Source organism: Nocardia yamanashiensis NBRC 100130 (genome assembly GCF_001613325.1).
Lineage (GTDB): Bacteria > Actinomycetota > Actinomycetes > Mycobacteriales > Mycobacteriaceae > Nocardia > Nocardia yamanashiensis.
In genome coordinates this window covers 1-57,671 of the sequence record NZ_BDCD01000031.1, presented here as the reverse complement: position 1 = coordinate 57,671, position 57,671 = coordinate 1, and the positions used below count along the sequence as shown (strand labels likewise).

General features: G+C 67.7%; 51 protein-coding genes, 1 tRNA gene and 1 pseudogene (1 of these 53 running past the window's edge). 14 read left to right on the top strand and 39 right to left on the bottom strand.

The window, feature by feature from the left end; translation table 11 throughout:
- The 3 genes from purB to NY1_RS32405 all read right to left on the bottom strand — a co-directional run.
- Positions 1-956, bottom strand: partial view of an adenylosuccinate lyase gene (gene purB, locus NY1_RS32415; protein ID WP_067720957.1) — the 5' portion only. It extends 466 nt beyond the left edge of the window; only the first 956 of its 1,422 coding nucleotides appear in the window; it begins with the start codon at positions 954-956; its stop codon lies beyond the left edge, outside the window.
- A gap of 259 nt (positions 957-1,215) precedes the next feature.
- The gene (locus NY1_RS32410) at positions 1,216-1,821 is read right to left on the bottom strand and encodes a TetR/AcrR family transcriptional regulator (RefSeq protein WP_067720956.1); all 606 of its coding nucleotides are present in this window, start codon (positions 1,819-1,821) and stop codon (positions 1,216-1,218) included.
- Positions 1,822-1,983: 162 nt separating this feature from the next.
- Positions 1,984-3,141, bottom strand: a complete 1,158-nt coding sequence (locus tag NY1_RS32405; RefSeq protein WP_067720955.1) for a pyridoxal phosphate-dependent aminotransferase — start codon at positions 3,139-3,141, stop codon at positions 1,984-1,986.
- Between the two features lie 458 nt (positions 3,142-3,599).
- On the opposite strand from NY1_RS32405, the gene NY1_RS32400 reads away from it, so the two are divergent.
- Positions 3,600-4,466 (top strand): M23 family metallopeptidase, encoded by an 867-nt coding sequence (locus NY1_RS32400; protein WP_439956056.1) that lies wholly within the window; start codon positions 3,600-3,602, stop codon positions 4,464-4,466.
- A 103-nt stretch (positions 4,467-4,569) separates the two neighbouring features.
- Here the strand turns inward: NY1_RS32400 and purD are convergent, their stop codons facing one another.
- Complete coding sequence (gene purD / locus NY1_RS32395) at positions 4,570-5,853, bottom strand: phosphoribosylamine--glycine ligase (RefSeq protein ID WP_067720953.1); 1,284 nt, start codon at positions 5,851-5,853, stop codon at positions 4,570-4,572.
- Between the two features lie 71 nt (positions 5,854-5,924).
- Between purD and NY1_RS32390 the strand changes: the two genes are divergently transcribed.
- On the top strand, positions 5,925-6,302 hold the full coding sequence (locus NY1_RS32390; protein WP_067720952.1) for a PH domain-containing protein: 378 nt from the start codon (positions 5,925-5,927) through the stop codon (positions 6,300-6,302).
- Between the two features lie 13 nt (positions 6,303-6,315).
- Positions 6,316-6,741: an HIT family protein gene (locus NY1_RS32385; protein WP_067720951.1), complete on the top strand. Its 426-nt coding sequence runs from the start codon at positions 6,316-6,318 to the stop codon at positions 6,739-6,741.
- Here the strand turns inward: NY1_RS32385 and NY1_RS32380 are convergent.
- From NY1_RS32380 to NY1_RS32360, 5 genes are all read right to left on the bottom strand, one after another.
- Complete coding sequence (locus tag NY1_RS32380; RefSeq protein WP_067721019.1) at positions 6,692-8,134, bottom strand: sensor histidine kinase; 1,443 nt, start codon at positions 8,132-8,134, stop codon at positions 6,692-6,694. The genes NY1_RS32385 and NY1_RS32380 overlap by 50 nt on opposite strands.
- 68 nt (positions 8,135-8,202) lie before the next feature.
- Positions 8,203-8,937 carry a response regulator transcription factor gene (locus NY1_RS32375; RefSeq protein ID WP_067720950.1) on the bottom strand — a complete coding sequence of 245 codons (735 nt, stop codon included), beginning with the start codon at positions 8,935-8,937 and terminating at the stop codon, positions 8,203-8,205.
- Positions 8,938-9,142: 205 nt separating this feature from the next.
- Positions 9,143-9,214: transfer RNA gene (locus NY1_RS32370), tRNA-Thr, on the bottom strand.
- A 161-nt stretch (positions 9,215-9,375) separates the two neighbouring features.
- The gene (locus NY1_RS32365; protein WP_019931522.1) at positions 9,376-9,618 is read right to left on the bottom strand and encodes an MbtH family protein; all 243 of its coding nucleotides are present in this window, start codon (positions 9,616-9,618) and stop codon (positions 9,376-9,378) included.
- Positions 9,619-9,758: 140 nt separating this feature from the next.
- Positions 9,759-10,595 (bottom strand): alpha/beta fold hydrolase, encoded by an 837-nt coding sequence (locus tag NY1_RS32360; RefSeq protein WP_067721018.1) that lies wholly within the window; start codon positions 10,593-10,595, stop codon positions 9,759-9,761.
- A gap of 184 nt (positions 10,596-10,779) precedes the next feature.
- Here NY1_RS32360 and NY1_RS43850 point away from each other — a divergent pair, with 184 nt between their 5' ends.
- A complete protein-coding gene (locus tag NY1_RS43850) occupies positions 10,780-10,950 on the top strand; it encodes a hypothetical protein (RefSeq protein WP_169815427.1) in 171 nt (56 codons plus the stop codon).
- A gap of 3 nt (positions 10,951-10,953) precedes the next feature.
- Positions 10,954-12,435: an alpha,alpha-trehalose-phosphate synthase (UDP-forming) gene (locus tag NY1_RS32355; protein ID WP_067720949.1), complete on the top strand. Its 1,482-nt coding sequence runs from the start codon at positions 10,954-10,956 to the stop codon at positions 12,433-12,435.
- Here the strand turns inward: NY1_RS32355 and NY1_RS32350 are convergent, their stop codons facing one another.
- The 21 genes from NY1_RS32350 to NY1_RS32250 all read right to left on the bottom strand — a co-directional run bounded on the left by NY1_RS32350 (position 12,436) and on the right by NY1_RS32250 (position 38,753).
- Positions 12,436-13,380, bottom strand: coding sequence for an oxidoreductase (locus tag NY1_RS32350; protein ID WP_067721017.1), 945 nt, complete (start codon positions 13,378-13,380; stop codon positions 12,436-12,438).
- Between the two features lie 28 nt (positions 13,381-13,408).
- Complete coding sequence (locus NY1_RS32345; RefSeq protein ID WP_218028492.1) at positions 13,409-13,984, bottom strand: nitroreductase family deazaflavin-dependent oxidoreductase; 576 nt, start codon at positions 13,982-13,984, stop codon at positions 13,409-13,411.
- Positions 13,981-15,234 (bottom strand): oxygenase MpaB family protein, encoded by a 1,254-nt coding sequence (locus NY1_RS32340; RefSeq protein ID WP_084535758.1) that lies wholly within the window; start codon positions 15,232-15,234, stop codon positions 13,981-13,983. Before NY1_RS32340 ends, NY1_RS32345 begins: the two co-directional genes overlap by 4 nt.
- Positions 15,231-15,839, bottom strand: a complete 609-nt coding sequence (locus NY1_RS32335; protein WP_067720948.1) for an ester cyclase — start codon at positions 15,837-15,839, stop codon at positions 15,231-15,233. The genes NY1_RS32340 and NY1_RS32335 overlap by 4 nt, the downstream gene beginning before the upstream one ends.
- Positions 15,840-15,868: 29 nt before the next feature.
- A complete protein-coding gene (locus NY1_RS32330) occupies positions 15,869-17,011 on the bottom strand; it encodes a thiolase family protein (RefSeq protein WP_067720947.1) in 1,143 nt (380 codons plus the stop codon).
- 3 nt (positions 17,012-17,014) lie between these two features.
- Entirely contained in the window at positions 17,015-18,166 is a 1,152-nt protein-coding gene (locus NY1_RS32325) for a 3-ketosteroid-9-alpha-monooxygenase, oxygenase component (protein WP_067720946.1), read from the bottom strand.
- Positions 18,163-24,651, bottom strand: a complete 6,489-nt coding sequence (locus NY1_RS32320; RefSeq protein WP_267888471.1) for a type I polyketide synthase — start codon at positions 24,649-24,651, stop codon at positions 18,163-18,165. The genes NY1_RS32325 and NY1_RS32320 overlap by 4 nt, the downstream gene beginning before the upstream one ends.
- A 186-nt stretch (positions 24,652-24,837) precedes the next feature.
- A complete protein-coding gene (locus tag NY1_RS32315; RefSeq protein ID WP_067720944.1) occupies positions 24,838-25,743 on the bottom strand; it encodes an SDR family NAD(P)-dependent oxidoreductase in 906 nt (301 codons plus the stop codon).
- Positions 25,680-27,002 carry an NAD(P)/FAD-dependent oxidoreductase gene (locus NY1_RS32310; RefSeq protein WP_067720943.1) on the bottom strand — a complete coding sequence of 441 codons (1,323 nt, stop codon included), beginning with the start codon at positions 27,000-27,002 and terminating at the stop codon, positions 25,680-25,682. Before NY1_RS32310 ends, NY1_RS32315 begins: the two co-directional genes overlap by 64 nt.
- 153 nt (positions 27,003-27,155) lie before the next feature.
- Positions 27,156-27,644: an Rv1363c family protein gene (locus NY1_RS32305; RefSeq protein WP_067720942.1), complete on the bottom strand. Its 489-nt coding sequence runs from the start codon at positions 27,642-27,644 to the stop codon at positions 27,156-27,158.
- Positions 27,641-28,483, bottom strand: a complete 843-nt coding sequence (locus tag NY1_RS32300; protein WP_157762596.1) for an Rv1363c family protein — start codon at positions 28,481-28,483, stop codon at positions 27,641-27,643. The genes NY1_RS32305 and NY1_RS32300 overlap by 4 nt, the downstream gene beginning before the upstream one ends.
- Positions 28,480-29,889, bottom strand: a complete 1,410-nt coding sequence (locus NY1_RS32295; protein WP_067720940.1) for an MCE family protein — start codon at positions 29,887-29,889, stop codon at positions 28,480-28,482. Before NY1_RS32295 ends, NY1_RS32300 begins: the two co-directional genes overlap by 4 nt.
- Positions 29,886-31,121, bottom strand: a complete 1,236-nt coding sequence (locus tag NY1_RS32290; RefSeq protein ID WP_067720939.1) for an MCE family protein — start codon at positions 31,119-31,121, stop codon at positions 29,886-29,888. The genes NY1_RS32295 and NY1_RS32290 overlap by 4 nt, the downstream gene beginning before the upstream one ends.
- A complete protein-coding gene (locus NY1_RS32285) occupies positions 31,118-32,350 on the bottom strand; it encodes an MCE family protein (protein WP_067720938.1) in 1,233 nt (410 codons plus the stop codon). Before NY1_RS32285 ends, NY1_RS32290 begins: the two co-directional genes overlap by 4 nt.
- Positions 32,347-33,414, bottom strand: coding sequence for an MCE family protein (locus tag NY1_RS32280; protein WP_067720937.1), 1,068 nt, complete (start codon positions 33,412-33,414; stop codon positions 32,347-32,349). The genes NY1_RS32285 and NY1_RS32280 overlap by 4 nt, the downstream gene beginning before the upstream one ends.
- Complete coding sequence (locus NY1_RS32275; protein ID WP_067720936.1) at positions 33,411-34,442, bottom strand: MCE family protein; 1,032 nt, start codon at positions 34,440-34,442, stop codon at positions 33,411-33,413. The genes NY1_RS32280 and NY1_RS32275 overlap by 4 nt, the downstream gene beginning before the upstream one ends.
- Positions 34,442-35,686, bottom strand: coding sequence for an MCE family protein (locus NY1_RS32270; protein WP_084535754.1), 1,245 nt, complete (start codon positions 35,684-35,686; stop codon positions 34,442-34,444). The genes NY1_RS32275 and NY1_RS32270 overlap by 1 nt, the downstream gene beginning before the upstream one ends.
- Positions 35,687-35,694: 8 nt before the next feature.
- Positions 35,695-36,546 carry an MlaE family ABC transporter permease gene (locus tag NY1_RS32265; RefSeq protein WP_067720935.1) on the bottom strand — a complete coding sequence of 284 codons (852 nt, stop codon included), beginning with the start codon at positions 36,544-36,546 and terminating at the stop codon, positions 35,695-35,697.
- Between the two features lie 4 nt (positions 36,547-36,550).
- Positions 36,551-37,315, bottom strand: coding sequence for an MlaE family ABC transporter permease (locus NY1_RS32260; RefSeq protein ID WP_067720934.1), 765 nt, complete (start codon positions 37,313-37,315; stop codon positions 36,551-36,553).
- A 302-nt stretch (positions 37,316-37,617) separates the two neighbouring features.
- Entirely contained in the window at positions 37,618-38,520 is a 903-nt protein-coding gene (locus tag NY1_RS32255) for a 3-oxoacyl-ACP reductase (RefSeq protein ID WP_067720933.1), read from the bottom strand.
- Between the two features lie 44 nt (positions 38,521-38,564).
- Positions 38,565-38,753 (bottom strand): ferredoxin, encoded by a 189-nt coding sequence (locus NY1_RS32250; RefSeq protein WP_067720932.1) that lies wholly within the window; start codon positions 38,751-38,753, stop codon positions 38,565-38,567.
- A 154-nt stretch (positions 38,754-38,907) separates the two neighbouring features.
- On the opposite strand from NY1_RS32250, the gene NY1_RS32245 reads away from it, so the two are divergent.
- Positions 38,908-40,101 carry an acyl-CoA dehydrogenase family protein gene (locus tag NY1_RS32245; protein ID WP_067720931.1) on the top strand — a complete coding sequence of 398 codons (1,194 nt, stop codon included), beginning with the start codon at positions 38,908-38,910 and terminating at the stop codon, positions 40,099-40,101.
- Positions 40,102-40,121: 20 nt separating this feature from the next.
- On the top strand, positions 40,122-41,243 hold the full coding sequence (locus NY1_RS32240) for an acyl-CoA dehydrogenase family protein (protein ID WP_067720930.1): 1,122 nt from the start codon (positions 40,122-40,124) through the stop codon (positions 41,241-41,243).
- Between the two features lie 65 nt (positions 41,244-41,308).
- Here NY1_RS32240 and NY1_RS32235 read toward each other — a convergent pair whose 3' ends face one another.
- Positions 41,309-42,004, bottom strand: coding sequence for a maleylpyruvate isomerase family mycothiol-dependent enzyme (locus tag NY1_RS32235; RefSeq protein ID WP_067720929.1), 696 nt, complete (start codon positions 42,002-42,004; stop codon positions 41,309-41,311).
- 18 nt (positions 42,005-42,022) lie between these two features.
- Positions 42,023-43,219 carry a glycosyltransferase gene (locus tag NY1_RS32230; RefSeq protein WP_067720928.1) on the bottom strand — a complete coding sequence of 399 codons (1,197 nt, stop codon included), beginning with the start codon at positions 43,217-43,219 and terminating at the stop codon, positions 42,023-42,025.
- Between the two features lie 176 nt (positions 43,220-43,395).
- On the opposite strand from NY1_RS32230, the gene NY1_RS32225 reads away from it, so the two are divergent.
- On the top strand, positions 43,396-43,809 hold the full coding sequence (locus NY1_RS32225; RefSeq protein ID WP_067720927.1) for a VOC family protein: 414 nt from the start codon (positions 43,396-43,398) through the stop codon (positions 43,807-43,809).
- 130 nt (positions 43,810-43,939) lie between these two features.
- Here the strand turns inward: NY1_RS32225 and NY1_RS32220 are convergent, their stop codons facing one another.
- The 3 genes from NY1_RS32220 to NY1_RS32210 form a co-directional block, all read right to left on the bottom strand.
- On the bottom strand, positions 43,940-44,935 hold the full coding sequence (locus NY1_RS32220; protein WP_067721013.1) for a sigma-70 family RNA polymerase sigma factor: 996 nt from the start codon (positions 44,933-44,935) through the stop codon (positions 43,940-43,942).
- A 139-nt stretch (positions 44,936-45,074) separates the two neighbouring features.
- Positions 45,075-46,724 carry an acyl-CoA synthetase gene (locus NY1_RS32215; RefSeq protein ID WP_067720926.1) on the bottom strand — a complete coding sequence of 550 codons (1,650 nt, stop codon included), beginning with the start codon at positions 46,722-46,724 and terminating at the stop codon, positions 45,075-45,077.
- Positions 46,725-46,927: 203 nt separating this feature from the next.
- Complete coding sequence (locus NY1_RS32210; RefSeq protein WP_067720925.1) at positions 46,928-47,965, bottom strand: LLM class F420-dependent oxidoreductase; 1,038 nt, start codon at positions 47,963-47,965, stop codon at positions 46,928-46,930.
- Between the two features lie 169 nt (positions 47,966-48,134).
- Here NY1_RS32210 and NY1_RS32205 point away from each other — a divergent pair, with 169 nt between their 5' ends.
- Genes NY1_RS32205 through NY1_RS32190 form a run of 4 tightly spaced genes read left to right on the top strand, consistent with a single transcriptional unit; the run spans position 48,135 to position 51,732 of the window.
- Positions 48,135-49,055, top strand: a complete 921-nt coding sequence (locus tag NY1_RS32205) for a Zn-ribbon domain-containing OB-fold protein (RefSeq protein WP_174567245.1) — start codon at positions 48,135-48,137, stop codon at positions 49,053-49,055.
- Positions 49,056-49,067: 12 nt separating this feature from the next.
- Positions 49,068-50,162 (top strand): thiolase family protein, encoded by a 1,095-nt coding sequence (locus NY1_RS32200; RefSeq protein ID WP_084535753.1) that lies wholly within the window; start codon positions 49,068-49,070, stop codon positions 50,160-50,162.
- Entirely contained in the window at positions 50,159-51,325 is a 1,167-nt protein-coding gene (locus NY1_RS32195; RefSeq protein WP_067720923.1) for a thiolase family protein, read from the top strand. Before NY1_RS32200 ends, NY1_RS32195 begins: the two co-directional genes overlap by 4 nt.
- Entirely contained in the window at positions 51,322-51,732 is a 411-nt protein-coding gene (locus tag NY1_RS32190) for a nuclear transport factor 2 family protein (protein WP_067720922.1), read from the top strand. Before NY1_RS32195 ends, NY1_RS32190 begins: the two co-directional genes overlap by 4 nt.
- 109 nt (positions 51,733-51,841) lie before the next feature.
- Here the strand turns inward: NY1_RS32190 and NY1_RS32185 are convergent, their stop codons facing one another.
- A complete protein-coding gene (locus tag NY1_RS32185) occupies positions 51,842-53,101 on the bottom strand; it encodes a cytochrome P450 (RefSeq protein WP_439956055.1) in 1,260 nt (419 codons plus the stop codon).
- 147 nt (positions 53,102-53,248) lie between these two features.
- On the opposite strand from NY1_RS32185, the gene NY1_RS32180 reads away from it, so the two are divergent.
- Positions 53,249-54,415 (top strand): steroid 3-ketoacyl-CoA thiolase, encoded by a 1,167-nt coding sequence (locus tag NY1_RS32180; RefSeq protein WP_067720921.1) that lies wholly within the window; start codon positions 53,249-53,251, stop codon positions 54,413-54,415.
- A gap of 359 nt (positions 54,416-54,774) precedes the next feature.
- The gene (locus NY1_RS32175; protein WP_011207048.1) at positions 54,775-55,191 is read left to right on the top strand and encodes a helix-turn-helix domain-containing protein; all 417 of its coding nucleotides are present in this window, start codon (positions 54,775-54,777) and stop codon (positions 55,189-55,191) included.
- 593 nt (positions 55,192-55,784) lie between these two features.
- Here NY1_RS32175 and NY1_RS32170 read toward each other — a convergent pair.
- The 3 genes and pseudogenes from NY1_RS32170 to NY1_RS32160 all read right to left on the bottom strand — a co-directional run.
- Positions 55,785-56,837, bottom strand: a complete 1,053-nt coding sequence (locus NY1_RS32170) for a hypothetical protein (RefSeq protein ID WP_067720920.1) — start codon at positions 56,835-56,837, stop codon at positions 55,785-55,787.
- 73 nt (positions 56,838-56,910) lie between these two features.
- The gene (locus tag NY1_RS32165) at positions 56,911-57,429 is read right to left on the bottom strand and encodes an ImmA/IrrE family metallo-endopeptidase (RefSeq protein WP_067720919.1); all 519 of its coding nucleotides are present in this window, start codon (positions 57,427-57,429) and stop codon (positions 56,911-56,913) included.
- A 10-nt stretch (positions 57,430-57,439) separates the two neighbouring features.
- A pseudogene (locus NY1_RS32160) lies at positions 57,440-57,671 on the bottom strand (cell surface protein); the annotation flags it as partial.

Below are 57,671 nucleotides of genomic sequence, written 5' to 3'. Positions count from 1 at the left end.
TCACCCTCGTTCCACTGCGCGCCCGCCAGTTCGGCCGCCATGGAGGCGTAGCCGCGCAGCACCACCTGCAGGCCGTTGACGCGCTCGCAGGAGCGGGTGTTCATCTTGTGCGGCATGGCCGAGGAGCCGACCTGGCCCGGCTGGAAGCCCTCGGTCACCAGTTCGTGGCCGGCCATCAGGCGAATGGTGTGGGCGAAGGACGACGGCCCGGCGCCGACCTGCACCAGCGCCGACAGCACATCGTGGTCCAGCGACCGCGGGTAGATCTGCCCGACGCTGGTGAACACATTGGCAAAACCCAAGTGCCGCGCCACTTTCTGCTCCAGCTGCGCCAGCTTGGCCGCATCGCCGCCGAGCAGATCCAGCATGTCCTGTGCGGTGCCCATCGGCCCCTTGATCCCGCGCAGCGGATACCGGTCGATCAGCTCCCGCAGCCGGGTGAGCGCGATCAGCAGCTCATCGGCCGCAGAGGCGAACCGCTTGCCGAGCGTGGTGGCCTGGGCCGCGACATTGTGCGAACGCCCCGCCATGACCAGCGTCTGATATTCGGCGGCCCGCTCGGCCAGCCGCGCCGCGATGGCCACACCGTGCTTGTACACGTGCTCCAGCGACAGCCGGATCTGCAGTTGCTCGACATTCTCGGTGAGATCGCGAGAAGTCATGCCCTTGTGCACATGCTCGTGCCCGGCCAGCGCATTGAACTCCTCGATCCGCGCCTTCACGTCATGCCGGGTGACCCGCTCCCGCTCCGCGATCGACTTCAGATCCACCTGATCGATGACCCGCTCGTAATCCTCGACGACCCCCGCCGGCACATCGATCCCGAGCTCGGCCTGCGCCCGCAACACCTCCAGCCACAGCCGCCGCTCGAGCACGATCTTGTTCTCCGGCGACCACAGGTGGACAAGCTCGGGACTGGCATAGCGAGTGGCGAGGACGTTAGGCACAAAGGTCACGTTTCGCCAGTTTACCGGGGTGATGCTGACCGCCCGCAGGCGCGGTTGAACTAGCCCGCGACACACCCGTCGAGCGTTCCAGCGGCGCGCCCATCCTCCCCTCCGGGCTTCAGCGGCGAGCCCCGGCATCATTCCGTGATGGGGTTTCAGGGGCGGACCCCTGATTCACTCCACTCCGGTTGTTTCAGGGGCGATGCCCTGATTCACTTCCCGCCGTCGGGGTTTCAGGGGCTTGCCCCTGAGAGTCACGAGAGTTGTTTCACACCGGGGGCGCGACGATGTCGATGACCTCGAGCAGGGCTCCGCGGGCGACTCGCCTTGGCTGCGGGTCGAATTCGCAGAGGGCGGTCACCACGGCGCCGTCCACCACCGCTACCAGGCGGCGTATCTGCTCGACCCGAACCACCCGATCGGATCGGCGCAGCACATCCGCGAGGAGTTCGTCGAGCTGGGCGCGTAGTCGGAGCTGGACCTCGCGTAGTTCGGGGTGACGCGCCGACGCCACGGACCGTTCGTAGCGGGCGATCAGCTGCCCGCGCACGTCCTCGTCGGCAGAATCCGGACCGACCAGCAGGTCCAGAACCAGGTCGACCGTCGCGTCCGCCCCACGCCGCCGATGCGTCACCTCGCCGACGCGCCGGCGCATGGCATCGAGTTCCGCGTTCCCGGAGAACTCGACCGCCCGCGCGATCAGATCCTCGAGGGATTCGAAGTAGTACGTCGTGGACGCCAGCGGCAGATCCGCCCGCGTCGCCACCGAGCGGTGCCGGACGGCTTCGAAGCCGCCTTCGAGCAACAGCTCGGCGGCCGCTGAAACCAGCGCTTGGCGACGCCGTTCGCCTTTCGGAGTCGTCGCAGTGGTCACCGTGTCATCGTGCCAGTCATCATGGGTTTATCAGTGCCAAATCTGTGCGATCTGTGGTGATTCCACTTCGGATGGGCAAACGGGCGAGCCGTGCGGAAAGCGGTATCACTTTTGTACCCCATCCCGGCTCGCCCGTGGGCGAGTCCGGAAAGTCTTGGCAGATCACGCCATATAGCGTTCCAACCGGTCGAGTGCCTCTTCAATATCGGCGCTCGCGCCGGCGAACGAGAAGCGAACCGTGTGCTGCCCGTTGACCGTATCGAAATCGATGCCCGGGGCGAGCGCGACGCCGGTGCGGTCGAGCACCTCGGTGCACCACGCCATCGAATCGTCGGTCAGGTGCGCGATATCCGCATAGGCGTAGAACGCCCCGTCGGCCGGGGCCAGATCGGTGATGCCCAGCTTCGGCAAGCCGCTCAGCAGCAACTGCCGATTGGCCGCATACCGCCGCACATGACCGTCCAGTTCCTCCTTGGCCTCGGGTCCGAACGCGTGCACCGCCGCAAACTGGGAAATAGCGGGCGGGCACACCGTCATATTCGATGCCAGCCGCTGCAGCGCGGGCCGCAGGTGCTCGGGCACCAGCATCCAGCCCAGCCGCCAGCCGGTCATGGAGAAGTATTTCGACACCGACCCGATAACCACCGAATTTCGTGACGTCTCCCAAGCCGAGGAAGTCGGCTCGGTGTCGTCGTAGACGATCCCGTGGTAGATCTCGTCCGAAATCAGCAGCGTCCCATGGTCATCGCACCACCGCGCCAGCGCCGCCAGCTCGGCCGGCGCGATCATGGTCCCGGTCGGATTGGCCGGGCTCGCCACGATCAGCCCCGCGGGCGGCTCCGGCAGCGCCTCCAGCATGGCCACGGTCGGCTGGAACCGCGTCTCCGGCCCGCAATCCAGCTCCACCACCTCGCACCCCAGCGCGGTTAGCGTATTGCGGTAGGCGGGATACCCGGGCCGCGCCACCACCACGGTGTCCCCGGCGTCGAACGCGGCCAGGAACAGCAGTGTGAACGCGCCGGAGGACCCGGTCGTCACCACCACGTCGTCCGCGCTCGCCCGCACCCCGTAGGTGTCCCGGTGATGCCCGGCGATGGCCTCCCGCAGCTCCAGAATCCCGAATGTCTCGGTGTAGCCGAGCAATTCGCTGTCCATTGCCTGCTTGGTTGCCCGCAATACCGCCCGCGGCGCGGGCGTGGAGGGTTGCCCCGCCGCCAGCACCAGCACATCTCCGTGTGTCCGGGCCCGTTCAGCTGCTGCTTTCCAGACGTCCATCACGTAGAAAGTAGGAATGGCCGACCGCCGAGATTCGATACGCACCCGACAGACGGTAGAGCACCCGCTCCCCCGGCTGTCCGACAATGGTCGCCGGAATGCCTGAGGAGGGGTCTGTGCCGGGGGGACGAATCAGCACCGAGGAGGACTCGGCGGCAACAGCGGCGGCGACGCCGGACACCGACGACGCACCGGAGGACGTGGAGACCGCGCCGCAGGGCACCGACAACGCACCCACGAACGGCCGTGCCGCACCAGCAGCCGAGGCGGTCGATCCGGAGAGCGACGAGGCCGCTTCCGCGCCCGACGAAGCCGGTGCGGAGGACTCCGACGCCGCGGAAAGCCACGCCCGGCTCACCCGGCGGACCGCGACCTACACGCCGGGTGTCCGGTCGCATCTCATGGCACCGGCGGCGACATCTTCCGCGTGGGCGCGCGGGCAATTCGAGCGGGCCTCGGCCGCGTCGGCCAAAGCTGTCGCGGCGGCCCGGGAGCAGGCGCCGATCGCGCGGGACCGGGCGGTCGAGTTGTGGGGACGCCGCCCACGATCCCGGGCCGAGGCGAAGGCGCTGGCCGAGCGGGGACGAGCGGAGTTCGAGCGGCAGGCGCCGATCGCCAAAGCCTGGGCGATCAGGCATCGGGTGCTGCTCGCCGGGATGACAGCGGTCGTCGTCCTCGCGTCGGCGGACAGCACGCTCGGCCTCATCCCCTTGGACGCGGAAGCGACTCCCGGTGTGGCGGTGCGGGTTCCGGTCGCGCACCCGCTACAGGTGAACACCACCCCGGCGACCGCCAAGCGGTACCTGGACGCCATCAACAACGGCGAGAAGCTGCGCGAGGCGGCGGTAGTGGCCGCGGCGGCCCGCCAGACCCTGGAACGCGCCAAGGCCGAAGCCGCGGCGGCCGTCGCGGGTGAGTACCAGCCGTGGATGTCGGCGACCACGCCCTATCCGGACGGCACCTTCCCGCCCGGGTACGCGCCCGGCGGTTTCGCGCTCCCCGCGAAGGGCGCGTTCACCTCCGGATTCGGTTCCCGCTGGGGCACTTTCCATCAGGGCATCGATATCGCGGGCCCGCTCGGCTCGCCCATCTACGCGGTCGCGTCCGGCACCGTCATCGACGCCGGCCCGGCCCAGGGCTTCGGCCTGTGGGTGCGCATCCGCCACGACGACGGCACCATCTCCGTCTACGGGCACATGTACGACTTCTTCGTCTCGGTGGGCGAACGCGTCCCGGCGGGCATGCAGATCGCCCGTATCGGCAATCGCGGCGACTCCACCGGCCCGCACCTGCATTTCGAGATCGTCGTCGGCGGGCAGCACGTGGATCCGGCGGCCTGGCTCGCCCAGCGCGGCCTCAGCCTCACCTGACCGGGGCCTTTGGGGGCAGCCGCGCGCACTCCCGCGCGCACCGAATACAGAACGCCCGCCCGAGCACCTGGCTCGGGCGGGCGTCGCGTTATGTCGTTGTCTCTCAGACCGCCGACGGCACCGTGATTCGGCCCTCGGTGGCCGCCAGCGCGATATCGGTGCGGAAGTGCCCGCCCGGCAGCTTGATCCCCGCGAGCCGCTTGTAGGCATTCGCCCGCGCCTCGTTCAGATCCGCGCCTTGCCCGACGATCGCGAGCACCCGTCCACCGGCCGACACCAGCGCACCGTCCTCGCGCGCGGCCGTCCCGGCGTGCAGCACCTCGGATTCGGTTCCGGTGCCGGAGGATTCGGCCCCCGTGATGACATCGCCGGACCGCGGCCGCGCCGGGTAGTTCTCGGCGGCGAGCACCACGGTGACGGCCGAGCCGTCCTTCCAGCGCGGCGGCTCGACCTGATCGAGGGTGCCGGTGGCAGTGGCGTACAGCAGCTCACCCAGCGGGCTGTCCAGCATGGCCAGCACCGCCTGGGTCTCGGGATCGCCGAAGCGGCAATTGAATTCGACGACCGCGGGCCCGTTCTGCCCGACCGCGAGCCCGGCGTACAGCAGCCCCGAGAACGGCACGCCCTGCCGGACCATTTCGGCCGCAACGGGTTTCACCACATCGTCGACGATGGCGCGCAACGTCTCCTCCGGCAGCCACGGCAGCGGCGTGTACGCGCCCATACCACCGGTGTTCGGCCCGGTGTCCCCGTCGCCCACCCGCTTGTGGTCCTGCGCCGGCAGCAGCGGCACCACGGTCTCGCCGTCGACGAGGCAGAACAGCGACACCTCGGGACCGTCGAGGAAGGACTCCAGCAGCACCGGATGCCCGTTCTCCAGCAGTTCGGCGCCGTGATCACGCGCGACCGACCGGTCGGCCGTCACGACCACGCCCTTGCCCGCGGCCAGCCCGTCGTCCTTGACCACCCAGGTCGGCCCGAAGCGATCCAGCGCCGCGTCGAGTTCGCCCGGATGATCCACGATTTCGCTGTGCGCGGTCTTGACCCCGGCCGCGTTCATGATGTCCTTGGCGAACGCCTTGGACCCTTCGATCCGCGCCGCCGCGGCGGACGGCCCGAAGGCCGGAATCCCGGCGGCCCGCACCGCGTCGGCCACGCCGAGCACCAGCGGCACCTCGGGTCCGATCACCACCAGATCCGCGGCCAGCTCCTGCGCCAGCGCCGTCACCTCGTCACCGGAGGAGGCGTTCACCGGCCGCACCTCGGCGTGCTGGGCGATACCGGCATTGCCGGGGGCGGCGTAGACCGCGGTCACCGCCGGGTCCTTGCGCAGGGCAAGAACGAGGGCATGTTCACGGGCTCCGGAACCGATCACGAGTACGCGCACGGCTGACAGCTTAGAGGGATGATGGACGGTGACCGCCGTCACCCACCATCACCGTGAGGATGTAGCAGAGCATGGGTCTCATCGACGGAATCATGGGCAATGCGGGGCGCATCGATCCCGGCAGCGCCCAAGCCGAATACGGCAAGCTGCTCGGCCAGGGGGAACAGATCTACGCGGCGTACCTACTGGTCCGCGACGCCATCCTCTTCACCAATCGCCGGCTGATCATGGTCGACAAGCAGGGCATGACCGGCCGCAAGGTCAGCTACCACTCCATCCCCTACCGGGCCATCACCCACTTCTCGGTGGAGACCGCCGGCACCTTCGACCTGGACGCCGAACTCTCCATCTGGATCTCCGGCTCCCACGAACCGATCCACAAACGCTTCAACCGGCAGGTCGACATCTACGAAGTGCAGGGCATCCTCTCGCACTTCGTCGCGGTCTGAGTACTGTCCGGATATGGCTTCCGTTTTCTCCGCAATCATCAACGGGCAGCTGCCCGGCCGGTTCGTCTGGGAGGACGACGAATTCGTCGCGTTCCTCACCATCGCCCCGGTGACGCAGGGCCACACGCTGGTGGTGCCGCGCCAGGAGATCGACCAGTGGCAGGACGTGGATCCGGCCGTCTTCGCCCGGATGACCGGCGTCGCGCAGAAGATCGGCCAGGCGGTGCGGGCGGCGTGGGACGCGCCGCGCGCGGGCCTGCTGATCGCCGGTCTGGAGGTGCCGCATCTGCACCTGCACGTCTTCCCGGCCTTCGAGCTCGGCGATTTCGATATCACCGGCGCGGACCCGGAACCGAGCAAGGAGTCCCTCGACGAGGCCCAGGCCAAGATCAAACAGGCGCTGCGCGATCTGGGTTACGGCGGGAACGTTCCGGACTGAGCTCGACCGGCCCGGCCACGTCCCCGCGCGGCAGCCGGACGGTGAAGGTGGTGCCCACCCCGGGCTCGCTGGCCACCGACACCGTCCCGCCGTGCGCGGCCACCAGCGCCTGCACGATGGACAGTCCCAGCCCGGTGCCGCCGCGCTCGCGGCTGCGGGATTTGTCGGTGCGATAGAACCTTTCGAACACCCGCTCGGCCTGCTCCGGCTCCAGGCCGGGCCCGGTATCGGCCACCTGCAACAGCACCTCGTCCGCGGCGGGCCGCAGCCGCACCGTCACCGCGGCTTCGGGCGGGGTGTGCACCAGCGCGTTGTTGAGCAGGTTGGCCAGGATCTGGCGCAGCCGGACCTCGTCGCCGGACAGCTCCAGAGTGCCCGCGCCGGAATCGATTTCGAGCCCGATCGGCCGATGCGTCTCCGGATGCTGGGCCGCCGCCACCGCCCGCGCGCTGTGCACGGCATCGCTGGCCAGCGCCAGCAGATCCACCGGCCGCCGCTCCACCGGCCGCTGTGCGTCCAGCCGGGCCAGCATGAGCAGATCCTCGACCAGCAGGCCCATCCGATGCGATTCGCGTTCGATGCGGTCCATCAGAATCGCCGGATCGGTAATGGCCCCTTGGCGATACAGCTCCGAGAAGCCCTTGATGGTGGTCAGCGGCGTGCGCAGTTCATGGCTGGCGTCGGCGACGAAACGCCGCATCTTGGCCTCGGACCGCCGCGCCGCCTCCTCCGACGCCTCGGTGGCCGCGAACGCCTGCTGGATCTGGGTGAGCATGGTGTTGAGCGATTGCGACAGGTGATCGACCTCGGTGTCGGTGCCGCGCACCGGAACTCGCCGATGCAGATCCCCGCCCGCGATGGCCGCCGCCGTCTCCTCCACCGAGCGCAGCGGCCGCAGACTGCGCCGGATGACCAGCCGCGCCACCACGGCCAGCACCGCCAGCACGATCGCCCCGATCACCACCTGCAGCGCGACCAGCCGATCGAGAATCGAATAGGTCTCGTCCATGCGCAGCGCGATGGTGGTGGTGCCGAATTGATTGCCCACCCGCACGATTCGCCACTGCTCCGCCGCATCGCCCGCCGATCCGACGGTCCGCGGTTTGTGCCCGAGATCGTCGGGCACCGCCGGTTTCAGCTTGGTGGGTGAGAGGTCGAGGGTGACCTGCCCGCTCGAATCCACCACGCGCACATAGAACAGATGCGGCGGCCGCTCCTGTCCCAGCGGCCGGGGCAGCGGTTCGGGCCGGGGCGCACCGGGTTTCGCCCAGCTCTCGACGGCCCCGTAGAGCTGGGCGTCGATCCGGCCGATGAGCACATTGCGCATCAGCGAGGTCACCACCAGCCCGGAGATCAGCATGCCGAGCGCGGTCAGCGACACCAGCGCCACCATGAGCGTGGTGCGCAGCGGCACGGTCGCGAGCCGCTCGGCGACCCGGCGGCGGACGGTGCGGGCGGCGATCACTTGGCGCCCGTGCCGCCGCGCGGTTCCCGCATCACGTAGCCGACCCCGCGCAGGGTGTGGATGAGCCGCTCGGGCCCGGTGTCGACCTTCTTGCGCAGGTACGACACATAGGTCTCGACCACTCCGACCTCACCGCCGAAGTCGTAGCGCCACACGTGATCCAGAATGCGGGGCTTGCTCAGCACCGTGCCCGCATTGACCATGAAATACCGCAGCAGCGTGAATTCGGTGGGCGAGAGCGGCACCGGCTCCCCCGCCTTCCAGACTTCGTGGGTGTCGTCGTCGAGTTCGATATCGGCGAACTTGATCCGCGAGGTCTTCTCCTCCGGCACCGCCCGCCCGGCCCGCCGCAGGATCACCCGCAGCCGCGCCACCACTTCTTCCAGACTGAACGGCTTGGTCACGTAGTCGTCGGCCCCGAGGGTCAGCCCCGTGATCTTGTCCTCGACATCGTCCCGCGCGGTCAGGAACAACACCGGCGCGTCGATCCCGTCGGCCCGCAGCCGCCGCAGCAACCCGAACCCGTCCATCCCCGGCATCATCACGTCCACGATCAGCGCGTCCGGCCGGAACGCCCGCGCCTTGTCCAGCCCCTCGGTCCCGCTCCCCGCCGTCGCGATCTCGAACCCCTGATACCGCAGACTGACCGACAACAACTCCAGAATCATCGGCTCGTCATCGACGACCAGCACCTTCGCCTCGGGTTCACGCTGCACGGGCACACCTGTCATGACAACATCCTCCGGCCGGGCGCGCGGGTTTCCCTGAATGTTCCCTGCGAGTTCCCTGGGAACGATGCACGAGGTGACAACTGATCTCGCGACGGTCGGGGTAACTCGCCGGGAACGCCCAGAACGCGACCACCACCTGGCCGCCGGCCCGGTACGAAACGAAACAGCCTCCCCACGACCGGCAGAAGTCGCGGGGAGGCGGACGAGCCCCCTGTCAGGATTGAACTGACGACCTTCGCTTTACAAGAGCGGTGCTCTACCACTGAGCTAAGGAGGCAAGGTGCGGAGCCATCTTAACCAGGTGGGCCGGCTGCGCGGAAAAGCCGGCGTCCCAGTTGGTCCGAGTACAACCCGAAGACAGATCCTTATGCGGCCGAGTGCTTCTCGGCCGCATCAGGAAAACCGTTCCCGTGCCGTATCGGGGCTAACCGCGGTCGATCAGGACTGAGCCGCCTGACGGGCCGCGTCATCGGCGGCCATGGCATCACGAAGGCTCTTGGGACGCATATCCGTCCAGTTCTTCTCGACGTATTCGACGCAAGCCGCGCGGCTGTCCTCGCCGAACACGACTCGCCACCCGGCCGGGACCTCGGCGAAGGCCGGCCACAGCGAATGCTGCTCCTCGTCGTTGACCAGGACGAAGAACCGGCCGTCTTCGTCGTCGAAAGGATTGGTGCTCATTTCACCTCACTGGATACTGGCGCTGTGTACGGGAACGCTGACGGATCGTAACTCTGCCCGGTTGTGATCACGAGCATCGAACGAACCCCCGACGTTGATTCGACCCTAGCAAGGAGGGTGTTACCGCTGGGCGGTTACCTTCATGCCCCGGCGAAGAATTCCAGCAGGACCTTGTTGACCGCCTCGGGCCGTTCCAGGTACCCGAAATGGCCCGCATCAGGGATTTCCTGGTAGCGAGCGCCCGGAATCACGTCCGCGACCTCGCGGGACAGGTAGGGCGGGATCATCCGGTCGTCGGCGAAGCCCATGGACAGGCACGGCACGCTGATCTGCCGATATGCGGCCAAACGGTCGAAATCGTGGTCCATCCGCCGCTGCGCCCGCACGCCGGGCGAGACCGGGCCGCCGGTGAACTCGAACAGATCCAGCCAGTCCCGGGCGGCATTGGTGTCGGCCAGGGTCGCGGGCGAGAGGTTCATGATGGCGGTGAGCGCCGCGTCGTACTTGGCGGGCAACCGGGTGCCGGCCGCGTCGAGCTCGTGCTCGCCCAGCGACAGCGTCTTCTGGAACTGGTCGAGGCGACCGTGCCCGGCCATGAAAACGGCCTTGCGCACCAGGTCGGGGCGGGCGAGGGCGAGTTCCTGCGCGACCCGCGAGCCCATGGACTGCCCGACCACCAGGGCCGGTCCCTCACCGAGGAATTCGATCAGCGCGGCGGTGTCGCGCACCAGATCGTCGATGGTCATGCCGCTCGCCGCCTCGTAGGACGGCGCGATCCCGCGATTGTCGAAGGTGCACACCCGATATCCGGCGGCGACCAGCGCGGGCACCTGGTGCAGTTCCCACACCCGGCCCGGGCTGCCGGTGCCCATGATCATGACGACCAGCGGACCCCCGCCCTTGACGTCGGTGCCCTTGGCCCGGTCCCCCTTGACCTGGTAGTTCAGTGAGATTCCGTTCACCGTGGCCAACGGCATGGCGTACAACCCCTTCATCGGTTGGTTCGACTTCAGCTTCGTCCACCGTATAGCCATTCGCCTCCGGAACGTTTCGCGGTGCATCACGCTTGGGGCTCGAGCCGCACCGACCGGACAGGGCGGCCATCCCGGACAGATACGATGGACGTCGATCCCGAGGCAATGAACCCGAGAGGACATGAAGATGGCCGCGAAGACCGGCGCGAACGACATCGCGGACGACGATCTGGAACCCCTGGCCGACGAAACCGCTCGTCAAGCCCAGCGGGTAGTGGCGGCTTACGCGACCGACGCCGATGAATGCCGCATGCTGCTGTCCATGCTGGGCATCGGTCCCAACGCGCGAGGCGAATGACCCGTGACCCCGGATAGCTCCGGCTCCGGTTTCGTCGTCGTCGCCAACCGGCTGCCGGTGGACCTGGAACGCCTACCCGACGGTACGACCCGCTGGAAGCGCAGCCCCGGCGGCTTGGTGACCGCCCTGGAGCCGGTGCTGCGCAACAACAAAGGCGCATGGGTCGGCTGGGCGGGTGTCCCCGATGTCGATATCGACCCGATCGTCGAGGACGGCCTGGAGTTGCATCCGGTGCCGTTGTCGGCCGAAGAGGTCGCCGATTACTACGAAGGCTTCTCCAACGCCACCCTGTGGCCGCTCTATCACGACGTGATCGTGCGCCCGGTGTACGACCGCAATTGGTGGCAGGCGTACGTGCAGGTGAACCGCCGTTTCGCCGAGCACACCGCCAAGGTCGCCGCCGAGGGCGCGACCGTGTGGGTGCAGGATTACCAGTTGCAACTGGTGCCGAAGATGCTGCGCATGCTGCGCCCGGATCTGACCATCGGCTTCTTCCTGCACATCCCGTTCCCGCCGGTGGAACTGTTCATGCAGATGCCGTGGCGCACCGAGATCGTCGAGGGCCTGCTGGGCGCCGACCTGATCGGCTTCCATCTGCCCGGCGGCGCGCAGAACTTCCTCTACCTCGCCAGAAGGCTTGCGGGCCAGCCGACTTCGCGCGGCAATGTCGGCGTCCGCTCGAAACTCGGTGTGGTGCAGGTGGGTTTCCGCACCGTCCGCGTCGGCGCCTTCCCCATCTCCATCGCCTCCACCGAACTGGACGAGTATTCGCGCCGCCGCAATGTCCGCGAACGCGCCGCGAAAATCCGTGCGGAACTGGGCAATCCGAAGAACATCCTGCTCGGCGTCGACCGCCTGGACTACACCAAGGGCATCGACATCCGCCTGGCCGCCCTGGAGGAACTGCTCCACGAGGGCCGCGTGGACCCCGAGGAAACCGTCATGGTCCAGCTGGCCACTCCCAGCCGCGAACGCGTCGAGTCCTACAAACAGATGCGCGGCGATATCGAACGCCAGGTCGGCCGCATCAACGGCGAGTTCTCCCGCGTCGGCTACCCCGTGGTCCACTACCTGCACCGCCCCATCCCCCGCGAAGAACTCATCTCCTTCTTCGTGGCCGCCGACGTCATGATCGTCACCCCCCTGCGCGATGGCATGAACCTGGTGGCCAAGGAATACGTAGCCTGCCAAGGCGGCCTCACCGGCGCCCTGGTCCTATCCGAATTCACCGGCGCCGCAGCCGAACTCCGCCAGTCCTACCTCTGCAACCCCCACGACCTCGAAAGCGTCAAGGAAGCCCTCATCGGCGCCCTGGACGACGACAAGGACACCCGCCGCCGCCGCATGCGCTCCATGCGCCGCCAGGTCCTCACCCACGACGTGGACCGCTGGGCCCGAGCCTTCCTCGACGCCCTCGCCCAGGACCGGGTGGCAGGCAGCGCATTGCTCACCGACGACGACGTCGACCCGGGCGTGCGGCGCTGATCAATCCCCCACGGCCACTTCGAAATCGAACCGCACCCCGGTCAGCCGCTCGGACTCCGCCCAGAGCCGAGCGGCGAGCCCGGGATCCCGGGCCGCCACCGGCGGCACCTCGAACACCGGAAAACCCTTGCGCCTGCCCGTAGGACCGACGAACTCACCGCCGCGGACCTTCGGGTCCACCGCCGCGCGCAGCGTCGGCAGCGCGCCCATTTCGGCGCTCTGTTTGAACGGATCGATCACGAACCGCAAGGGCGAGCGCGCCAGCCGCCGGAAAACCGGCCCGAGCCCCTGGTCGAAATCCGACACCGCCACCCCCGGGCGGGCGGCCACGGCGACGAGTGCGGCATCGATCCCATTGAGCCGTCGCTGCAATTCGAGTACGAACAGTGAGTTCGCGAGCTTCGACTGCGCGTAGGCGGTCAGCGCTCGATAGCGACGCCGTTCGTAATGCAGGTCGTTCATATCGAGTTCGGAGTTCCGCCAGCCCGCCGCATTGCTGCTCACCGTGACGATCCGCCCCGCGGGCGCCGCGAGCAGCCGATCCAGCAGCAGCCCGGTGAAGGCGAACGGACCGAGATGGTTGGTGGCGATGGTGTTCTCGAAGCCGTCCTCGGTCCGCCCCGGGCGTGCGTAGGCCGCCCCGGCATTGTTGATCAGCAGATCGATAGCCGCGAACCGTTCCCGCAATTCCGCGGCCGCCGCCCGCACCGATGCCAGCGACGCCAGATCGATCCGCACGCACGATAATTCGGCGTCGGGCGCGCTCACCCGAATCGAATCGGCAACGGCCCGCGCCTTTTCCATATTCCGGCAGGCCAGCACCACCCGGGCGCCGTGTTCGGCGAGCAGCCGGGCGGTGGGTACGCCGATCCCGGCACTGGCTCCGGTCACCACGGCCGTCCGCCCGGCCAAATCCGGCAATTCGGCGGCCGTCCACCGGCTCACACGCTGCCCCATGGCCGCCTCCGCACTGTCAGGTTCTTCGTCGCCTCCACACCTTAGGGCGGGTTTCCCCGGCCGACCATTCGGCGTCGATCGGGGTGAGCTCGAAGACCCGGAGCACTCGGCCGCTGCGCGCGCTGTGCAGTTCGTACGGCGGCCACGCGGCGGTGAGTATCGGCCAGATCCCTTGCCGCTCCGCGCCTTCCAGCAGCCGCGCATGGACGGTATGACGAAGTCCGCGCACGGTCACCACCGCCTCCGGGTTGGCCAGCAGGTTCGCGGTCCACATCGGGTGGGCGGCCCGGCCGCCACCGGATCCGGTCAGGTACAGGCGATCTCGATACCGGACGTAGAGCAGCGGCACCGAACGCGGCCGGCCGCTGCGCCTGCCGGTCACGGTGAGCAGCAGACCGGGAAACAGCGTCATGGTGCTGTAGCGCCCCCGGGTGAGCGCGTACATGCCCCGATCCAGGCGCGGTTGGATGCGCCAGGTCGCCTCGGTGAACCAGCGCTGCCGGGCGATGGCGACGGTGGCCTTGCGGGCCGCGGTGAGCCAGCGCCGGTCGGCCGGATAGAGTTCGGCGGCCGGCGCCGTCTCGCTGCTCAACTTTCCGCGTAAGGGTCGGGGCCGAGCCTCGCGGCGTCGTCGCCGAAGTACTCGCGCAGCACCACCTCGAGCTCACGTTCACCCATCCGGGTCAGTAGCGCGTCACCGCCCGGCACGGCTCGTAATACCGTGAACACCAGTAGATTCCGCGGCGCTCGCACGGCGGGATACCACGGGAACACCATGCGCAGCCGCAGCTCGCGCATACCCGCCGAACCCAGGTAGAAAGCGGCGAGGCTGCGGAAGCGCCGATACTCGTAGGCACGGGCCCGATCGTCGGCGATGTTCAGGTGTTTGCGGGATTCCACCAGGGCATCGGCCAGCAGTACGGAGTTCGCGTCGCCCGCGGGCGTGGCCAGGGTGAGGTGGAACAGCTGTTTTCGCGCCTCCTCTTCGGTCGCGCTCAGCAAGCGCTCGTCGATACCGGTCAACCAGCCGATATAACGCCACAGGTGCATGACCGCGTACCCGTCCGCCGCGTTGATCCGCATGCCGAGCAGTCGCAGGGTGATGAGGAAGGAGGTGCAGAACAGATGGTAGGTCCCGGCCAGATCGGCCTGGTTGATCGGCTTCCCCCAGGCGCGTTCATCCCACTCCTCGCGACTTTCGAAGTGCTGGTTGACCATTGCGTGCATGAGCCGCACGTGCGCGGTCAACTGCCAGCCCTGCCGGGATCGATCCAGCCCGCCCGGCTGGATGCATTCGAACCACCATTTGGCGGTCTCGCCGATCCGCCGCGCGGTGCCGGTGCCGCGCAGGCCGCCGGTGCGCACCAGCAGATCGGTGGTGGCCGAGGCGCGATAGCCACTGAGCAACCCGATGGTGATGACATCGATGCCATTGCGCCCGCATTGCCGGACCACGGTCGCGCCGCGGGCCAGCAGGTCGTCCCGGACCCAGTCCGGACGCTGCTCGAGCCGGGCGAAGTAGCGGCGCAATGCTTCCGGCGCATCCACCGCGCCCCCGTCGGCGAGGGCCTGACGGAACTGCTTCATGCTCACCTGCCGCCCCTTGATGGCGGCGGCCAGTTCCGCGCCCACCGGTTCGGCGGTGGTCAGGCTGTCGCGGATCAGTTCCCAGTCGGCGGGCCCCGGTTCGCACTCGCCGCGAATGAACCGCTTGAGCGGCGCGGCCAGCCGCCGCGACCATTCCGGATCCCGGTAAAACCGGGTCGGGAAGGCGGATTCCGTGTCCCGGAGGGTATCCGGGGTTGATCCGCCGGCCACGGCGAGCTGGTCGGGAGCGCTCATGATTTCCGCCGTCCGCCGGTGAACAGCGGCGTGAGCAAGCGCTGCGCGCGCAGCGCGTACCGCACCTGGCGGCTGTTGGGGTCGGGCATCAAGCCGAGCTGACGTGCCAGGTCCAGCTGATCAGCGACGCTGGTCCAATGGCTCAGCAGCCCCTCGCGATAGGTGTAGAGGTCGATGCCGTGAATCTCGAACCGTCTGCCGTTGGGAGCGAGCGACATTCCGGACCCGGCCCGCAGTTCACCGGTGAACGTGCCGGTCAACCGCCAGGGAACGGCCAGCCCGACGCCGTCGAGCGGTACGTACGGCGTGGACGGGATCGCCATTGCCAAGTCCGGGAAAGCCGTCCACATGCCGGTGAGGAATTCCCGGAAGGCGGCCTTGCCGACGATCTCCTCGCCGAACATGGACGGGTCCACATATACGAAATCGTCTGTCACCAGCGCGAGTACGGCGTCGGCGTCATAGGCGTTCCAGGCCCGCAGCCAGGCTCGTGACCAGTCGCGCAGCATCTCCGCCGCGTCCGCGAGGCGGTCGCTGACCCCGGCGATCAGCGCGGGCACCGCTTCGACCAGTTCGTCATCGGTTCGTTCGGCACTGTGAGTCATATTGTTCTCCAGAGGTTTCCGAGGCGCGCCTAGGCGGCGGGGACTTCGAGGGCCAGTGCGGTGGCCGCGCCGCCCGCGCCGAGAATGACGCCGACGCCGGTGCCGCCGCCGTCCCGCCGCAGGGAGTGCACCAGCGTGACGGCCACGCGCGCACCGGATCCGGCGAACGGATGGCCCAGCGCCAGCCCGCCGCCCAGCACGTTGATCTTGTCGCGGTCGAGGTCGAGTCCGCGTTCGAAGGCGAGCCCGAGCACCGCGAAGGAATCGTGGATCTCGAACCGGGTGACGGCATCGGCTCGCAGGCCCGCCACCTGCATGCTGCGCCGCGCGGCCACGAGCCCGGCACCCATGGCCTCGTTGGGTTCCGCGCCCACGCTGGCCCAGCCGCGGATCACCGCCAGCGGGCGCAGTCCGTACTCCTCGGCGTAGGCCCGCGAGCAGACGGCCAGCGCGGCCGCACCGTCGGTGAGCCCGGTCTGATTGCCGACGGTCACCGTATGCCCCGGCCCCAGTACCGGTTCCAGCTCCGCCAGCGCCGCCGGATCGAGGTCGCGACGCGGCAGTTCGTCCGGGCCGGCGATTACCCGATCGCCCTGCGCGACCGGGGTGTGCTCGACCTCGAACAGCCCATCGTCGATGGCGGCCACCGCCGTACTGTGCGAACGGTAGGCCCAGGCGTCGATCTCGGCGCGGCCGAGACCGAGCCGGCGCGCGGTCATCTCACCGAGATTGAAGGTCAGGTCGGTGGCGGGTTCGCCGCTGGATCCGGGATGGCTGGGCGACCATGTCTTGGGCGCGGTGGCCGGATCGGCGGAGACCGATACCGAGGTGACGCCGCCCGCGATGACACAGTGCTTCATACCGGAGCGGACGGCGGCCACGGCGTGCTGGATGGCGACCATGCCCGACGAGCAGAACGATCCGATGGCGACTCCCGGGGTGTCCACCGGCAGCCCGAGATCGAGCCCGACGTAGCGGGCGATGCACCCGCCGCCCTGGTACACCTCGCCGAGCGCGATCTCGTCGATGGTTTCCGGATGCAGCCCGGGCCGCTGAATCGCGCCGCGGACCACGGCTTTGGCCAGGTCGAACTCGGAGCAGTCGGACAGCGCGCCGGAGAAGGCGCGGGTGAACGGGGTCCGGACGGCGGAGACGATGACGGCTTCGTGCATGGGTCACCTCGTGGCTTCGGTAGTGGCGTAATCGTTTTCGGCTGCGTCGCGCCGGGCGAGGTTGCCGGCGATCTCGCTGTGCCAGCGCGCCGTGGCCCAGTCCATGTCGACCTCGTAGTCGAAGCGCGCGGTCATCTCGGGGGCGATGTCTGCGCTGTCGACGAAGAACTGCTCGTACCAGCGCCGCAACTGGTAAACGGGTCCGTCGTCGGCATTGAGCAGCGGATTGTCGATGCGGGTCTTGTTGCGCCAGATCTCGATGTCCTGCATGAAGCCGCGAGTGGTGGCCTCCTGGAGCCGGGTCGCGATCAGCCGGGTGACGCGATCGTCGAACCCGGGCGGTCGTTGCACCGTTACGCCCCAGCGGAATTGGAAGGAGTTCTCGTCGATCGGATAGTGCAGGAAGACGCCGACGGACTCCAGTTTCAGCCCGCTGTAGTCGTAGTGCTGGAAGTTCACCATGTACCCGGGACCGTGGTAGCGGGCCTCGGAATCGATGGACATGGTGCCCTCGTGCTCGCTGCCGGGCCCGAGGTCGCGGCGGCCGCTCATCCTCAGGTGCTGGGTGGCGCAATGCCCCTCGGTCACCACCCGGAAGTAGTCGGGGACGCTGAAATGCACGTAGAAGAAATGCGCGAAATCGACCAGGTTGTCGATGAATTCACGCGGATGCGAGGCGTCCACCCGGGCCTCGTCCCACACCCAGTCGGTCCAGTCGCCGGTGCCCACCTCCTCGATGACCGGAATATCGAGCTCCGGCGGCGGCGGTGCGCCCTCCGGGTCGTGCCAGATCAGCAGCAGCCCGTTCCGGCAGGCCACCGGGTAGGACCGGGTCCGGGCCAGGGGCGGTACGCGCCGGGCATAAGGGATCGCGGTGCAGACGCCGTCCCCGCCCCATTGCCAGCCGTGGAAGGGGCAGGACACCGCATCGCCCTTGATCTCCCCGCGCGAGAGATCCGCGCCCAGATGGCGGCAATAGCCGTCGAGGACGTGGATCGTGCCCGTGCCGTCGGCGAAGACGACCAGCCGGGTGCCGAAAGCGTCCACCCCGTGCGGTTTTCCGTCCCGGAAGTCCGCCGCGAGCCCGAGACAGTGCCAGCCGCGCGCGTATCTGCGCTGCGGCGCTCCCACATCGATCTGCCGATATTCCGTCATTCCCCGGCCCTCCCCAGTTCGATCTCACGGTCGATCGCCTCGTACAGCTCGTCGTCGGTCAGCGCGGTGAGATCAGCTCCGGCACTGACGGTTTCGACGCCGAACAGCTCGCGCATCAGGTCGCCGAGTTCGGTCCCGAAGCGGCTCCGGCCGTCCTCGGTCAGGCGATCGGACCCGGCGATCTCCTTCATCCGGCTCAGCAGCACCCGCAGTTCGTCGTCCACGGCGTCGCGCAGTTCGCCGGCGAGTTCCTCGACGATGGCGGTGGCCAGCGCACGCGGCGTCGGATTGTCGAAGACCACCGTGGTGGGCAGCCGCAGCCCGGTGAGCGCGTTGATCCGATTGCGCAGTTCGACCGCGGTCAGCGAATCGAATCCGAGCGCCCGGAACGCACTGTCCGGTTCGACGTCGTTGCTCGACTCCAGCCCCAGCGTGGCGGCGATCTCCCGGCGGACGGCGGCCAGGGCCACCTGCGCCCGCTGTTTGGGCGGCGTGCCGGCGAGTTCGATACGGAAGCCGTCATTGCGTTGCGCGGCACGGCCGTTCGAGTCCGCACCGGATGTGGCAATGCCGCCGTCCTGCTTGAACAGGGCGGAGCGCAGCCGGGCGCGGTCGAAACGGCACGCGATCGGCGCCGTGTCGGAACCGCCCATCGCGAGATCGAACAGATGCAATGCCTCCGCCGCCGACATGCCCAGAATCCCGAGGCGTTTCAAGCGCGCGCTCTCGTCGGTGACGACGCCGGCGGTCATGGCGCTCGCCTCGCTCCACAACCCCCACGCGATGGCCGTGGCGGGCAGCCCCCGATCGTGGCGCAGGGCGGCGAGCCCGTCCAGGTAGCCGTTGGCGGCGGCGTAGTTGGCCTGGCCGGCATTGCCCAAAGTGCCTGCCACCGAGGAGAAGAGCACGAAGTAGTCCAGGTCGAGCCGCTCGGTGAGCCGGTGCAGATGCCACGCGCCGACCGCCTTGGGCGCGAGCACCGCGTGCAGGTCCTCGGGGGTGAGCGCGGCGGCGATGCCGTCCCGCAGCACGCCCGCCGCGTGCACCACGCCGGTCAGCGGATGCGCGGCGGGGATCGACGCGAGCAGTCCGGTCAGCGCGGTCTCATCGGCGATATCACACGCGGCGATCCGCACCGAGTCCGCGCCGAGCACGCGCAGCTCGTCCGCGAGTTCCCGTGCGCCGGTGGTGTTCTCGCCATTCCTGGAAACCAGCAGCAGGTGCCGCTCGCCCCGATCGCGGACCAGGTGCCGGGCGGTGTGCGCGCCCGCCATGCCGACGCCGCCGGTGATGAGCACGGTGCCCGCGGCCGGTCCGGCTCCCATGGCGCGGTACGCCCGCGGAATCGTCACCACGTTCTTGCCGACGTGCAGCCCGTCGCCGATTACCTTGAAGGCATCGGGCAGTTCCCGGATATCCCAGGAGCGCACCGGAATCCGCGGCCACTCGCCCGATACGACCAGGTCGACGATATGCCCGAGCCGGTCCCGGATCTGTTGCGGCGTCAGGCCGAAGAGATTGAAGACGTCATAGCGCACCCCGTCGTATTCCCGGGCCACGCTCTCCGGATCACGGATATCGGCGCGGCCGATCTCCACGAAACGTCCGCCCGGGCGCATCAGCCGCAGCGTGGCGTCGACGAGCGGACCGGAGAACGCGTCGATGGCGACGTCGAATCCGTTCCCGCCCAGCAGCTCCCGGAAATGCCGCTCGAAGTCGCCGTCGCGGGAGGAGCAGAGGTGATCGTCCGGAATGCCCAGCGCGGTGAGCACGCCGAACTTCTGCGGGCTGGCGGTGGCGTAGACCTCGGCGCCGAGCAGCCGCGCCAGCCCCACCGCTGCCATGCCGACGCCACTGGCCGCGGAGTGCACCAGCACTTTCTCCCCCGCCCGCAGACCGGCGATGTTCACCACCGCGTGATAGGCCGAGCCGTAGGTGATCGGAATGGACGCCGCGGTCGCGAAGGACCAGTCGCCGGGAATCACGGCGAGCTCACTGCGATGCGCCACCGCCAGATCGGCGAGCGAGTCGGCCACCCGCCCGAAAACCCGGTCTCCGGCCTGGAATTCGGTAACGGCGGCGCCCACGGCGACAACCTCTCCCGCGCATTCGTTGCCGATCTTCCGCCCCGGCCCCTCGTACACGTTCAGTGCGATGAGCACATCGCGGAAGTTCAGCCCGACGGCCCGGACCGCGATGAGCACCTCATCGGGCGCGAGTTCGGTATCGGCTCGCAGCCCCGATTCCTCGATGGCCAGCTTCTCCACCACGCCGTCGCCGCCGGGCGTGATCCGCCAGCCGCCGCTCTCCGGCAGCGCGAGGTGTCCGGGGTGCGCCACGGCGGCCCGTGACAGCCGCCGCAGGTACACCGCGCCCCGTCGGATCGCGGCCTCGTTCAGATCGGTGTGCACGGCCAGGGCCACGGCGCGTTCGAGCGCGCCCAGGTCGTCGACATCGACGATCGTGATGCGGTCCGGGTTCTCGAGCTGGATCGAGCGGACCATGGCCACCAGTGCCGCGGTGTGCGGATGCACCGCGTCGGCGGGTGTGGCGCGAACGGCCGACCGTGTCAGCACCAGGATCCGGCTGTCGGCGGCCGCCTCCGCGGCCAGCCGATCGTTGAGCACGGCCAGCGCCGCGGCGAGGGCCGCGCCATCGGGCGCGAGCCCGGTTCCCGGTTCGAATACGAGCGCCAGTACCCGCGCGGTGCGTACGCCATCCGATACCGGACCGTCGAGCACCACCCCCGGATGGGCATATTCGGCGACGAGATCAATTGCCCCGGAATGATTTTCCGTACGACCGCGCGGTCCGCCGCCGAGTTCGAGAGCATTCGCGCGGCCGCCGAAGAGGGCGACCGTGACCGGCGGTTCCCCGGCCGGGTGACCCGGCGGCTGGGTGAGACGCACCCAGGTCGGCGCGAACAGCGACTCGGCCGGGCGCTCCGCACCATCGAGCGTGGTGGTGAGTTCGCGGACGGTGAGGCTCTCGACGGAGCCGAGATGCAGCCCGTGCCCGTCGCGGACGATTATGCGCGCCTGCTGGTTTCCGGTGAAGGCCACCGATACCCGCATCCGGCCCGATCGCATGCCGCTGAAACGGACGCCCTGCCAGGAGAACGGCAGTACCAGACGGGGCACCTCGCCCTGTCCGGCGGCGAAGCCGTGCAGGCCGGCGTCGAGCAGGGCGGGATGGAAATAGAAGCTCCGGACCGTGTCCTCGATGCCGGGCGGGCATTCGATATCGGCGGCGAAACCGTCCGGCGTGGTCCACAACCGTCGCACGCCCTGGAAGGCCGGTCCGTAGTGGTATCCGAGTTCGGCCAGGTCGGTGTACAACCCGTCGATGTCGACCGGCTCCGCGGTGACGGGCGGCCACGCCGCGTCCGCACCGGCCGCCGCTACCGCGGGCTCCGCGGTGAGGAAGCCGGACGCGTGCTCGATCCAGCGTGCCGGTTCGCCGTCCTCCTCGTCCGCGAACGAGTGCACGACGACCCGCCGCCGCATCCCGTCGAGCGCACCGACCGCGAGTTGCAGTTGCACCTGCCGGTTCTCGGCCAGGAAAAGCGGCGTCACCACGGTCAGTTCGTCGACGGCCGCCAGCCCGAGCTGATCAGCGACGAAGGCCGCGAGTTCCAGGAAAGCGGTGCCGGGGAACAGGATCCGGCCCTGTACCGCATGATCGGCGAGCCAGCTCTGCGTGCGCAGTGACACCGAACCGAAGTAGAGGCACTCGCCGGTGGCCGCCACCCGGGCCCGTCCGGTCAGCACCGGATGTTCCACGTTCTCGATGCCGGGCGTCGCGCCCAGCGCACGCGGCGGGTCCACCCAGAACCGCTTCCGGTCGAACGCATAGGTCGGCAGCACCACCGCGCCCCCGGGCTGCCCGAAGCAAGGCTGCCAGTCGACTTCCACACCCGCGCAGTGCAATTGACCGGCGGAGGTGAGCAGCCGCGTCATCCCGCCGTCGTCACGGCGGAGGGTGCCCACGGTGGTGACCGTCGCCCCCTCGTCCTCTCCGATCGACTCGATCGCGGGCAACAGCACCGGATGCGGACTGACCTCGACGAAGGTGTCGAATCCGGCCGCCATCGCCGCCCGCACCGCCGCGTCGAATTCGACCGGGTGGCGCAGGTTCTCGTACCAGTACGCACCGCTGACCTCGCCGGGCTCGGTGCGGCGGCCGTGCAGGGCGGAGAAGAACCTGAGATCGAATTCGCCGGCCTCGACCTGCCGCAGCTCGTCCAGGTCCGGCCGGATCTGTTCGACCTGCGCCGAATGCGACCCGTAGTCCACGTCGATGACGCGCGCGTCGAAACCATCGGCCTGGCAGCGCGCCACGATTCGTTCCAGCGCCGGCACCGGACCGGATATCACGACCGCCCGCGGGCCGTTGTGCGCCGCGATGGCGACATCATCGCCGTACTCCGCGAGCAGGTTCCGCGCCCGCTCCGCGTCCACCGCCAGCGCGGCCATGGTGCAACTGCCCGACAGCCGGGTCAGCGCCCGGCTGCGCACTGCGACGATGCGGGCCGCCGCCTCCAGGCTCAGTCCGCCGGCCACGCACAACGCCGCGATCTCGCCCTGCGAGTGCCCGATCACCGCGCCCGGTTCCACGCCCAGGGATCGCCACAACGCGGCCAGGGACACCATCACCGAGAACAAGGCCGGTTGCACGACATCCACGCGGTCCAGCCCCGGCGCGCCGTCCACGCCGCGCAGCACCTGCTCCAGGTCCCACTCCACCCAAGGGGCCAGGGCGGCAGCGCATTCGGCGATCCGGGCGGCGAACACCGGTGCGCTGTCCAGGAGTTCGCGGCCCATCTCCCGCCACTGCGAACCCTGGCCGGGGAAGACGAATACGACCTCGCGTTCACCGGCGCGACCGCCGGTCACCGCCGGATGTGGATGCCCGTGTTCGATCGCCTCCAGGCACGCCGCGGCGGTCGCGAGATCGGACGCGACGAAGGCAGCGCGATGGGGAAACGCGGTGCGGGTGGTGACCAGTGAGCGCGCGATGTCGACCGGGCGGGCACCGGGCTGATCGTCGAGGAATTCCCGCAGGCGGCGCGCTTGTCCGGCCAAGGCGGCCGGCGTCTTCGCCGACAACAGCCAGGGCAGCTGCGCCGGGTCGGCCGAGCCGTCCACGGCTGCCGCCACCGGATCCGGTGCGCCTTCGAGCACGACATGCGCGTTCGTCCCGCTGACGCCGAAGGAGGACACGGCGGCCCGCCGCGGCGCACCGGCGGCCGGCCACGCCCGGTTCTCCCGCAGCACCCGGATATTGCCCGCATCCCAATCGATCAGGTCACTGACCGGGTCGGCGTGCAGAGTGCGCGGCAGCAGACCGGATCTCATGGCGTGCACCATCTTGATCACACCCGCCATACCGGCGGCGGCCTGCGAATGGCCGATGTTCGACTTCACCGAGCCGAGCAGCAGCGGATGGTCGGGGGTGTGCGCGGCGCCGTAGGTATTGATCAGCGCCGCCGCCTCGATCGGATCGCCGAGGGGGGTGCCGGTGCCGTGCGCTTCGATGACATCGATATCGGCGGCGGTGAGCTGGGCATCGGCGAGCGCGCTCCGGATCAGCTTCTGCTGCGCCTGCCGGCTCGGCGCAGTCAGCCCGTTCGACGCACCGTCCTGATTGATCGCCGAGCCACGAACGAGGGCCAGCACCGGATGGCCGAGTCGCTGTGCGTCGGACAGCCGTTCGAGCACGAGCACCCCGACGCCCTCGCCCAGGCCCATACCGTCGGCTCCCGCACCGAACGCCTTGCTGCGCCCGTCCGGAGCCAGGCCCTGCATGCGGGAGAACTCCAGAACGAAAGCCGGCGTGGACATCACGGTCGCGCCACCGACCAGGGCCATTGCGGTCTGCCCGGCCCGCAGCGCCTGCACACCCAGGTGCAGTGCCACCAGCGAGGACGAACACGCGGTGTCGAGGGTGACGGCGGGGCCTTCGAGCCCGAGCGTGTACGAGACCCGGCCGGACAGCACGCCGCGCGAGTTGCCCAGCATGACCTGGCCCTCGTATTCGCCCATGCTGCCGCGCGGATCGCGCAGCCGGTCGCCGTACTCGTCGACGATGGCACCCAGGTACACGGCGGTATCGCTGCCGACCAGCGAGACCGGATCGATCGTCGCCGATTCCAGTGCCTCCCAGCTGGTTTCGAGCAGCAGCCGGTGCTGCGGATCGGTGACCCGGGCTTCCCGGGGCGACATACCGAAGAAGGCGGCGTCGAAATCCGCGGCATTGTCGATGAACGAGCCGTGCCGGGCGTAAGTGGTGCCCCGGTGCGCCGGATCGTCGTCGAAAAGCGTGTCGAGATCCCAGCCGCGATCCTCCGGGTAGCGGCCTACCGTCTCTCGCCCGGAAAGCACTGTTTCCCAGAGCTTTCCGGGAGTATCTATGCCACCGGGAAAGCGGCAGGCCATTCCCACTATGGCGACGGGTTCGCTGCGGGCTTCTTCCAGTGCGCTCAAACGCGTTCGGGTGGAGCGCAATTCGCTGGTAACGCGCTCCAGATAGTTACGGAGTTTGGCATCGGCGGACAAGTGGAGTTCCCCCTCCTGATTCAGGGCGCACTCGACCCACCGAGTGACTGTGGTCAGCTCGGACTCGGGGCGAATGTTCGATTTTGTCGGTTTGTCAGTTGTCGATCGGACTGGTCAGTGCAGGCTTCGGTGCTCGTGCAGGAGCTGTTCGGATCGGCGCCAGAGTTCCGCGGCCCGCCGGTCGTCACGGGCCGCGCGGGCCAGCCGGGTTCGTGCCGGAGGGCCGGTCATGCCCAGGAAACCGCCGGGGCCGTAGTAGGAGCCGCTGGTCAGGCCGGCCGCGGTCGCCGCGTACAACGAGGGCCAGGCCCCGCGGTCGGCGTCCTGCCCGACGGCCCGGGTGATCAGTTCCCAGGCAATGTCACCCGAGCGGGTGCCGGTGTGCATACCGGCGGTGGTCCGGCAGATACCCGGATGCACCGCCAGCGCACGCACGCTGGATCCACTGTCCGCCAGCCGATTCCGCAGTTCTCGTACGAACAGCAGATTGGCGAGCTTCGACTGGCAGTACGCGCCGAACGGCGAATACGACCGCCGTTCGAAAGCCGGATCGTCGTAGTCGAGCCGGCCCAGGTGCAGCAGGCCGGTGAATCGATAGGTCATGCTCGACACCACGACCACTCGATCGCGAATCCGCCCGAGCAGCGCGGTGATCAGGGCGAAATGGCCCAGATGGTTGGTGGCGAACTGCAATTCGATGCCGTCTGGGGTCAGGCGTTTGGGAATCGTGGAGACGCCGGCATTGGCGATCACGGTATCCACCGGCTCGCAGTTCGCGGCGAATTCCCAGACCGAACCGAGATCCGACAGATCCAGCCGCCGCAGTTCGGCGCGCGCACCCAGCTCGGCCGCGACCGGCCGCGCCTTCTCGATATCCCGGCAGGCCAGCACGACCCGGGCGCCGCGCGCCGCCAGCACCCGCGCCGTCTCGGTACCGATACCGCTGCCGGCGCCGGTCACGATGAACGAGCGCCCGGATTGGTCGGGGATGTCGTCGATGGTCCATTCGTTGCCTGCCAAGCCGTCTCCTTTGTTCGCACCGCCGCATGCCGCCAACGCCGGATATTCACGGCTAGGACCTTCGCCACGATGCTCGGGGCGAGGAGGGTCAGCGGGGAGCGGTTGCGGGTTCCTACCGCGAAGAATCGTGCGGCGACATCGGCGTCCGCGCACGCGGCGGCATAGTAGGCCGCCAGGATGGGGAAGAATTCACGCCGCCGGCTGAAGTCGACGGCTGCGTGCTGATGCAGTAGCAGCCGGGTCCGGTGCGTGCGTTGATAGCGGCGGGCAGCGCCGTCGATGCCCCTCGGATCCTTGCGCCGCAATGGTTCTCGAACGGCGTCGGCGAGCCATTCGGCGGATTGGAACGCCCAGCCGCAGCCGGTGCCGACCAGCGGGTCGGTGACCATGGCGGCATCGCCGATCAGGGCCACCCCGGGCGCGGTGAGCCGGTCCCGGATGATGCTCGGATAGTCCCGGGTGCCGATCACCGGGCCGATCCGGGTGGCGCCGCGGAAATCCGGTGCGTCCGCGACGCCGTCGAACTTGCGAAGCAGCGCCTCGGCCCGATCGCCGTCGTCGAACTCGGCGAGTCCGTCCTTGTCGAAAAGCCCTCCGACGCCGACGATTCCGTCGTCGTTGAGGGTGACCGACAGGACGTCCGGTTCCAGCAGCCAGGTTCGCAGCTCCCGGCCCGCGGGTATCTCCACACCGGTGTAGTAGGCGTAATAGATGAACCGCCGGTTGGGCAACTCGCGGGCGGTGAGCCCGGCCAGCGCGGCCACCCGCGAATGCCGACCGTCCGCGCCCACCACCAGCCGGGCCGAAATATGCCGTGGGGCACCATTTTCCAACACGGTGACGCCTTCCGCACGGCCGTCGCCATCGAGCTCCAGCGCGACCGCTTTGGCCCCCAGAACGAGATCGACCCCGGACGTGCGCGCCGCGATATCGCGAACGAGCGGGTCCAGGGTCTGTCGTCGAATGTTGTACCCATGTGCGGGTCTGTCGTCCGCACCCGGATCGGTGAGCCAGCCGAATCTGGTCCAGTGATTGTCGATCGCCGGTACCGCGCCCGCGGCGCGCACGGCGTCCTCGATCCCGAGGCGGCGCATGGTGGGTACCGCGCTGGATCGGATCGAATGCGTGCACAGCCGTTTGTATTCGTGCGCGTTTCGATGGGCTTCCAGCAACGCAACCCTGAATCCATTGCGCGCCAAGAGAATTGCCGCACCGCATCCGGCCAATCCAGCCCCGACGATGACGACGTCGTATTCCATGCGAACTCCCTCCCCGAACCTGACTGTAACAGGTTCTTGTTTGGTTGTCCGTCGAATTACGTTGTGCCCCAACCGAAGTCGAGAATGCAATTGCAAAAGAAAACGCGCGCGGTGCCTACCGCGCGCGTTCCCCCGGATTGCCGGTCGATCCGATCAGACCGGGGTGACCGCCTCGGCCAGCCACCGATCGTGATTCTTGGTGAGCTCCACGCGCACGCGGGAGCTGGTGATGGTGCCCTGCGGCTGGGTACCGCTGGTGGTCACCTGGTTCGCGTACACCAGCACGGTCGCCGCGTCCTTGGACGAGCTGATCACGCCGGTGGCCTGCACGGTGGCGCGCACCGTGAGCTGCTTCTCCTTGGCGCCGGGGATCACCGACTTCTCGATCAGCGTGAGGTAGGTGTCGCGGAAGTCGCCGGTCAGATGATCGGCAGCCTTGGGCAGTTCCCGCTCGGCGGTGCCGTAGTCGTAGGAGAACAGTGCCTCGACGGTCTCGCCGGCGGCCGCGACCGCTTCCGAACGGGCCTGTTCCCCTTGCCGATCCGACCAGAACTGCCAGCCGACCAGCGAGGAGATGACCACGGCGGCGGTGAACAGGATCCCGGCGGCGGCGAAGAGCACGGTGCGCTTGTCGAATCTCATGCCACGAACTCCAGTTTCGATGCGGTGACGCTGCCACCGTTGCGGCTGACCGTCACCCGGAAGCGGTAGTCCTTCTGCTGCGGCTTGTCGAGGCCCGCATTGGAGATGGTCTGCTGCGCCAGCACCAGGATGCGCGCCGAATCGGCGTCGTCGCTCTCGATGGCGGCGTCGAGCACCACCCCGGTGGACTGGATCTTGACCTGCTGGAAGACCGCCTTGTACAGATCCTTGTTCTGCGTGTACTCGTCCTTCAGCGAACCGGACGAGACCGCGAGCAGCCGATCGATGTCCTCACCGGCGGTGCCGTCCTTGACCGTAGTCAGGTTGATGACGGCCTGCTTGGCGACCTGGATGTACTCGGTGCGCCGATCGGCGAGGGCGTCGGCCCGGCGCTCGTGATAGAAGTACACGCCGCCGGAGCCGATGAGCACCAGCGTGGACACCAGGGCGACGATCGCCGCCGCCACGCCGAGCTTGTCCAGCGATCCGAACGGATTGCGCGACTTGGCCTTCGGCGTCTCGTCCGCATCCGCACCGGCGGCGGCCGGAACAGCGGTCACGGGCGCGGCGCCGGTCTTGGTCAGCTCGACCACGGAAGTTGTTGCGGCGACCGGGGGTTCGGGCGCCGACGCGATGACCGGCTCCGGTTCGGTCGCGACCGGAGCGGTCTGCTCCGGCGCGTCCGACGGAGCGGCTACCCCAGCGGACTCGGTGCGCTCGACCGTCTCGGAGCCGGTTGCCCGGTCCGCGACGCCGCCGAGCTCGTCCTCCACCGGCGGGCCGACCTCACGGGTGGCGCGCCGCCGAGTACGACTTCCGGCTGCTGGGGTGTTGCTCATCGTAACTGCTCCTCAAGCATTTCCTGCCAACTCGACGGCACTCTACTGGTCCCATCGGGACCGATATCGCCTTGCCGATACGTACGGCCATCGGGTCCGAGGAATGTACCCGTCTTCGGATCCGACTGACCATAGAAGGCTGCCGGTTGGTTGCCAAGCAGATTCTCTTTGGGTTGTCCGTTGTTGTCCACTGCCCGCGGCTGACCGGTGGGCGGGTTGTCGCCCACGGGCTGGTAACCATTGGGGTCGCGGCACAGCTCCGGCGTCGGAGCGCGCTTGCCCGGCACTTCCATACAGGGGGTGTTGCGGATACCGCGTACCGCTTCCTTCGCGTTCTGCGCGACCTTGCAGTACAGGTTGTCCGGGGTGTCGGCCGGGCTGAGATCGGCCGGGGACCGCCGCTGGTCGGCCGGCAGGAAGCCGGTCAAGCAGCCGGGCGGATCGTTGAGGCCGAGCATGAAGTCGACCATCGCGCCGTACTGCACCGGTCCGCGAATGGCGGTGAGCAGGCCCGCGAGCAGCGGCGGGTACACGACCAGCACCTGTTCGATACCGGCGTGATAGGTCACGCCGACCTGTCCGACGCTGACCATATTGGCCAGCAGCAGCGGCATGGTGGGCTTCAGGTCCTGGAAGGTCTGGGTGACCCGCTGGGCCGCGGCGGGCGTGCGCTGCAACAGCTGTCGCAGCGACGGATCGTGCTCGCGCAGCTGATCGGTCAGGGTGGCCAGGTCCCGGGTCCAGCTGCGGACCGACTCATCGGACTGCACCTGGGTGTCGAGCAGCGGGCCGAGCTTGGCCAGCAGGTCCTTGGTCTGTTCGGTGTTCGCCTGCGCCTCCTGCACCAGCAGCGAGGCGGAGTCGATGAAGCGCTGCAGATCCGGTCCGGCGCCGTTGAACGCCGTGAACGCCGCCTCGATGACTTCCTGCAGCTTGGTGTCGGCGACCGTGGACAGCAGCCGGTCGGCCTGATCCAGCATCGCGCCCACGTCCTGCGGCAGCTGGGTGCGCTCGACCGGAATCACCGAACCATCGTGCAGCGTCCCGCCTTTGGCGTCATCGGCCGGAATCAGGTCGACGTACTGTTCACCGACCGCCGAGACGCTCTTGACATAAGCCCGCACATCACTGGGGATCTTGTAGTCGCTGTCGATGGACAGCTTCGCCGCAGCCCCCTGCGGAGTCAGGGTGATATCGGAAACCTTGCCCACATTGGTGCCGCGATAGGACACGTTGGCGGTCTGGTACAGCCCGCCGGTAGCCGCCAATTGGACTGTGACGTCATATCTTCCGATGCCGAACATGGCCGGCACGTGCACGTAGCTACCGGCCATGGCGGTCAGGCCGATGATGGTCAGCACCGAGAAGATGGCCAGCTGCACCTTGACGAATTTGGTGAGCTTCATCGTCCGGCACCCCCTTGCGAATCAGCGGGAACGGTCAGACCCGGAATGGCCGGCAGACCCGGAATGGCGGGCAATCCGGGAATGGTCGGCGACGGGCTGGTCGACTCGGCCTTCGGTTGCAGCGGATCGGTGATCGGATTGCCCTTGCCCACGGCCGTGGGCGGCACCCCGTAGCCGAGGGTGGCCTGGGCGCCGCCGAACGCGCCGCCCAGCGGCGTGCCGGTGAGCCAGTTGGAGTCCAGCCGGGCCCCGGTGAGGTCGACCGTCATCCAGAGGTTCATGTAGTCGCCCAGGATCACCTTGTCGATGTTCCGGATCGGGAACGGGAAGCTGAGCAGCCATTCCAGCGAGGTGGCGAGCTTGTCGCCGGTGGAGGCCAGCGTCTGCAGCGCCGGTTCCAGATTCGCGATGTCGGCCTTCAGGTTGTCGCCGGCCTGATCGATGATCCGCTGCACGATCGTGCTCAGATCACCCAGCGAGGTAAGGGCTTTGGTGATGTCGGCACGCCGGTCGGCGAGCACGGTGAGCGCCGGGTGGATGGTGGTGATGGCGGCGGTGACCTGGTCCTTCTGATTGGACAGGGTCCCGGCCACGCGATCCAGCCCGCCCATGGCGGCGATGATGTCGCCGGTCTGCTGATCCAGCGTGCCGGCCAGCTCGTTCAGCTGCGGCAGCAGATCGCGGATGGCGTCGGTGCGCCCGGTGAAGGCGGCATTGAGTTCCTTGGTGATGGTCTCCACCTGGGACATGCCGCCGCCGTTGAGCACCACCGACAGCGCGGACAGAGTCTGCTCGGTGGTCGGGTAGGCGCCGGCCCGCGCCAGCGGGATCACGTCGCCACCCTTCAGGGTGCCTTCCGCGGGCTTGTCCTTCGGCGCGGCCAGCTCGATGTGATTACTCCCCAGCAAGCTGGTCTGGCCGATCTTCGCCTCCGCGTTGGCGGGCAGTTGCACGCCCTTGTCCAAGCCGACGGTGACCAGCGCGTGCCAGCCTTCGACCCGGATGCCGGTGACGGTGCCGACGGTCACGTCGTTCACCTTGACCGGCGAATTCTGGGTCAGCATGGTGACATTCGGCATCTGGATGTCCACCGACCAGGAGCCGTCGCCGGTGCCGATCTGCCCCGGCACCGGCACCGAGTTCAGTCCGTCCCACTGACAGCCGGCGGTGCCGAGCGCGGCGACCAGTCCGATCGCCATGCCGGTCAAGCGAATCCGTCGCCCGCTCATCATCGTGCTCCTCCCGGCATGACCAGATCGGCGAGAGTCTGCGGCGCCGCGGCGGACGCCTGTCCCGCCAGCTCCGGGGTGCTGTAGGTGAGCTGCCCGGGGAAGGCGTTCTGCTCCGTCGCCGGATTCACCAGCAGCGACGGGTAATTCATCATGAGCGAGTTCAGCACCGGGCCCAGGTATTCCTTGCACAGGTCGGCGGACTTCTGCGAGTCGTCGGCCTCCATGGCCTCGACGGCGCCGCAGAGGAAGGCGACCGGATTGCCGAAGTTCGGCACCGCGAGGGTGCCGGTCAGCGTGCCCTGCGCCGGCTTGTAGAGCTGGTAGAAGTTCACCAGCGCGGTCGGCGCGGAGTGCATGATGCGCTCAAGTTCGGGCTTCTTGTCGGCGAGCGTCTGGGTGACGTCGGCCAGGCGCTGGACGCTCTCGGTGAGGTTGTCACCGCGGCTGTCCAGGAAGCGCTTCACATCGGCGACCGCGGTGTCGAGACTGTCCAGCCCCGTGCCGAGATCGGTGGACACACTTGCCAATACCGACGAGACCGAGGCCAGCCGGCCACCGAACTGCACGATCTGCTCATTGGACTTCGACAGCACGTCGACGAACTGCTGCAGATTGCGAATGGTGCCGAAGAGGTCGTTGCGACCGTCCGACAGCGTCTTCATGGTGTTCGACAGTTCGGTCAGGGTGTCCCGGAACGACTGCGCGTTGCCGTTGCCGAGGTTGGCGGCAGCGGTATCGATGGCCCGCCCGAAGGAGCCCTGCTTGTCCTCGCCGATCGGTCCGAGCGCGGTCGACAGCTTGGTCAGTTCGGCCTTGATGTCGTCCCATTCCACCGGGATCGCGGTGCGCTCCAACGGAATCGAGCCGCCGTCACCCAGCTTGGCGCCGCCGGTGTAGGCGGGTGCGAGCTGGATGAACCGCGCCGACACCAGCGACGGCGAGACGATCACGGCCTTGGCGTCGCTCGGGAGATCGACACCGCGGTCGACGGTGAGCTGCACTTTCACGCCGCCGGCGCCGGGCTCGATCGAGTCGATGGTGCCGACCTTCACGCCCAGCACCCGCACCTCGTCATGGGCGTACAGCCCGTTGGTGGAGGGGAAATAGGCGGTGATGTGCTTCTTGCCGATATCGGTGACCAGCCCGTAGACCAGGTACCCGGCCAGTGCGACCACCACGGCCGCAGCGGCCAGCCGCGTCCAGCGCGGCAGCTTGCGAATCGCGTTCATCGCGGCGGCTCCTTGGGCTGCGCGGGATCGATCGACAGACCCGGCTCGTTGAGGTACTCCTGGAAGGTCTCGGGCAGCCGCTGCGGCCAGACCATCGCGTCGACCAGCACCCGGATCGGGCGGCTCTCGATGTTCGACAGGTACGCCTGGAAGTACGGGCCGCTGCCGACCTGTTCACCGAGCGCGGCCTCGAACGGCCCGAGGTTCTCGAGCGCGGTGCCGATGTTGTCCTTGTTCTTCTGCAACAGCGCCAGCACCGAATTCAGTTTGTCCAGTGTCGGTTTCAGCTGCGCCTCGTTGTCGTTGACGAAGCCGGTGAGCTGCTGGGCCAGACCGTTGATGTACACGATCAGCTGGCTGATCGCGCTGCGGCGGGCATTGAGCTCACCGAGCAGGCTGTTGCCGTCCAGCAGCAGCGAGTTGATCTGGGTGGCCCGGTCGCCGAGCACCTTGGTGACGTTCTGCGCGTGCGACAGCAGCTCGGTGAGCGCCTGATCACGGGTGTTCAGGCTGCGCGAGAGCCGGGACACGCCGTCGAGCGCCGACCGCAGCGGAGCGGGCGTATCGGCGAAGGCCTCGGAGAGGGTGTCCAGGGTCTTGTTCACCTGATCGGTGTCGAGGCCCTTCACCGTGGTCGCCAGATCACCGAGCGCGTCGGTGAGCGAGTACGGAGAAGTGGTGCGGTCCAGCGGAATCGTGTCGTTGCCGTGCAGCGCACCGCCGCCGGTCGGGGTGACCTCGAGCGACTTGCGGCCCATCAGGGTGTTGGTCTTGATGGCCGCGGAGGTCTTGTCGCCCAATGTGATCGACTCGTCGAGGGTGAAGCGAATCTTCACCTTCGCCCCGTCCAGCTTGACCTGCTCGACCCGGCCGGAGCGCACCCCGGCCACCTGCACCGGATCACCCGGCAGCAGGCCGCCGGCATCGGCGAAGTAGGCGCTGTATTCGGCGCCGGACCGCACGAACGGCAGCCGGTCGAACTGCAGGGCCGCCAGCGAGACCGTCATCACCAGCACGATGCCGACGACACCGATATTGATCAGGGGAGAACGCTGTTGGTTCATTTCTTGGCGCACCTTCCCGTGAACTGCCCGCCCGGCAGCTTGACGAGCTGGGTCCCGCCATTGGGTGCATCGATCAGCAGGTTCGTGCCGCACACGTACATGTTCAGGAACGAACCGTAGGAACCGATCCGGATGAGGTTCTTGTAGGCCACCGGCAGCTGATCGAGGATGAACTGCAGATCGTCGGTGCGGTTGTCGAGGTTCTCCGAAAGCTGGCCGACCTGTTCGACGGTCGACTTCAGATCGGGCCGCACTTCCTTCAACAGGGCGGTGAGATCGCCTGTCGCGCCGGCCAATCGCGGCAGCGCCGCACCGATCGGATCCTTGTCCTCGGCCAATCCGCTGACCAGGCGCTGCAATTCGGTGAGCGTGGTCGCGAAGTCCTGGTCACGCTGATCGATGGTGGCCAGCACCGTGTTCAGGTTGGTGATGACGCTGCCGATCAGGGCGTCCCGGTCAGCCAGGGTCTTGGTGAACGAGCCGCCGCTGTTCAGCAGCGAGACCAGCGTGCCGCCCTGCCCCTGGAACACCTGCAGCAACGCCCCGGTCAGGTCGTTGACCTGCTCCGGATTCAGGCCGCGCAGCAGCGGTTTGAACCCGCCCAGCAGCATGTCGAGGTCGAGCGCCGGCTTGGTCTGCTGGGTGCCGATGGTGGCGCCCTTGCTCAGCGCCTGCGCCGTCCCCGGGCCCTCCAGCAGTTCCAGGTAGCGGTCGCCGACGAGGTTCTCGTAGCGGATCGCGGCGGTCGTGCTGGTGTAGATGCGGTACTTGTTGTCGATATCGAAATCGACGTGCGCCAGCTTGTCCTTGCCGACGTACACCCGCCCCACCGAACCGACCGGCACACCGGCGATCCGGACCTTCGCACCGGGCAGCATCCCGGACGAGCTGGTGAACACGGCGTGGTAGCCGGTCGAGAACGAGAAGCGCATCTGGCTGAAGACGATGCCCAGTCCGGCCAGCACCAGCACCATGACCAGGGTGAAGATGCCCAGCTTCACGGTGCTCGCATGCGGTTTGATGCTCATCAGTTGGGCACCCCCGGCAATCCGGCGAACAGCAGTTGGAACACCTTGGGGCCGTTGAGATGCGTGCTCGTCGGCGGGGTCCAGACCTCACCCTGCGAGGTGTCGGTCACCAGGTAGTTGGCATGGCTGCCGGGCACTCGGTCGAGAATCCCCTCGCAGTGCGGGCCGCCGGTCGCGTTCACCTTGGGCAGATCCTTCGAGTAATCGTAGGGAGTGCCGCCGGGCATGAAGTTGGCGTTCAGCGTCACCCATGGCCCGTCGCCACCGAAGATCCGGTTGCCGTCCGGCAGTGCGTTCGCGGCGCCGACGACCAGGCAGTAGATGCCCGAGCGGTATTCGTTGAGCAGTTCGGCGGTGGGTCGCAGCTGATCGAGCGCGGTGATCAGGTTGGCCTCGTTCTCGCCGAGCACGGAGCCGGTGGTGTTCGCCAGCCCGATCACGTTGAGCAGGACGTCGTTGAAGTTGTCCTTCTCGTCCACGATGGTGGCGCTGGTGACGCCCATGTTGTCGGTGGTGCGCAACAGGTTCGGCACCACGTCGGCGTACAGATTGGTCACCGGCACCGAGGTCTGCAGATCGCGGCGCAGGTCGGGCAGGCTGGGATTGATGTCCTTCAGCAACTGATCGCTGTCGACCAGCAACTGTCCCAGCTTGTCACCGCGGCCCTGCAGCGCGCTGCCGAGCGCGGTCAGCGTGGCGTTCAGCTTCTCCGGCTCGACCTTGGCGAGCACATCGTTGAGATGCTGGAAGACGGTGTTGAACTCGACGGTCACCGCGTCGGCGCGCACGGTCGAGCCGGCCCGCAGCGATTCCGTAGACGGATTCTGCGGAGCGATGAAGTTGATGTATTTCGCGCCGAATACGGTGGTGGACTTGATATCCACCATGGCATTGGCCGGCACCATCTTCAATTTGTCCGGATCCAACGCCAATTCGATCCGGGCGCCGTCGGAAGTATTGGTAATCGCGGAAACTCGACCGATTTCGACGCCGCGGATTTTCACCTTGGCTTCCGGATCGAGCACCAGGCCGCTGCGCGGCGCGGCCACCGTCACCTTGACGGTGTTCTCGAAGCCGCCGGCGAACATCACCAGGCAGATCGCCACCACGGCGACGATGCCCAGCACCAGGCCGAGCCCGGCCAGTTTGATCGCCCATCCCTGTTCGAGAGTTCGCTTGGGCCTTGGTTTCTGCGCGAAAGCCGGACCGATCGGGTCCGGGGTCACGCCTGTCTGTGTCGCCATTCGCCGCCCTACCCGGAGAGATGGAAATTGCCGGAGGTGCCGTAAATGGCCAGCGAGATCAGCAGCGTCACCATGACGACCGCGATCAGAGAGGCGCGCACCGCGTTGCCGACCGCCACGCCGACGCCGACGGGACCGCCGGCGGCGTGATAGCCGTAGTAGGTGTGGATCGCCATGACGGCCAGGGCCATGAAAATGGCCTGGGCGAACGACCACAGGATGTCACTGGGGATCAGGAAGGTCTCGAAGTAGTGGTCGTACACACCGCCGGACTGTCCGTAGATCACCACGGTCGCGAAGCGGCTGGCCATGAACGAGGCGATGATCGCGAGCGAGTACAGCGGAATGACGGCGAGCATGCCCGCCAGGATCCGGGTGCCGACGAGGAACGGCAGCGGCCGGATGGCCATGACCTCGAGGGCGTCGATCTCTTCGGAGACCCGCATGGCGCCCAATTGTGCCGTGGTTCCGGCGCCCAGCGTCGCCGCCAGGCCGATACCCGAAATCACCGGCGCCGCAATGCGAACGTTGATGAAGGCGGCGAAGAAGCCGGTGAGCGCCTCGACGCCGATATTGCCGAGCGAGCTGTAGCCCTGCACCGCGATGACACCACCGGCAGCCAGGGTGAGGAAGGCGACGATCACGACGGTGCCGCCGATGACGGCGAGAGCGCCTGTGCCCATGGAGATCTCGGCGATCAACCGGATGGTCTCGGTGCGGTAGTGCACGAGCGCCTTGGGCACCGAGGCGATGGACTGCGCGTAGAAGACCGCGTGTTTGCCGACGGAGTCGATGCTGTCCGACATCCGCCGCACCCGCCGGGACACCCGGGGGAAACGAGATTGGATCACGAAAGCCATGGGATCACCGCGCCGTGAACTTGATGCCAACGGCGGTGACCACCACATTGACGACGAAGAGCGCCATGAAGGCGAAGACGACGGTCTGGTTCACCGCGTCGCCGACGCTCTTGGGACCGCCCTTGACGTTCAGGCCCAGGTAGCAGGCGACGAGTCCGGCCACCAGACCGAACAGCATGGCCTTGACCTCGGAGAGGATGACCTCGGGCAGATGGGTCAGCAGCGTGATGCCGTTGACGAACGCGCCCGGGTTCACATCCTGGAGGAAGACCGAGAACAGGAAGCCGCCCAGAATGCCGATGGTCGACACCAGGCCGTTGAGCAGGAACGCCACGAACATGGAGGCGAGCACCCGCGGCACCACCAGGCGCTGGACCGGGTCGATGCCCAATACCCGCATGGCGTCGATCTCTTCGCGAATGGTGCGCGCGCCGAGATCCGCGCAGATGGCGGTGGCGCCCGCGCCGGCGACGATCAGCACGGTGACCATCGGGCCGATCTGGGTGACGGAACCGAAGGCCGCGCCCGCGCCCGACAGGTCCGCCGCGCCGATCTCGCGGAGCAGGATATTGAGGGTGAAGCTCACCAGCACGGTGAACGGAATCGCGACCATGAGTGTCGGAAACATGGACACTCGCGCGATGAACCAAGCCTGATCGATGAATTCCCGTCGCTGAAACGGGGGCCGTACCGCGGCGCGAGCGACATCGCCGGCGAGTTCGAAGAACCCTCCGACCGCCCGCAGCGGTACGGCAAGGACTTCATTCATTCCCGCTATTCCTCCTGCCCCTGCCTAGCTATAGCACCCGAGATCAGAATGTGATCTCGGTCCCGCCCAGAGATTAGAACACGTTCTCGTGCCGTCTGGGAAGGTTTCAATGGTTTTGAACAGGGAATCTTTCTGAACTCTTGACCAGTTTCCAGAACGTGTTCACTCCAGAAGCTACGTCATGGTAGTGACACCTTTGTGAGCCGCCACACATAGTTGATCCCCATTCCTACCAACGATCGATCGCGTGATCAACCGCAGGGTGGGGGCGGGCCGCCCCCACCAACTGAAGTTAGGACTAACTAACCGAGATCCATCAGCGATGACGCGGAAAACGTGGCGGCCGAAGGGCGTTCGGCGAAATAGCCGCCCAGCGACGCGGCCAGACCCTCGCGGGTCCACTCGCCCTCGGTGTCGAAGCGCTGCTCCACCACCGGGGCGGCCATCAGGGCCACCATCGGACCATAGACGACGAAGAGCTGACCGTTGACCGACTCGGCCGCGGGGGACGCCAAATATCCCACCAGGTGGGCGACGTGGTCGGGCGAGAGCGGATCGATGCCGTCCTCGGGGGCCGCGGAGAAGACCTTCTCGGTCATGGCGGTCCGGGCCCGCGGGCAGATGGCATTGGCGCGCACGCCGAAACGCGACAGCGCACGAGAGGCGGACAGGGTGAGGGCGGTGATGCCCGCCTTGGCCGCGCCGTAGTTGGCCTGACCCTCGGGGCCGAGCAGACCGGCCTCGGAGGAAGTGTTGATGATGCGGCCGTAGACCGGGCCGTCGGCTTCCTTGGACTTGCCGCGCCAGTAGGCGCCCGCATTGCGGGTCAGCAGGAAGTGCCCGCGCAGATGCACGGCGATCACCGCGTCGAAGTCCTCGTCGGACATATTGAACAGCATCTTGTCGCGGGTGATGCCGGCATTGTTGACCACGATGTCCAGGCGGCCGAAAGTGTTCTCGGCGGCGGCGATCAGGGCGTCGGCGGTGGACCGTTCGGCAATGCTGCCGGCCACGAATTCGGCCTTCACGCCCAGCGCGCGAATATCGGCGAGGGTTGCGCTGACCGCTTCGTTTTCGGCAAGGTCGTTGACGATGACCGAGGCGCCGGCCCGGGCCAGTTCGAGGGCTTCGGCCCGGCCCAGCCCGGCGCCCGCGCCGGTGACGATCGCAACCCGGCCGGCAAGACTTGTATCAGAATCGCTCACCGGCCGACTCTAGAACGTGTTACACCCGGCGAGCAAGGCTGACATCAGACGATCTTGAGAGCGGCCTTCGGGCACTGCAGCACGGCATCGCGGACATCGTCCTCGAGTCCGGCCGGAACCTCCTGGCCGATGATGTGCAACTGGTCGTCATCATCGAGTTCGAACACGTCGGGGGCATATCCGACACAGATTCCGTTCGCCTCGCACTGGTCGAGATCGACGGTGACCTTCATAGCTGACTCCTTAACCACAGGTGTTGCCCGAGCCTAACAAGCAGAGGCGGGGCCGGATAGGAAGTCAACCCTCATTTGCTCGCCATACTGGAACATGTTTCACCTGCTGTGTCATGATCGGCCTAACCGAGAAACGAAGGCTTGAGGTACTGCTATGCGGATCGCATACACGCCGCAACAGGAACAGCTGCGTGCTGAGCTGCGTGACTATTTCGCCAAACTGATCACTCCCGAACGGCGGCAGGCGCTTTCGGCCCAGACCGGTGAGTACGGCGAAGGCAATGTCTACCGCGAGGTCGTGGCGGAAATGGGCCGCGACGGCTGGCTCGCGCTCGGCTGGCCCAAGGAGTACGGCGGCCAGGATCGCTCCACCATGGATCAGCTGATCTTCACCGACGAGGCCGCCATCGCGGGCGCCCCGGTGCCGTTCCTGACCATCAACTCGGTGGCGCCGACCATCATGCACTACGGCACCGAGGAGCAGAAGAAGTTCTTCCTGCCCAAGATCGCCGCGGGTGAATTGCATTTCGCCATCGGCTATTCCGAGCCGGGCGCGGGCACCGACCTGGCCTCGCTGCGCACCTCCGCGGTGCGCGACGGCGACGAGTGGGTGATCAACGGGCAGAAGATGTGGACCTCGCTGATCGCCTACGCCGACTACGTGTGGCTGGCGGCGCGCACCGATCCGAATGCCAAGAAGCACAAGGGCATCTCGATGTTCATCCTGCCCACCACCGCCGAGGGCTTCTCCTGGACGCCGGTGCACACCATGGCCGGCCCGGACACCTCCGCCACCTACTACCAGGACGTGCGGGTCAAGCACTCGGACATGGTGGGCCCGGAGAACGGCGGTTGGTCGCTGGTCACCAACCAGCTCAATCACGAACGCGTCGCGCTGACCTCGTCCGCGCCGCTGGCCCTGGCGGTCGCGCAGACCACCGAGTGGGCGCGCAATACCAAGACCGCCGACGGGTCCCGGGTCATCGATCAGGAATGGGTGCAGATCGCGCTCGCCCGCATCCACTCCAAGGTCGAGTACCTCAAGCTGCTGAACTGGGAGGTCGCCTCGCGCGCCGATGCCGGCGGGGATGCCGCGCCGCGCCCGTGGGATGCCTCCACCTGCAAGGTGTTCGGCACCGAACTGGCCACCGAGGCCTACCGCACCCTGATGGAGATCCTCGGCCCGCAGGCCTACCTGCGCCAGGATTCCGCCGGCTCGCAGCTGCGCGGCCGCCTGGAGCGCATGCACCGCGCCTGCCTGATCCTGACCTTCGGCGGCGGCACCAACGAGGTGCAGCGCGACATCATCGCCATGACCGCCCTCAAGCAGCCCGCCGCGGCGCGTTAATCGAAAGCCGGTTATCCATCATGGATTTCACTCTCACCGAAGCTCAGCAGGACCTGGCGCGGCTCACCGCCGAGGTGACCGGCAAGCTCGTCACCGCCGATCGCCTGCGGGAACTGGACAAGAACACCGACGCCGACGGCAATCCCACCGTCCGCTTCGACGCCCCGCTGTGGGCCTCGCTCGCCGAAACCGGCGTGCTGGCCGCCGCGCTCCCGGAAACCGTGGGCGGCAGTGACTTCGGCGCGCTCGAGCAGTCCGCCATCCTGCGCGAACTGGGCAAGTCCGTCGCCGCCGTGCCGTACCTGTGGTCGATCGTGCTGGGCGCCGGCGCGCTGGCGAAATTCGGTTCCGCGGACCAGGTGGCGCTGGCCGCGCAGGCCGCCACCGGCGAGGTGGTGCTGACCGCGGCGCTGGCCGAGGAGCGCAACTGGGATCCCGCCAAGCCGGTCACCACCGCCGCCGACGAGAACGGCTGGCGCGTCACCGGTCTCAAGACCACCGTGCCCTTCGCCCGCCAGGCGGCCCGCGTGCTGGTGCCCGCCACGGTCGACGGCGCGGTCGCGGTCTTCCTGGTCGATCCGGCCGATGCCACCGTGCGCGTCGCGGACCAGATCGTCACCGACCGCTCCCCCGAGGCCGAGCTCGAATTCGCCGGTACCCCGGCCGAATTGGTCGGCACCGTGGAGCAGGGCGCGCAGATCCTGACCTGGCTGCTCGAGCACGCCTGGTTCGGGCTGGCCGCCACCCAGCTCGGCACCATCGAGAAGGGCCTGGAGCTGGTCGCCGACTACGCCCGCGAGCGCGAGCAGTTCAATCGCAAGATCGGCAGCTTCCAGGCCGTGGCGCAGCGCCTGGCCGACGCCTACATCGACGTGCAGGGCGTGCGGCTGGCGGTGCAGCAGGCCGGCTGGCGGCTCGCCGAGGGCCTGCCCGCCGCGAACGAGGTGCACACCGCCAAGTTCTGGGCCGCCGAGGCCGGTCACCGGGTCGCCCACACCGTGGTGCACGTGCACGGCGGCGTCGGCATCGACCGCGATCACATCGTGAACCAGTACTTCACCGCCGCCAAGCACAACGAGTTCGCGCTCGGCGGGGCCACCGAGCACCTGCGCGCGCTGGGCAGCGCCTTCGCCGCGGAGTAGTTCCGGACCCGGCCGCGGCGGTGACACTTCAGGTGTCACCGCCGCTTCGCTTTTCGAGCGGCGCGCTACGGCACCAGCGGCCCGGCCAGCACCCGCTCCCCCGCGGCCCGATCGCCTTCCCAGGACAGCGTCGGATCGGTCGCGGGCTTGCGCGCCCAGAGCGCGAGCAGCAGATCCGACGCGGTCCCGGCGATCTCCGCGACCGGCTCGCCCGGCCCGTAGGTCCAGCCCGGCCCGGTGTCGGTGGCCCGGACCCGCAGCGCCACTTCGGGTTCGGTGGCCAGGCCGCGCTGGATCATGCGCGGCGCGAACAGCTCGAACACCTCGGTGATGCCGTCCGCGGCCAGGTCCACGTCGAACGGGTACGGATAGCCGAGCGCGTTCTGCCCGTCCCACAGATGCATGAGCGTCTCCTGCGCCCGGCGCCGCCGCCAGAACCCGACGGTGCGCGGCAGCTGCCGGGTGAACGTCCAGGCCGGGGTCTCCGGATCCACGGACAGCGCAGTCACGATGGCGTCGGAGGTGGCGTCGAACCAGGCGCGCAGCTCGGCCGGATCCTTGGGCGCGGGCTCGCCCTGATAGTCGCCGCGGCCCTCGGCGACCGCCGTCACCACCCACATATTGCCTTGGCCGACATGGTCGACCAGGTCGTAGAAGGTCCAGTCACCGCAGGAGGTCACCGGCGCGGACAAGGCGACGCCGGGGGTGATGAGTTCGCCGAAAGCGGTCAGCTTGTCGCGGAGTACCGCCAGGAAATCCATGTGGGTCACGGTAACCGCTCAGGAGTCGATCTCGCGTGCGGACAGCGCGCGATCATGGACCGGGTCGGGGTGATCGGGGGCGGGTTCGAGTTCCCGCAGCAGGCGGTCGCCGAGCACGTCGCGGCGAATCTCGTGACCGAGGGCCGCGGCGGCGCGGTAGTGGGTGCGACTGCGCAGCACCCGGCGCACGGCGCGGGCGATGCGTTCCGGGGATGCGGTGCGGGGCAGGGTGATTCCGGCCTTGCGGGCGTGCACCCGGGCGGCATTGTCGGCGTGATCGCGGCCGTGCGGGAGGATGACGACCGGCAGATCGGCGGCGAAGGCCTTCATCAGGGTGCCGTGGCCGCCGTGGGTGACGACCAGGCTGGCGTGGCGCATGATGCGCTGATGGGGAGCGGCCGCGAGGACGGTGACGTTCGGGGCGGCGTGCAGCTCGGCGGGGTCGACGGCGGGGCCGGTGGTCACCACGCCCTGCACGGGTAGCAGGGCGAGCGCGTCGATTATCCGCTGCAGGCAATCGGTTTGCCGCTGGTCGGTGGTGGACAGCGCGACCAGCACGAGCGGTTTGCCGCCGTCCGGCACCGTCCATTCCGTTTCCCGGGTCCAGTGCGGATCGTCGAGCACCGGCCCGGCCCAGCGCACCCCGTCCGGCTGCTCCCCCGGGAAATCGAAGGCGGCGCTGGACAATACGAGCTGCTTGTGCGCGAGTTGCGCCTGATCCTGGTAGTGCGCCAGCCTTTCCAGCCCGAACCCGGCCCGTAGCGCATTGAGCTGGGGTAGCAGTTCCTGATCCCAGCGGCGCTGCACCATGGTCCCCACCACCCGGTCGCGTAGCCGGGCCAGCGGTCCGGCGGCCGGTCCGAACCCGGAGCCCGGCGGCGGCGCGCCCTCCAGCGGTAGCGGATAGATGCCGGGCATGAGCACCACGAACGGCACCCCGCAGGCCTGCGCGGCGACCATGGCGCCGAAGGCGAAGAACGAGGTCAGCACGAAATCCGGTCGGTCGGAATCGATTTCGTCGGCGGTATCGCGGGCGTAGCCGATCCCGGCCCGGGGTCGCAGCCGGGCGCCGGTCGCGGCCACCTCGGCGGTCATGGATTCCTCGGCGAGCACGGTCACCCGATGGCCGCGTTCCACCAGCCGGCGGACCACCCCGAGTTCCGGCGGCACGGTGCCGCCGCTTCCGGTGAGGGCGACCAGGTAGCTGTACTTCATCGGGCACCTCCTGTCCGCCCACTCTGTCACGCCGGACCCGCCGCCGACTTCCCGATCACCAAATGAGGTGTCACCGGTCCCCGGCAGGCCCACCGATGAGTTTTCCCGGGCCGCCCCGTCCCCTCTAGGACAGCAATGCAGACGCGATGGGTTCGCGAATGGAAGGACGAGGCGCGATGGCCAGCAAAATGATCTTCATCAATCTCCCGGTCTCCGATCTGGAGCGCTCCAAGACCTTCTACGAGTCGCTGGGCTGGCAGGTGAACCAGGACTTCACCGACGGCAATGCCGCCTGCATCGTGGTGGACGACAATATCTGCCTCATGCTGCTGACCAAGGACTTCTTCACCACCTTCGGCTCCCGCCCGATCGGCGACACCACCGGCACCACCAACGGCTTCTACGCGCTGGCCCTGGGCAGCGCGAACGAGGTGGACGAACTGGCCGGCGCGGCGGTCCGGGCCGGCGGTTCGGAGGAGGTGAACGCCGAGAAGCGAATCCAGGAGGAACAGGTCGGCATGCACGGCCGCACCTTCCTCGACCCCGACGGCCACCAGTGGGAGCCCTTCTACATGGCCTATCCCGCCTGACCACCGCATCGCACCGCCCCGCGCCGGAAACTCGAACGGCCCGCGGGGTTTTCACCCGCGGGCCGTTCAGGCACGTCGACGCGCTGCGCCGGTACCACCCCGGCGCATCCACCTTGCGCGGCGACCTGGTCTAGTCGCGCAGCTCCGGCGCGAGGCCGAAGAGCGGGAACAGCTTCTCCGTGTCGAGGAAGAAGTTGAGACCGGAGATCCGGTCGCCGTCCAGCTCGAGCACGGTGATGGACCACGGGATGTACACGCCCGGCTCGTCCGCGCTGGGCTTGTAGTGGGCGAAGGCCGCCATCCCGTTGGCGCCGACAGGAACCATACGCGAATCCCGGCAGGCCGAACCCGTTCCCAGCATGAACGCGGCAACATTCTCCGGACCGGAGATCCAGAGGGCGAAGGGCGGCATGGACAGCGCCACATCGGCTTTCAGCAGTTCGGTGAGGGTGCCCATGTCGTAGGCCTCGAAGGCCTTGACGAAGCCGTCGACGAGTTTGCGCTGCTCGGCGTTGGTTTCGTCGTAGGTGTCCGAAACCGTGGACACCTCCTGGACTTTGGACATGGTGGCGCGGGCGCGCTGCAGGGCGCTGTTCACCGAGGCCGGGGAAACACTCAGCATCTCGGCGGTTTCGCTGGCCGAGAAGCGCAGCACCTCGCGCATGATGAGGATGGCGCGCTGGCTGGCGGGCAGATGCTGCACGGCGGCCACGAAGGCCAGCCGGAGCGTGTCCTTGGCGCTGGCGGCATCGGCCGGGTCGGCGCCGTAGGCCAGGGCGTTCGGAATCGGCTCCACCCAAACGTAATCCGGTTCCGGGGCCGGGAGCTGCGAGTCGGGCGTGGAGGGACCGTTCAGGTCCATGGGTCTGGCTCTGCGCTGCGGACCGTCCAGCATGTCCAGACAGACATTGGTGGCGATCTTGTACAGCCAGGACCGGATGCTGGACCGGCCCTCGAAGGAGTCGTAGGACTTCCAGGCCCGGGTGAAGGTCTCCTGCACCGCGTCCTCGGCCTCGAAGGAGGAGCCGAGCATGCGGTAGGCGTAAGCGCACAGCTCACGCCGGTGTCCCTCGAAGGACCGCAGTACCTCGTCGGTAATGGTGGCGGAGCCGGTCTTGTCGCTCATGCCGAACACTCTTCCACACCCCACCGACAAGAATCAGTACTCCGAAAAGCCTTGTGCCCGCCTGTTTCGCAACAGGCGGGCACAAGATTCACACGAGCCCCGTGCGTTCGCGCGTACCTACCCGCGCGAGCGTCCGGACCTACTTGGTGGTCGGCGCTTGCGCGTGGTTGTCGGCCTCCCGCGCCTCGGTCTGCGCCAGCGCCCACTTGTAGTCGGGCTTGCCGGCGGGCGAGCGCTTGATCTCGTCCACGTACCACAGGCTGCGGGGCAGCTTGTAGGACGAGATCTCCTGAACCAGGGTGGGGCGCAGGTCTTCCAGGGTCGGCCGGGCGCCGTCGCGGCAGTGCACGACCGCCACCACGCGCTGCCCCCAGCGCTCGTCCGGCACGCCGACGACCAGCGCGTCGAAGACCTCGGGATGCGCCTTGAGCGCGCCCTCGACCTCTTCGGGGTAGATCTTCTCGCCGCCGGAGTTGATGGACACCGAACCGCGGCCCAGCATGGTCACGGTGCCGTCCTCCTCCACGCGGGCGTAGTCGCCCGGGATGGAGTAGCGAACGCCGTTGAAGGTCTTGAAGGTTTCGGCGGTCTTGACCGGGTCGTTGTAGTAACCGACCGGGATATTGCCGGTGCGGGCCAGCATGCCGACCTTGCCGGAACCGGCCTCGACCTCGACGCCGTTCTCGTCGATCACCTTGGTGGAGCCGTCGATCTTCACCCGCGGGCCGCCGGTGTGAGTGGTGCCCTTGGACGCCACCGACAGGCCGCCGAAACCGGTCTCCGAGGAGCCGATGGAGTCGGTGATGAGCGCGTTCGGGAAGCGCTCGATGAACTCGTCCTTGAGCGCGGGCGAGAACAGCGCGGCGCTGGAGGCCAGCACCCACAGCGACGAATGCTGGTACGGCGCTCCGGTTTCCGGGTTGCCGTCGTGCAGCGCGTCCAGCATCGGACGGGCCATGGCATCACCGGTAATAAAGATCATGTTCACGCCGTGGCGCTCGATGGCCTGCCACACGCCGTGCCCGGAGAACTCCGGCAGCATGACCGCCTTGCCGCCGTCGAACAGCGAGTGCAGGGTCGCGGTGAACGAGCCGCCGTGGATCAGCGGCGGGATCGGGTAGCGCACCATCGGCGTATTACCGCTGGCACCGCCCTTGGCCTGCTCCCACTCGTCCTCGATGAAGACGCCGGTGTAGAAGTTGATGCCGCCGCCGAGCACGCGCCACCAGTCCTCCTGCCGCCACATGACGCCCTTGGGCAGGCCGGTGGTGCCGCCGGTGTAGATCATCATGATGTCGTCGGAGGAGCGCTCCTCGAAGTCGCGCTCGCCGTGGGTGGAGGCGATGGCGTCCTCGTAGCGGACCGCGGCCGGCGGCAGGTCCAGTTCGGTGCCGTCCTCGACCGTGATCACGGTCTTGATGGCCGCCACGTTCGGCAGCACATTGGCGACCTTGTCGCTGTAGCGGCGCTCGTGAATCAGAGCCACCATGTCCGAGTTGGTGAAGATGTACTGCAACTCGTTCTCGACGTACCGGTAGTTGACGTTGATCATTACCGCGCGCGCCTTGAAGATGGCCACCATGGCCTCGACGGCCTCGATGGTGTTGCGCGAGTACACGCCGACCTTGTCGCCCGGCTTCACACCCTGTTCTTGCAGGTAGTGCGCAAGACGGTTGGCCCGGTCCTCCAGTTCGGCGTAGGTCACCGAACGAGTGTCATCGGCCAGCGCGACACGTTCGGGCATGAGGTCGATGGTGTGCTCGACAAGATCCGCAATGTTGTAGCTCACAGGATCAAAATAGAACGTGTTCTTGTGTGTGACAAGCCACAAATTCTTCTTGGTCGATCGACCGGATGTGTCCCCCGCCACAGATTACGGCGACTTACGCGAAATTGGAACAGCCGCGAAAGAACGCGCCCCGCCAACCGGGACGCGCCCTTCCCACACCAGCCGCACAGGCGTATCGCGCGGGCGGAATTTTAGAACAAGTTCTACGACTCGATCAGCGGCCGGAACTGTTCGAACTGCGCCACGTTCCGGACGCCCACCAGCAGCTCGGTCACGCCCGCCTTCTCCCAGACTTTCAGCTGCTCACGCACGTGCGCCTCATCGCCGATGATGGTGGTGTCGAGGATCAGCTCGTCCGGCACGGCGGCCGCCGCGGCTTCCTTCTGACCGGCCCGGAACTTGGCCGTGATCTCGTCGACCGCATCGCCGTAGCCCATGCGCCGGTAGACCTGGGCGTGGAAATTCAATTCCTCCGCGCCCATACCGCCGATGTACAGGGCGCTGAACGGGCGCAGCCGATCCAGCTCCGCCTTGGGGTCGTCGGTCAGGATGACCTGCGCGGTCGCCGCGATCTCGAAGTCCTCGCGGGTGCGCCGCGCGCCCGGCTTCGCGAAGCCCTCGTCGAGCCATTCGTTGTACATGTCGGCCAGGCGCGGGGTGTAGTAGATCGCCAGCCAGCCGTCGGCGATCTCGGCGGTCAGCGCCACATTCTTCGGGCCTTCCGCGCCCAGCCAGATGGGCAGATCGGCGCGCAGCGGATGGGTGATCGGCTTGAGCGGCTTGCCCAGCCCGGTCGCGCCGGAACCGTTGTAGGGCAGCGGGAAATGCGGTCCGGCGCTGGTCACCTTGCCCTCGCGGGCCAGCACCTGGCGCACGATCGAGACGTATTCGCGGGTGCGGGCCAGCGGCTTGGCGAACGGCTGCCCGTACCAGCCCTCCACCACCTGCGGACCGGAGACGCCGAGCCCGAGAATGTGCCGCCCGCCGCTGAGATGGTCGAGGGTCAGCGCGGCCATGGCGGTGCCGGTGGGCGTGCGCGCCGACATCTGCACCACCGAGGTGCCGAGCCGCACCCGCGAGGTGTCCGAGCCGTACCAGGCCAGCGGGGTGAAGGCGTCCGAGCCCCACGATTCGGCGGTGAACACGGCGTCGAAGCCGACCTCTTCGGCGGCCAGTACCAGTTCGCGGGTATCGGCGGGCGGTTGCGCACCCCAATATCCGAGTTGCAAACCGAAACGCATGCGGTGTCCTTCCGTCCGTCGAGCGGGGGCCGGGCGCCCACTCCCCCACCTCGGGAGTTGCGGGTTCCAGGCACTCGCGCAGTGGTGACTCTTGCCACCATCTTTAGAACCTGTTCTACTCGATCGCGTGACTCTGGGGAATACCGAAGTACTGTCCGCGCCGCTGCGGATGCAGTTCGATTACACCCGTTCCACCGGCCCGACGATCGGTCGCTTCCTCACCGGGCTGCGCTCCGGTCGGGTAATCGGCGTCAAGGGCTCGGATGGGCGGGTGATCGTGCCGCCGGCCGAATTCGATCCGAAAACCGCGGAACCGCTGACGGAATTCGTCGACGTCTCCGACGTCGGCACCGTGCAGTCCTGGTCCTGGGTGGCCGAACCGCTGCCGAACCAGCCGTTCGACCGGCCTTTCGCCTACGCGCTGATCAAGCTCGACGGCGCGGACACCGCGCTGCTGCACGCCGTGGACGTGGCCTCGCCGGCCGATATCGCCACCGGCCTGCGGGTGCGGGCGCGCTGGGCGGGCGAGCGCACCGGCGACATCCACGACATCGTCGCGTTCGAGCCGGGCGAGACCTCGGCCGCGCCCGCGCCGTCCGACGCGGGCGAGCCGGTGACCGGCATCATCACCCCGGTCGACCTGTCGTTCAAGCACACCGCCGCGCCGCAGGAAGGCGAATTCCTCAAGGCCATCATGGAGGGCCGCCTGCTGGGCGCGCGCGCCCGGATGGACGGCAAGGTGTACTTCCCGCCGCGCGGCGCCGATCCGCGCGACGGCTCGCCGACCGACGACTACGTCGAGGTGTCCGACAAGGGCATCGTGACCACCTTCTGCATCGTGAACGTGCCGTTCATGGGTCAGCGCCTCAAGCCCCCGTACGTGGCCGCGTACATCCTGCTCGACGGCGCGGACATCCCGTTCCTGCACCTGGTGCTGGGTCTGGACGCCAGCGAGGTGCGCATGGGCATGCGGGTCGAGGCCGTGTGGAAGCCGCGCGAGGAATGGGGTCTGTCGATGGCCAACATCGACCACTTCAAGCCCACCGGCGAGCCCGACGCCGACTACGACTCGTTCGCGCACCACCTGTAGAGAGGCGCTGAAATGACTGACACTGCATCGCGAAGCGATTCCGCCGGGGGCGGCGGCCGGGGCTCGGGCGGGCGCAACAACAACTCGAGCGATATCGCGGTGGTGGGCTTCGCCCACGCGCCGCACGTGCCGGAGACCTTCGGCACCACCAATGGCGTGGAGATGCTCGCGCCCTGCTTCCACGAGCTGTACGACAAGCTCGGCATCGGCGTGGCCGACATCGACTTCTGGTGCTCGGGATCGTCGGATTACCTTGCCGGACGCGCTTTCTCGTTCATCTCGGCGATCGACTCGATCGGCGCGGTGCCGCCGATCAACGAGTCGCACGTCGAGATGGACGCGGCCTGGGCGCTGTACGAGGCGTGGGTGAAACTCCGCTCCGGACAAGCGGAGACGGCGCTGGTCTACGGCTTCGGCAAGGCGTCGGCCGGCACCCTGCGCCAGGTCCTGACCCTGCAGACCGACCCGTACCTGGTCGCGCCGCTGGGACCGGACTCGGTGTCGATGGCCGGGCTGCAGGCCCGCGCGGGCCTGGACGCGGGCAAGTGGACCGAGGCCGATATGGCCGCGGTCGCGGCACGCGGCAATGGCATCGATGTCGAAAAGCTCCTGGCCGCGGACTATGTCGCGAACCCGTTCCGGGCGCACGACATCGCCCCCATCACCGACGGCGCGGCCGCGATCGTGCTGGCCGTGGGAGACAAGGCCCGCGAGCTCGTCGAGCGTCCGGCCTGGCTGACCGGGATGGCGCACTACATCGACACCCCGATCCTGGGCGCTCGCGACCTGACGATCTCGGACTCGACCTCGCGCGCCACCAAGGCCGTATTGAACGGCGCGGCAGCCGATTTCGATGTCGCCGAGCTGCACGCGCAGTTCTCGCACGAGGAGCTCATCCTCAAGGACGCCATCGGGCTGAACGGGAACACCCGGATCAACCCGTCCGGCGGTCCGCTGGCCGGCAATCCGATGTTCGCCGCCGGGCTGGAGCGCATCGGCTTCGCCGCTCGTGAAATCTTCAATGGCAATGCGAATCGCGCACTGGCCCACGCCAGTTCCGGTCCCGCGCTGCAGCAGAACCTGGTCGCCACGCTGGAGGCACGATGACATTCCCCGCCGCGGTGCTCGGCACCGGACAGACCCATCACGTGACCAAGCGGTCGGACGTGTCCATGGCGGGCATGTGCCGCGAGGCCATCGACCGCGCGCTGGCCGACTCCGGCCTGACCATGGCCGATATCGACGCCGTGGTGATCGGCAAGGCCCCCGACTTCTTCGAGGGCTCCATGATGCCGGAGCTCTTCCTCGCCGACGCCCTGGGCGCCACCGGGAAGCCGCTGCTGCGCGTGCACACCGCCGGTTCGGTGGGCGGCTCCACCGCCGTCGTCGCCGCCAATCAGGTGCAGGCGGGCGTGCACGGCAAGGTGCTCGCCATCGCGTGGGAGAAGCAGTCGGAATCCAATGCCATGTGGGCGCTGTCGAATCCGGTTCCGTTCACCATGCCGGTCGGCGCGGGCGCGGGCGGCTATTTCGCCCCGCACGTGCGGGCCTACATCCGCCGCGCGAACGCCCCGCTGCACATCGGCGCCATGGTGGCGGTGAAGGATCGCAAGAACGGCGCGCGCAATCCGTACGCGCACCTGAAGCAGCCCGATATCACCATGGAATCGGTGATGTCGTCCCAGATGCTGTGGGACCCCATTCGTTTCGACGAGACCTGCCCGTCCTCGGACGGCGCCTGCGCCATCGTGATCGGCGACGAGGCCTCGGCCAAAGCCGTTGAGGCACAGGGCAAGAAGGTGGCCTGGGTGCACGGCACCGCCATGCGCACCGAACCGCTCGCGTACGCGGGCCGCGATCAGGTGAATCCGCAGGCCGGGCAGGCCGCCGCGAAGGCGCTGTGGAAGCAGGCCGGGATCACCAATCCGCTCGAGGAGATCGACGCGGCCGAGATCTACGTGCCGTTCTCCTGGTTCGAGCCGATGTGGCTGGAGAACCTGGGCTTCATGCCCGAGGGCGAGGGCTGGAAGCTGACCGATGCGGGCGAAACCGCCATCGGCGGAAAGCTTCCCGTGAATCCGTCGGGCGGCGTGCTGTCCTCCAACCCGATCGGCGCGTCCGGCATGATCCGGTTCGCCGAGGCCGCCAAGCAGGTCATGGGCCGCGCGGGCGACTACCAGGTAGAGAACGCCAAGAAGGCCTACGGTCACGCGTACGGCGGTGGCTCGCAGTACTTCTCGATGTGGGTCGTCGGAAGCGAGCAGCCGTGAGCGCGGAACATCCGGCCCGGGTAGCGGGGTACGCCTCGCAGGCCGCGGTGCGCGCCAAGGACAAGACCGCGTGGGTGGCGCTGTTCGCCGCCGACGGCATCGTGGAGGATCCGGTCGGGCCGTCCTTCTTCGATCCCGAGGGCAAGGGGCACCGCGGCGCGGAGGCCATCGCGGCCTTCTGGGACAAGGCGATCGCTCAGACGGAGAGCATCGAGTTTCTTTTCGAGGATTCCTTCGCCTGCGGTGGTGAGGTGGCCTTCACCGGTCGCATTCGCACCACCATGGGCGGCCATATCGTCGATGCGGAAGGCGTGTTCACTTACAAGGTGGACGAGGACGGGAAAATCCTTGCCCTGCGCGCCTTCTGGGAAACCGACCGGGCAATGAAGACCTTGAAGCCTGCCTGATTTTCCGGACCCGCCGAATATTCGGACATACGTCCAGAATCGTCACGTGGCGGGAAAAACGAAGCGGGTGAACGGTATACCGTTCACCCGCTTCATTCGTATTCTACGGTCAGTGCTGGACCGGGCAGCCGCCCTTGTAGTCCACCTGCAATTCCTTGACGCCGTTCAGCCAGCCCGAGCGCAGTCGCTTGGGATCGCCGAGCTTGGTGATGTCCGGCATGAAGTCGGCGATGGCATTGAAGATGATCTCGATCTCCAGCCGCGCCAGGTTCGCGCCGACGCAGTAGTGCGCACCGGTGCCACCGAAAGACAAGTGCGGGTTGGGATTCCGCGTGATGTCGAAGGTGTAGGGATTCTCGAAGACGTCCTCGTCGAAGTTGGCCGAACGGTAGGCCAGCAGCACCCGCTGCCCCTTCTTGATCTCGACGCCGTTCAGCTCGGTGTCCTCGAGCGCGGTGCGCTGGAAGCTGCTCACCGGCGTGGCCCAGCGAATGATCTCGTCGGCCGCGGTCTTGGGCCGCTCCCGCTTGTAGAGCTCCCACTGCTCGGGGTTCTCCATGAACGCGATCATGCCGTGCGTGGTGGCATTGCGCGTGGTCTCGTTGCCGGCCACCGCCAGCACCATGACGAAGAACCCGAATTCCTCGGGGGACAACGCTTCTCCGTCGATATCGGCCTGGACCAGCGTGGTCACGATGTCCTCGGCCGGGCAGGCGCGCCGGGACTCGGCCATCTGATAGGCGTAGCCCAGGATCTCCATGGACGCGGTCATCGGATCGACGTCGGAATCCGGATCGTCGTAGCTGGTCATCTCGTTGGACCATTTGAACAGCTTCATCCGATCCTCTTGCGGCACACCGATCAATTCGGCGATGGCCTGCAAGGGGAGCTCGCTGGCGACCTGTTCCACGAAGTCGCCGGTGCCGCCGTCGGCGGCCGCCTTGACGATCTTCTCGGCGCGCGCGGTGAGTTCGGCGCGCAGGCCGTTGATCACGCGCGGGGTGAAGCCCTTGGAGATCAGCTTGCGCAGCTTGGTGTGCTCCGGGGCATCCTTGTTCAGCAGCACGAAGCGCTGCATCTCGATCTGCTCGCGGGTGATGTCGTCGTTGAAACGCGGGATGGCCGTGTTCTCGAAGGTCGAGAAGACGTCGTCGCGCCGGGAGACTTCCTTCACATCCGCGTGCTTGCTGACCACCCAGAAGCCGTCGTCCGCGAAGCCGCCGACTTCCGGAGACTTGGGGTTCCACCAGATCGGGGCGGCCTTGCGGAGCTCGGCGAACTCCTCGGCGGGCACGCGCTGCGCCCAGATATCCGGGTCCGTGACGTCGAAACCATCCGGCACGTTGGGCCGGGCGTGGGTATCCACCACCAGCAGTCTCCTTTGACCAACTGAAACACGTTCTACCGTTATTGAAGCACAGGGGGTACAACAAGAGAAGGGACTAGGTACGAAGGCCGCAACAGGCCTACGTTACCGCTAGAGAACTTGTTGCAGTTCAGCTCCGGAAGGAAAGAAATGGGTACACCCGTAATCGTCGAGGCCGCGCGCACTCCGATCGGCAAGCGCAACGGCTGGCTGGCCGGCCTGCACGCCGCCGAGCTGCTCGGGGCGGCCCAGAAGGGCGTGCTCGAGCGCGCCGAACTCGACCCGATCCTGGTCGAGCAGGTCGTCGGCGGCTGCGTCATGCAGGTGGGCGAGCAGAGCAACAATGTCACCCGCACCGCGTGGCTGCACGCGGGCCTGCCGTGGCAGTCCGGCGCGGTCACCATCGACAATCAGTGCGGTTCGGCGCAGCAGGCCGCGGGCCTGGTCGCGGGCCTGATCTCCACGGGCGCAATCGAAGTCGGCCTGGCGTGCGGCATCGAGTCGATGAGCCACGTGCCGCTGGGCGCGAACGTCGGCACCCACGCCGGCCCCCGCCGCCCCGCCTCCTGGGACATCGACATGCCCAACCAGTTCGAGGCCGCGGAGCGAATTGCCAAGCGGCGCGGCATCACTCGCGATGACGTCGAGGAATTGGGCGAGCGCTCGCAGCGGCTGGCGGCGCAGGCGTGGGCCGAGGGGCGCTTCGATCGCGAGGTGCTGACCATCGCGAACGCGCCGCAGGTCGACAAGGAGGGCAACCTCACCGGCGAGTTCGCCGACATCAGCAAGGACCAGGGCCTGCGCGCCACCACCCGCGAGGCGCTGGCCAAGCTGAAGCCGGTGCTGGAGGGCGGAATTCACACCGCGGGCACCTCCTCGCAGATCTCCGACGGCGCGGCCGCGGTGCTGCTGATGGACGAAAAGGCCGCGCAGCGACAGGGTTTGAAGCCGCGCGCCCGGATCGTGTCCCAGTGCCTGGTCGGCGGCGAGCCGGAATATCATCTGGACGGCCCGGTGCAGGCCTGCCAGCGGCTGCTCGAGCGCAGCGGGATGAGCATGTCGGACATCGACTTGTTCGAGATCAACGAAGCTTTCGCGTCCGTGGTGCTGTCCTGGGCCTCGGTGCACAAGCCGGACTTCGATCGGGTGAACGTGAACGGCGGCGCCATCGCGCTCGGCCACCCGGTCGGCAGCACCGGATCCCGGCTCATCACAACGGCTTTGCACGAACTGGAACGTTCCGACAAGTCCACGGCGATGATCCTGATGTGCTGCGGTGGCGCCCTGGCGACCGGCACCATCATCGAGAGGATCTAGTCCACAATCGAATTCGGCCAAGGTTGAACGTTCATCCTGAGGTACCGCGAAACGTGGCGTACGCCACACAATCCCAGGTACAGACAAGAAGATGAGACGTCAGCTATCTTATGGCTACCCGGGGCCCGTCCGGGAAGACCCTCGCGACGGGCCAGAACCGGGGCTCTTAAGCGCTCGGCAAGAACCATGGGGGTGGCCCGCAAACGCCCAAGCCAACGCAGGTTCGCCGGATCACCGTCTAGAAGCTTCAAGGAAATCGCGAATCAGGCGTAGGTTTTCAGTTACTGAGCCGCTAATATCAATGATACGTATCCGAGATAACGACTGTTAGTACAGCGAAGGGAATTGGGCGGCTCACAATGGCTGATTTCGCGGCGCGGCTGAACAAGCTGTTCGAAACCGTGCATCCCCCGGGGCGTAAGCCGCACACGAACGCAGAGGTGGCGGCCGCCTTGACGGCATCCGGCCATCCGATCTCGAAACCGTATCTGTCGCAGTTGCGGTCGGGACAGCGCACGAATCCGTCCGATGAGACGGTGGCGGCGCTGGCGAAGTTCTTCAAGGTCAAACCGGACTACTTCTTCAACGACATCTACGCGGCGAAGATCGATCATGATCTCGAGCTGCTGTCCCAGCTGCAGGGCTATGGACTTCGTCGGCTGTCGAGTAGAGCGTTCGACCTCTCCGAAGAATCTCAGAATCTGCTTACCTCCATGGCGGAGAAGTTGCGGGCAAGTGAAGGCTTGCCCGAAATTCCTCCGGACGGCACGGAATAGGCCCTGTCACAGCGCAACACAGTGCGGCTAGCTCGGAGGCCGCACTGTGTTGGTTTGTAACAGGGAATGCTCCAGGTCGTACCACGGGCGATGACACGGGGGCGCTGGTTGCAGGCCAGCGCCGCTGTTTCGGAAGATCTAGTACGCCTCGCCGGACCATTCGGTTCGAGTGAAGAGTGTTGCACCGGTCTCAGGGCGCTGAGGCCATGTGGCGTAGACCCCTGCGCTGGTGCAATATGCACAAACCTGGCATAAGGGCGCTTGCGTTCCGCAAAGCATTCAAACCAGTCTTTTTGTGCACTATGTCGTTTTGTGCGTTGTGAGCGTTTCGCCCCCATTGCACCAACTGCGACAAGCAAAGTCCCTGGCGTGCACCTCGAGTGTGCCGAGACGAAAGATCGGATACGTTGTCTCGGCACGAATGCTCGCGAACGGGTCATCAGTACGGCGACCGATTCGATGACAGATTCGATGACGGATCCAACCGATACGAATTGACCCATGGAATGTCGCAATAGGGACTGCAGGCGTGAATGTGCCGCGGCGGTCGTCCGCCGCGGCACATTCTTGTATTGAGTCGAACCGTGTCCGAATTATCGCGCTGAAGAACTACTCGCCGCCGGCGTACTGCTCGCGGCCTTCGCATCGAAGGCCCGGGCAATGGCTTGGACCCAGCCGCGCGGGCCCACGCCCGGCGGCGGCGAGATCCAGCGCGGGTCGATCACCACGTCCCCGAACGGATTTCGCGCCCATTCGGCAACCCGCTCGGCGCGCGGAACCACCGCGTCCGGCGGTTTGGTGGCATCGGTGAGCTCGATGCCGACCGAGGCCAGATCCACGCCGCCGCCGGATTGCAGGTAGAGCGCGTCCATGATCTGGGCGATCTGGTCGGAAGCCTTGAGCTGGGTGCCGGTTCCGGTCTGATCCTTGGCCACCACCTCGGGGAAGCGGGCGATCAGGACTCGGTGCAGGGTGCGAATCTGCCGCAGCAGCAGGCGCGCTCGCACCCAGAGTTCGATCACGATCCAGACCGCGCCGATGGCGATGAGCAGGCTCGCGAGCGACCACACCGGCCAGAACCAATCGCCCTTGCCCGGTTCGGCCATGGGTTCGTGCTGGAAGGCCCGGCGGATGGAGAGTGCCGAAAGTAGACCGACCAGAAGGGTTCCCGTGCTGTAGATGGCGATACCGCGGCCCAGCGTGGTCCAGTCCAGATTGCGGACACCGGTGACCACGATGAACACGCACTCCAGCAGCACCATCGACCAGCCGAAGGTGACCGACCAGAACAGGGTGAGCAGCATGGCGAGTGCGCCGCCGGCGTAGATGACCCACGCGATCTGCCGCAGGTTGCGGCGCGAGACCACCGGCCACGCGGCGGCCGCCACCACCGAGGTCGCGGTGCCGAAGAGGATCCAGGACGCGACGGTCAGCCGGTCCGACAACCACATGCCGCGCAGGCCGCCGGGCATCAGATGATCAACCGCGACACCGATTTCCGGCACGGCCAGCGTCGCCGCGGCCGCCACCGCCGCCACCGCGAACAGGATCGCGACCCGGGCGGTGGTCGCCGGTTTCACCAGCACCCGCCCGACTCTCGCACCCGCGGCCATCCAGACCAGCAAAGCCGTCAACCAGAAGGTCATGCGGCGTCCTTTCGCGGATGATCGAGGGGCACTCCGTGGTTACGCAAGCTGCCTCCTCCGTGCCCTGACCCGTTCATCCGAGCGCCTCATCGAATCGAAGGACCGAGACGCCCGCGCCCCGGTTGTTGAACACCCGCAGGCGGGTCATGAGCATGCTGGCGAAAGTCTCCGCCTCCCATTCCGCCTGCTCGTCCTCGCCGAGATCCACCGCCGTCTGATGCGCGCGCTGACTGAGCATGTAGGCGATGAGATCGTCGCTGGCCTCCAGCACCACCTCGGCCGCCGCCTCGCCCGGATGGTCGAAGACGATGTGGCCCAGCTCGTGGGCCAGGGTGTGGTCGCGGGACGGCAGCGCCGACGCCAGCACGATCACGTCCTTCTCCGGATAGCTGCGGCGCTGACCGCAGACGCCGGGACCCAGTTGGGCACTGGCGATTTCGATCGGCCGCCGGCGTTCGGCGGAAATGGCGAGCACCACTTCGTCCAGGGTGGTGGCGTCGAAGTCGGCGGCCACCGCGCACACCGCGTCCACCGCCGCGGCCACCCGGCGATAGGACCCGATGCTATGGCTCTGCGCCCGGCTCTCGGTCATCGTGGTCCCCTCACACCCTCGGTCCGAAGAACGCGGCCCGGGCGGCATCGATCCGGCCCTGCGCCGCCGACGCGCTCTGGAAGCTCACCGCGCCCGAACCCGCGCCCGCCAGGGTGAGTGCGATCAGGCCGCCGATCACCGACAGCGTCTTGATGGGCGGCAGCGGGGAATTGGCCGAGGTGGGTCGCACCTGCGGATTCGGTTGCGCCTGTGCGGGAGCCGGGGCGGGCGACGGCGGTGGG

Bases quoted from the DNA above. Each gene is read 5' to 3' on its own strand.
- NY1_RS32250 (WP_067720932.1), bottom strand. From the start codon at position 38,753: ATGAAGGTCACCGTCGATCTCGACCAGTGCGAGGCGAACGGAATCTGT.
- NY1_RS32210 (WP_067720925.1), bottom strand. From the start codon at position 47,965: ATGCGTTTCGGTTTGCAACTCGGATATTGGGGTGCGCAACCGCCCGCC.
- NY1_RS32380 (WP_067721019.1), bottom strand. From the start codon at position 8,134: ATGGTGGCGCTGGTGTCGCTGACCGCGCTCGGCATGCTGATCTCCGGG.
- NY1_RS32310 (WP_067720943.1), bottom strand. From the start codon at position 27,002: ATGGAATACGACGTCGTCATCGTCGGGGCTGGATTGGCCGGATGCGGT.
- NY1_RS32180 (WP_067720921.1), top strand. From the start codon at position 53,249: ATGGGTACACCCGTAATCGTCGAGGCCGCGCGCACTCCGATCGGCAAG.
- NY1_RS32205 (WP_174567245.1), top strand. From the start codon at position 48,135: ATGCAGTTCGATTACACCCGTTCCACCGGCCCGACGATCGGTCGCTTC.
- NY1_RS32330 (WP_067720947.1), bottom strand. From the start codon at position 17,011: ATGCACGAAGCCGTCATCGTCTCCGCCGTCCGGACCCCGTTCACCCGC.
- NY1_RS32220 (WP_067721013.1), bottom strand. From the start codon at position 44,935: ATGAGCGACAAGACCGGCTCCGCCACCATTACCGACGAGGTACTGCGG.
- NY1_RS32360 (WP_067721018.1), bottom strand. From the start codon at position 10,595: ATGCCGTTGGCCACGGTGAACGGAATCTCACTGAACTACCAGGTCAAG.
- NY1_RS32200 (WP_084535753.1), top strand. From the start codon at position 49,068: ATGACTGACACTGCATCGCGAAGCGATTCCGCCGGGGGCGGCGGCCGG.
- NY1_RS32275 (WP_067720936.1), bottom strand. From the start codon at position 34,442: ATGAGCATCAAACCGCATGCGAGCACCGTGAAGCTGGGCATCTTCACC.
- NY1_RS32280 (WP_067720937.1), bottom strand. From the start codon at position 33,414: ATGAACCAACAGCGTTCTCCCCTGATCAATATCGGTGTCGTCGGCATC.
- NY1_RS32335 (WP_067720948.1), bottom strand. From the start codon at position 15,839: ATGACTCACAGTGCCGAACGAACCGATGACGAACTGGTCGAAGCGGTG.
- NY1_RS32230 (WP_067720928.1), bottom strand. From the start codon at position 43,219: ATGAAGTACAGCTACCTGGTCGCCCTCACCGGAAGCGGCGGCACCGTG.
- NY1_RS43850 (WP_169815427.1), top strand. From the start codon at position 10,780: ATGGCCGCGAAGACCGGCGCGAACGACATCGCGGACGACGATCTGGAA.
- NY1_RS32365 (WP_019931522.1), bottom strand. From the start codon at position 9,618: ATGAGCACCAATCCTTTCGACGACGAAGACGGCCGGTTCTTCGTCCTG.
- NY1_RS32270 (WP_084535754.1), bottom strand. From the start codon at position 35,686: ATGGCGACACAGACAGGCGTGACCCCGGACCCGATCGGTCCGGCTTTC.
- NY1_RS32285 (WP_067720938.1), bottom strand. From the start codon at position 32,350: ATGAACGCGATTCGCAAGCTGCCGCGCTGGACGCGGCTGGCCGCTGCG.
- NY1_RS32260 (WP_067720934.1), bottom strand. From the start codon at position 37,315: ATGAATGAAGTCCTTGCCGTACCGCTGCGGGCGGTCGGAGGGTTCTTC.
- NY1_RS32390 (WP_067720952.1), top strand. From the start codon at position 5,925: ATGGGTCTCATCGACGGAATCATGGGCAATGCGGGGCGCATCGATCCC.
- NY1_RS32265 (WP_067720935.1), bottom strand. From the start codon at position 36,546: ATGGCTTTCGTGATCCAATCTCGTTTCCCCCGGGTGTCCCGGCGGGTG.
- NY1_RS32385 (WP_067720951.1), top strand. From the start codon at position 6,316: ATGGCTTCCGTTTTCTCCGCAATCATCAACGGGCAGCTGCCCGGCCGG.
- NY1_RS32235 (WP_067720929.1), bottom strand. From the start codon at position 42,004: ATGGATTTCCTGGCGGTACTCCGCGACAAGCTGACCGCTTTCGGCGAA.
- NY1_RS32300 (WP_157762596.1), bottom strand. From the start codon at position 28,483: ATGAGCAACACCCCAGCAGCCGGAAGTCGTACTCGGCGGCGCGCCACC.
- NY1_RS32305 (WP_067720942.1), bottom strand. From the start codon at position 27,644: ATGAGATTCGACAAGCGCACCGTGCTCTTCGCCGCCGCCGGGATCCTG.
- NY1_RS32175 (WP_011207048.1), top strand. From the start codon at position 54,775: ATGGCTGATTTCGCGGCGCGGCTGAACAAGCTGTTCGAAACCGTGCAT.
- NY1_RS32340 (WP_084535758.1), bottom strand. From the start codon at position 15,234: ATGAGCGCTCCCGACCAGCTCGCCGTGGCCGGCGGATCAACCCCGGAT.
- NY1_RS32195 (WP_067720923.1), top strand. From the start codon at position 50,159: ATGACATTCCCCGCCGCGGTGCTCGGCACCGGACAGACCCATCACGTG.
- NY1_RS32225 (WP_067720927.1), top strand. From the start codon at position 43,396: ATGGCCAGCAAAATGATCTTCATCAATCTCCCGGTCTCCGATCTGGAG.
- NY1_RS32295 (WP_067720940.1), bottom strand. From the start codon at position 29,889: ATGAAGCTCACCAAATTCGTCAAGGTGCAGCTGGCCATCTTCTCGGTG.
- NY1_RS32240 (WP_067720930.1), top strand. From the start codon at position 40,122: ATGGATTTCACTCTCACCGAAGCTCAGCAGGACCTGGCGCGGCTCACC.
- NY1_RS32165 (WP_067720919.1), bottom strand. From the start codon at position 57,429: ATGACCGAGAGCCGGGCGCAGAGCCATAGCATCGGGTCCTATCGCCGG.
- NY1_RS32375 (WP_067720950.1), bottom strand. From the start codon at position 8,937: ATGACAGGTGTGCCCGTGCAGCGTGAACCCGAGGCGAAGGTGCTGGTC.
- NY1_RS32290 (WP_067720939.1), bottom strand. From the start codon at position 31,121: ATGATGAGCGGGCGACGGATTCGCTTGACCGGCATGGCGATCGGACTG.
- NY1_RS32170 (WP_067720920.1), bottom strand. From the start codon at position 56,837: ATGACCTTCTGGTTGACGGCTTTGCTGGTCTGGATGGCCGCGGGTGCG.
- NY1_RS32325 (WP_067720946.1), bottom strand. From the start codon at position 18,166: ATGACGGAATATCGGCAGATCGATGTGGGAGCGCCGCAGCGCAGATAC.
- NY1_RS32245 (WP_067720931.1), top strand. From the start codon at position 38,908: ATGCGGATCGCATACACGCCGCAACAGGAACAGCTGCGTGCTGAGCTG.